Genomic DNA, 57,671 nt, shown 5'->3' with positions numbered 1-57,671 from the left:
AAATAAGTGTTTTGGAGTGGGCAGTTCATTTGCCATTTTTTGAAAATCTATAGCTTATTGAAATAGCAAAATAAGCTGTGAATTTTGATGAAAACTTTAATCTAAGCCTTCATTTTGGTTAATTTCGAGTACATCATTAATCGTGTTAAACAGCAGGTGTTTTTCAATAGGCTTACCAACGTGACCGTTAAAGCCGCAGTTCATATACTCGATAATATTTTCTTTCATTACATTGGCAGTAAGAGCGATAATAGGAACTGCTTCGTTAACTCTTCGTATATGAGCACACGCTTCAATACCCCCCATATTTGGCATTTGTATGTCCATAAGTACTAGCCTAGGATTGAGCTTATTAAATAACTCTATAGCTTGTTTACCATCTTGTGCAAAGTGTAGTTCAGCATTGGTTTCTCCTAGCATTGATTTAATAATCATGGTGTTTAAAGGGTTATCCTCTGCTATTAATACCGTCTGATTTGTTAAGTCAGGTACTTTAATGTGGGTAATTGTTTCATCAATATGAGCTTTTTGAGATAGCTTAAGTGGTAAATACACTGTAAAACGGGTGCCCTTACCAAGTTCACTTTTTACATCAATACTACCACCCATGCGGTTTATTAAATTAACTGTAATCGACATGCCAAGGCCTGTACCTCCAAAACGCCTAGTAATGCTGTTATCGGCTTGCTGAAATCGATTGAAAAGATGAGACAGTCCTTCTTTGCTCATGCCAATACCCGTGTCGATAACATCTAATTCTATTCCCTCGCGCTGAGCAGCTTTTTTGACAATAACTTTTACACCTCCTTGTTCAGTGAATTTAACTGCATTAGATACTAGGTTTAACAGTATTTGTCTTATGCGTACCGGATCGCCAACCCATAAATCCTCTATATCATCACTAACTTCAATTTTTAAATAGATAGATTTTTCATTACAGACAGGCAAAAAATCAGAATTAATTGACTCAACGACCCGCGAGAGAGAGAAGTCTATTCGTTCAACTGATAGCTCGTTCGCCTCCATTTTAGAAAAGTCTAAAATATCGTTGATGATGGTAAGTAGTGATCGACAAGAAAACAGCGCCTTAGCAACAACTTCTATATTGTTCGGTTTTTGAATGTTTGGCTGTAAAATTTGTAATAGCCCCATAATACCGTTTAAAGGGGTGCGGATTTCATGACTCATGTTAGCTAAAAACTCTGATTTTATTCGTGTGCCTTCTAAAGCACGCTCGGTGAGTTCAATCTGTTGTTTATAAGAGTTTGAAAGCTTTCTAAAGTAAACAAGCAATATGCTGGCAAGTAAGATGATGGTTAAAATATGTACGATGTAAGCGAGTTGAAAGTTGTTATTGATAGCAAGGCCTTTGTCCTTCAGTATCGTACTTATATGTGTTTCGAATTCTGAAAGAGCCTTTAATGCCGCAGCATCATCCACTTTAGCCACTAAATCGATTTGCTCACTTGTAGCGCCTTCAGCAATCATATTTATTGCAATGTCGAGTTTAGCTTCATACTCACTAACTGTTTTTGTAACGTCAGTAAGCGCTGTTTGATCGTATTCTTCTATTGCGCTGAGTTTGGATAGTAAGTCTTTTATTGTGGCAAGTTCATTTTTAATTTTGGGAAGGTAAAGCTCAGTGTTTTTTCTTAGCACCAAGTTTTTAAAATGATGAATAAAACCACCATAACCTAGTTTTTGAATAAGCTTGTCGTGAAGGACATAAACATTTGCTGCTGTTTCAGAATAATCATGCCATTGCGAGTCGACATTTTTATAAGAGAATAAAGAGGTAAAAGTGAGCAATATGACTAATGCAATCACGATAGATGCATTCATTTTTAACTTTTTTTTAGTTTGCAGCAGCGCTTTTGTCATTAGATTAAGGCATCTATCCCATTATTATTTTAAGCATAGCAGCATTTTTTTATGTTCACATAAGAATGGACTAAAGTCAGAATGGCTTTTTATGTGAATAATAAAAAGCCTTAACCAATAACATGAAAATAATCTAAAGCGATTAATAAGCTATTCATAAAAAATATTTTAAATCAATAGCGCTGTACTTTTTTTGTACTTATTGTATCTTAAGTTGGTACATAATTTTAAGGTTTAATTGAGTGTAAGCTAACACTCATTTGTTAAGTGGAGTAAAGGATATGCAAGCGCAAACAGTCAAAGAATCAATGGCAACTATTCAATCAGGTGTTGCAAAAGCAGATGGGAAGCTTTTAGTTACAGAGCAAGACATTGTTTTTGAGCCATTTAACAAAGAGTTAGGCCTAGGTCCATACACATTTTCACGATCGCAAATCAATAACGTTGATAAGTGTTCAGGTAAAGGCGCGGGTATTTTACCAATTACAGCTGATGGAATTCGTATTACGTTAAATAACCATGATGTATTTGAGTTTATTTTAGCAAACCCTGATGAGTGGCTAAGCGTACTTTCTCACTAAGTAAATAGCCAATAGGCGGCATATTAATTGACGTATTACTATGCCATTTTTTTTACGCAATGAATACTCTTTCTGCGCAACTAGTTGATCTCAAACAATACTAAGGCAAACCTCTTAGGCTACTTTACACATCTAAACCATTAAATTGCTCGTTGCTTATTAAAGGAGGCTCTTGGGCAAATGATCAACTTAGATGAACAACGCCTAGTTTCGCTTGAACGCGGTTTTCATATTCCACCTAAACCTGAATTATTGAGCCAAATTGCTGATGAAATGCAAAAGTCGGATGCAAGTTTAGATAAAATAGCCCTACTAATTTCAAAAGACATTAGCCTTTCGGCCTTATTGTTAAAAACTATAAACAGCCCGGTGTTTGGCTTGCAACGCACTATAAGTGATATACGCCAAGCCGCGATGTTTTTAGGCTTAGAGCAGCTTAATCGGTTGGTAACGATGGCCTTACTTAAGCAAAATTTTAATGGCAATGCCTGCATAAGCCTAGAGCGCTTCTGGGATGAGTCGCTTGAGGTTGCTAATGCTTGTGTGCTGCTCGGTAATAGTTATAAGTCTTTAATGCCAGTAGATGAGCTTTATTCTTTAGGGCTTTTTCATAATGTGGGTATTGCCGCAATGGCATTAAAATTTACAGATTATGTCGAGGTACTTAAACAAGCAAATCTAGCTAAAGAGCATGCGATTACAGACCTTGAACAAGCACGTTACCAGTGCGACCACGCGGTGATTGGTTACTTTATCTCTGTTTCTTGGCATTTACCTAAGCCACTTTGTCACGTTATTTTAAACCATCATAACACGCACTTTTTAGCGCAAAATAATGATGAACAACAACGTATGGCCTATGCCATTTTAAAATGTGCAGAAAGTGCTGTGGATTATGCCCGTCACCAACAGTATTCAAGCGAATGGTTTAAAATCAAAGAGGCGTGTTTTACTGAGCTTGGTATTGTTGAGCAAGATTTTGCTGATATGGTCGAAGATTACGTCGACAATGCGATGGCAAGTTAAGGCCATTTAGTTTTATTTCCTCTTTTCTTAACTTCGATGAGTTTGCGAGTGGTGAGTTTTCATCACTCTTTTTTAATTAGGCAGAAACTATTCAATATTAAATTTTCTGGTGTTAGCTGAGTTTTATTTTTCCAAAGAGTGCTTAACATTTCATGTGCTTGTAATAGGCACTAGCAGCGTTTGTTTTATAGGCGTTTTTTGCCCATTCCCATTGATTCTTAGTTTTGTTCTTGAATAAAAAATTCCCCAAAACAAACACGCCAATGTGATTCTTCAATTCTTAAAAAACACCTATTTTATAAAGCATTAATATAAGTTGCTGATTTTAAGTGTTTTTTAATCTCAAGGTTGCTTGCTGGGTGTTTTCCTGTCTCTTTCTTGGAATTTAATATTGTTAACATAAAAAATTTAAAGAATAAAATATCTTGATTTTATAAAATATTACTACTATTGTAGCCGCAATGTAACAATAAAGTTGTTACCAATTGTTGTTCAAAAGAGCATTTATGTAGTTTGTAGTCACAAAATCTCTCACTTTTTAAAAAACGATAGGGTTACATTTCCATGAATAAAAAATTCTCCACGCTAACTGTTTGCATCAAAAAAGCATTGCTCCCAACTCTTTTACTTGGAACATGTGCACCAGCCTTTGCAGCTGATCAACAAGATGAAAAAAAGAAAGTTACAAAAGAAGATATTGAGCTGATAGAAGTCCGCGGCTATGCGGCGTCAGTTGAGAAAAGTATTAATATGAAACGCTTTTCAAACAGCGTAGTTGATGCAGTTTCTGCTGAAGATATCGGTAAATTTCCTGATCAAACAGTTGCAGATGCATTGCAACGAATTCCTGGCGTGCAAGTAGAGAAAGACTTAGGCGGTGAAAGCGACCGAGTGAGTATTCGTGGTACAGCACCTCATTTAAATATAACGCTGTTAAATGGCCAAAATGTGGCTTCTGCAACGGCTTCGGCATCAATTACACGCCCGTCGCGTGGTTTTAATTACTCATTATTACCAGCAGAAATGGTCGATACTCTCGAGGTTTATAAGTCTGCTGAAGCTGACATTGATGAGGGGTCAATTGGTGGCACTGTTGTAGTAAAAACACGTAAACCGCTTGATAGTGAAGCTAACTATACAGCGCTTTCAGTAAAAGCATTCCACTTTGAAAACGCAGATGAAACTAAGCCATACGTGTCTGGTTTATATTCATGGAAAAATGAAGCCCAAGATTTTGGTTTTAATGTTGGCTTCGTGCACAAAGAAACAGCAACGCAGCGTGATAGTAAAGAAGTACGTTTTGGATATCGCAGCACAGATGCTAACCAAGATGGTAATGCAGAATTTTATCCAGGGGCAGTGGGTTACAACCGCTACGCAAGTGATAGCGATTTAGATACCGCAACAGCGACATTCCAATACGCTGCAAATGATAACCTTGATTTTGTTTTCAATAACTTATATTCAAAGTCAGAACATGAATCATATGGCACGTATTCAAGCGGTTTTATCCTGCAAAATATTGCTAACATTGAGAACCCCGTTATCGTTGACGGTACGGTTGTCGCCGGTGATTTACCAGCACACAATAACTTGGGTTATTATGGTAATGCGGGCTACCGTGGTGAATTTAAGACTCAAGCTCATGATTTAAAAGTGACTTACAAAGCAGATGATTACACTGTTACAGGTCAGCTAGGTTACAGTAAAGCTGACGGTGAGGTGAGTGATGTTTATTCAGAGTACTATGCCAATACAAATGCGTCATTTACGTTAGAAAATGGTACGCCAGATGTGACTTTATCGGCAGATTTAAGCCCACAAGATTACCGTTTAGATTACAACCATAAAAATGACATACTCAATGACTCTGATGAGCTTTATGCGCAGTTTGACGTTGAATATTTACTAGACACTGGCTTTTTCACTGCAATTAAAGCGGGTGTAAAGTACCGTGAGCATACAAAAGCTGCCAGTTTGATGAAAGCTAACTATCCAAAAGTGTCAGCAGCAGGTGAGAGCTTTAATTTGGGTATGTTTGCAAGCGATTCTACTAGCGACGGCATTTTATGGCAGTTTGATAATAACCAGTATGCAGATTGGATCTCGTCTACTAGCCCAACATCAGGTCCTTATGAGCACCTTGACTACACCTTCGACCTTGAAGAAACCGTTACAGCTGGCTACGTCAAAGCCGTGTTCGAGCACAATAAGTGGCGCGGGAATATGGGCGTACGCGCGGTTAAAACAGAGCTTGACTCTCGTTCAGTTGAGTACACTGGACGTAGTTTTGCGCCTGAAAATATTCAAGATGTATATAGCTCAAATAGCTACGATGACTTCTTACCAAGTGTAAACATTAATTATGACTTTACGGATGATGTTGTGCTTCGCTTTGCTGCGGCTAAAGTAATGTCTCGCCCTGACTACGATTTTTTATCAGCGCGTAAAAGTGGCTACTGTGCAGCGGCAACAGGCTGTAAAGGTTCACAAGGTAATCCAGACTTAAAACCTTATCGTTCGACTCAATATGATTTATCAGCTGAGTGGTACTTTAATGAGTCATCAATATTGTCATTAGCTTATTTCTACAAAGATATTGATTCGTATATCACCAATACAACGATTGAAAAGCAGTGGACATGGACAGACCCTGATACCGGCGTTGAAGAGGTTCGTGATTTCTTAGTGACTCAGCCTCAAAATGGCCTAGGTGGTGAGAATTCGGGCTTTGAAGTGAACTACACTCAAAAGCTTATGTATGGTTTTGGTATTCAAACCAACTATACATATTCAGATGCTGAACTAGAGCAAACACCAGAACAAAAAGCCGCAGGTGAAGAAGCTGTGTTGCCAAACAACTCAGAAGATACTTTTAATGCGACGGTTTATTATGAAAACACTGCTTTCAGTGCCCGTGTTTCTTATACATATCGTTCAGAATATTTTTATACTAATTACCTTGGCTTAAACCAGTATAAGGATGGTTTTGGTCAATATGATTTAAATGTTAGCTATAACATTTCTGAAGATTTTAATCTTATTTTCCAAGCTATTAACTTAACAAATGAAGAGCAAAAAGCGACTTCAGGTAATAGCACAGGTATGCCAGATGCTAATCGTCCATTAGCAATTCATGATTATGGTCGTCGCTTCTTGATTGGCGCACAAATGAAGTTCTAATACTCATTTGAGTTTAGTGAAATTGAAGGCACAGCAACATGATTGCTGTGCCTTTTTTATGAGGTTGATCATGTATTTAAAAATTTTATCGCTATTGAGCATGTGCTTGGTTTTAAGTGCGTGTAGTTTATTGTCAAAAAATGAAACAACGTATACTGAAAAACAACTGCTTGGTACGATTTACCAACCACAGGTCGCAAGGGAGTTTCGTGCTGCTTGGGTTGCCACAGTAGCAAACATTAACTGGCCAACTGAGCCTGGGTTAGCTGTTACAGAGCAAAAACGGCAAGCGATTCAAATACTCGATAAATTACAAAAGCATAACTTTAATACTGTGATTTTTCAGGTACGCCCGCAAGCAGATAGCTTCTTTCAGAGTAGTCGTGAGCCTTGGTCTTATTATTTAACTGGCGAGCAGGGCAGAGCTCCAGCACCATTTTATGACCCGCTACAGTTTTGGATTGAGCAAGCACATAAGCGTGGCTTAAAGATACATGCGTGGTTCAACCCTTATCGAGCCCACCATCCTGATGGTGGCCCTGTGTCTGAACACTCTGTGGTCACACGGATGCCAGACCAAGTGGTAAAACTAAAAAATAGTACTTATTGGTTTTTACCAACCGATCAAGATGTGGTTGCTCACACCTTAAATACATTAACGGAACTTGTTAAAAATTACGATTTAGATGGTATTCACTACGATGACTACTTTTATCCTTACCCTTCTTATAATGAAGGCGAAGATTTCCCTGACGCATTACAATATCAGGCTTATGTAAAAGCGGGCGGCAAGTTAACAGTTGCAGATTGGCGTAGAGAAGCGGTCAATCAATTTGTTAAACGCCTTTATGCTCGTGTTAAAGAAACTAAACCCCATGTGTTAGTTGGCATTAGCCCATTTGGTATCTACAGACCCAAGAATCCAGACTCAATTCGTGGCATGGATCAGTACGAGAAGCTCTATGCGGATGCTAAGTTATGGCTAAACGAGGGGTGGCTTGATTACTTAACTCCACAATTGTACTGGCCAATAAACCAGTACGCGCAAAGTTATCCACTGCTGGTAAATTGGTGGCAAACACAAAACACCAAACAACGTCATTTATGGCCGGGTATTAACGCACTTCGGTCGTTTGATACAGCGGGTGTCGATGAAGTGGTTAATCAGATCATGATTAACCGAGGATTTTTAGCATCGCCAGGGACTGTTTTTTGGAATGTTGCGGCGCTTGACGGTAGTCGATTAATGAGTGATGCATTAGCAAAAGGCGTGTTTCAGCACCAAGCATTAATACCGCAAACCCCTTGGATAGACATGCCAGCGGTTGAGCCATTTAAAGTTTCATATGAACGTTCAGCAAATTACATTGAGCTATCTTGGCAGCATGCAAATGAACCACAAGTAACGCAGAGCTTGGTGTATTTTAAATACGGTGACGATTGGCATTATCAGCTTTATGCAAACAATAAACATACGCTCAAAGTTGCTACAGAAAAAGAGCAACAAACATTAACAACAATTAAAGTAATAGCCGTTGACAGATTAGGTAATCAAAGTGATGCAGTTCAATTAGAATTTTAGTTGAGGCTGTACTGCGTGTCCCCTAATTTGTTACGCTTTAAAAAACTAAAAAATGGATACTAAAGTGAAAGCAGTTTTGTTAAGTGCAATCGTACTGATTGGTAGCTCTTATTCATCATGGGCTACTGCCGCAACAAAGCATATCAAAATAGTAAAACCTGTGGTTGCAGCGTTTAAAGCAGGGGATAAAGCGGCGATTGCAGAACGAGTCCACTATCCATTGCAGCGTAAAGCCCCTCTTAAAGACATTGAGAATAAGCAAATGCTTATCGATAAATTTGAGCAGGTATTTGATCAGCAATTTGTTGAATCGATAGCTAACTCAAATATTCGTCATGATTGGGAGATGATGGGTTGGCGCGGCATTATGTTTGATTCAGGCAAATTGTGGTTAGACTTTGATGGCTCTATTTGGGCTGTGCCCTATCAATCAGATGCAGAAAAAACATTACGCGAAGCGCTTATTGAAGAGCAAAAACAAGCTTTACACGAAACCCTTCGCGAATTTACTCAGCCGATACTAACTTGGAAGACAAAAAAGCATTTAATTCGTATTGATGAGTTGGCAGAAAATCAATACCGCTATGCGGCTTGGGATATTGAACAATCAATGCTGGATGAGCCAAGATTGGTGATAACAGGGGGCACGTTAAGCTTTGATGGTAGTGGCGGTAACCATTTTTATACATTTATGAATAACGGCTATCGCTATGTGTGTCATGTTATCGTGCTAGGTACTGAACAATCTCCGGCAGGGCAATTAGAAGTATTTAAAAATAATGTACAGATTTTGTCTGAGTCTGCTTTGGGTTTTTAGGTGTTTTTGCTTACTTTGAACTACACTTACTTTTTTAAAGGAGTAAGTTATGAGTACAAAATTTTGGATTTTAAGAGCCACTAGAGTTTTCACGCTGGTGGCTATTTTATTGTTTATGGTAGAAATCCTTAAAGGTCACGACACACAAAGTGCATTGAGTTTTGCGTTACTTTGGTCATTTATTGCAACGGCAATTTTTATCGCAACCCGTTTATATCACTCATCAAAAGGGCGACATTGTGCACTTTGTAATGACACCCCGGATGATAAAAAAGCCAGTTAACTTAGGTTGTAAACAAATACACCGCCCCATACTAGCGCACAAATTGTAAGAGCAATAAGTACGGCTGCTGACCCCAAGTCTTTAGCTAGGCCTGATAACGGATGAATTTCAAGGCCTATGCGGTCTATTGCTGCTTCAATTGCCGTATTGACCACTTCAGCAAACATCACAAATAGCACAGATACAAGCAGCATGATTTTCTCATACAGGGTAATTTGCCAGATAAAAACCACGGCTATGGCAAGGACCAATAGTATCAGCTCTTGTTTAAAAGCAGATTCATGTTTTGCTAACCACGTGAATGCACGTTGGGAATTTTTAAATGCAAGGCGAATACGTTTAATGCCTATGGGTTTGTTAGTGCTATCAAATTGCATAGTATGAAATCTCTATTTCGTTAGCTTTGTTTTGAGCAAGCATAAAAAATGTCTTGCTCAGGATTATATTTAGTACTTCCGACATGGGTTAAGCCAAGTAGGGTGTCAAAAATGTTATCGTGTGAAAAAGCATGGTTACGCTGTTGTTCAATACATTGGTTAAAGCGGCTATCGGCTAGCTTATTACTCCAAAACAGCATAGGCACTTGAGTTTGCTCTTTTGGCGCTAATGCATATGGAAAACCGTGTAAATACAAACCTTTTTCACCTAACGACTCACCATGATCAGAGACATATAGCAGTGATTTATCATCCGCTTTACTGTCTTTAAGCAAGTTGATTAGTTTACTCAGCACTAAGTCGGTATAAGCAATGGTATTGTCATAGGTGTTTGTGAGTTGCTCGCTGCTACAATTTTGGATATCGCTACGTGGGCAGTCAGGCAAAAATTTAGTGTCTTTTTTTGGGTAGCGGCGATAGTAGGTTGGCCCATGTGAACCAATCATATGTAACACCACTAGTTGGTGCTTTGCATTACTCTTGGCAAGTGTTGCTGCTAACTCATCAACGAGTACCTCATCAAAACAGTAATGGCCATCACAAAGTGGATTGCTCTTTGTCGGTTCTATCGTTTGTGATTTAACACGCACGCAAACCCCTTTGCAGCTGCTGTTATTATCAATCCATGTTACTTCAACTCCACTTCGTTGAATGATATCAAGCGCATTCTCTTGGCTTTGTGCTATACGTGAATCATAGCTGTTGCGGTCTAATCGAGAGAACATGCAAGGTACAGAAATTGCGGTTGCTGTACCGCATGAACTAACATTACTGAAATATTTTACCCCAAGCTTAGGTGTATTTTGATTGGTTGGTTTTTCATAACCCTGCAGTGAAAAATTGGCAGCTCGTGCTGTTTCGCCTACTACCATAATGGTGAGTGAGCTTTGCTGCTTAGCCAATAAATGCGGTGTTTTATCTAATACTTTGAATGGTAAAGGAGGATAAAAATAATTATCGCGCAAGTACTTATAACCTGCAGTGTAAAATGCAAAAGGAGTTATGTAGCTCGTTAATTGGCGGTTATTACGCCCTACAGAGGCATAATCTTTATAAAATGGTACCGCAATAATGGCTACAACGATAACAGCTGCAAGGTTTAATAGCGCAAAGCTTTTTAGGCGTTCGCGAAAGTGGCCAACAATCTTAAAGCGAGAAAATAAATAGGCTGGCAGCACTCCAAGCACACCAATAAAAGCGATAACTTGTACATTCAGGTATGAAAATGCCTCACCTGAATTTGTTTCTAAGACATTTTGCAACATGCTTTTATCGAAGATCACGCCATAGTTTAAAGTGGCATAAAACAGCAGTGACGAGAGCACCACGCTTGTCAAAAGTATGGGCTTTACAAAGGTGATTAACGACAGCCAACTTAGCACCATTGCCGTCAATGCCAATAAGAAAAACGGCACGGTTATTATGAATAACCAGTCGACATGCCCAGGCTTGGCTGCCGCCTCAAACACGTTATATAAAAATAAGCCGTTAAAAGCGATAACTAAATATAAAGACACTAGCCAGACAAATTGGCTGTAGCTAACGGGCCATTTTTTAGTAAACAGTTGTTTGATTTGTATACTCATAGTCATTCCTCATCGCTATGATTTATTCGGTAAGCGATACAGCTTTTCGGTATAAGCAAGATTGCTAAATAAGACATGAGCCAGCGCTTTTTTGGCAAGATTTAAGTCAGTGGTGGGTTTATCAATGGCAACTTGGCTTTTATTGGTTGTGTCATAACGCCAATAACTCACTTTTTGGTTTGGCATTAGTATTACCGCCTCACCATTTTCTACATAAGCAAAGTTGTCGTAGTACTGCATCATGGCGCGCTCAACAGGGTATTGTTTAGTTAAGTCATAGCCAAGCATGGGAGTTGCTTGCCCTACACCTAATAAAGACAACAAAGTAGCAGGTAAGTCTATTTGGCTGACTAAGCGAGTATCGCGCTTTGCTTTTACATCACTGTTTAGGATCACAGCAGGAATATGGAAAGATTTAAGCGGTACAGGCTCTGAGCCAAACACCCGTACATCATGATCAGCAACCACTAAAAATACCGTGTCTTGCCAGTAATTTTGCGTTTTTGCCTTTGCGATGAATTTACCTAGTGCATAATCAGCGTATTTAATTGCTAGGTCGCGTTTGTAGTTTTCTGGGTCGTGGCCATCAGGTAGCGTTACTTTACCTTCTGGTATATCGAATGGGTCGTGGTTACTTGACGTAAACACAAGGCTGAAAAAAGGCTTGCCCGTTTTATTTAACTCGTTTAGCTCTTTATCAGCTTGATTAAACAAGTCTTCGTCGCTTACTCCCCAAGATGAGATAAACTCTGGGCTTTGTATGTCATTAATATCGACAATATCGCTAAAGCCATTCCCTAAGAAAAAGCTTTTCATGTTATCAAAATGGCTTTCACCGCCGTAGATAAATTGGGTGGTATAACCGGTGCGGGTTAATACATCGGCAAGAGAAAAAAAGTTGCGCTGTGATTTAGAAAGTTTTACCACAGAGCGTGAAGGGGAAGGAGTAAACCCAGTTGTAACTGCTTCGATACCACGAACAGAGCGTGTGCCAGTAGCGTATAAATTATCAAACCCCCAGCCTTGTTGATAAAGCTTATCTAGTTCAGGAGTCACGCCAATACCACCTAATTCACCAACAAAGCGTGCGCCTAAGCTTTCTTCTAAAATGATAACTAAATTCTTTTGTTTACCGGTGTTAAAAGGCAGGTTGTTAGCAAGAGTAGGAATACTCTCAGTGATAAATTGCTGTTTATAGGCGGCTTGCTTGACTGTTTGTAAAATTTCATTACGTGGCATGGTGCCATACAAACTACTGGCATTTTTTTCATTGCCCATATTTTTAATAGCAAATGCGACACTGTAAGTTGAATTAAGGGCCAAGGAGTTAACCAGCGAGTCACTTGAAAAGTACACTAACGCAGGATTTAACGGGCGATGACTTACAGTACCTCTTGCGCTAATTAAACAAACTAATAAGGTGGTAACGAGTATTACAACTTGGCTAACTTTTTTAGTGTTCTGTTGTTTACTAAATGCTGCGCTTATAAAGCGATACGTAAACACACAACTTAATGTTGCAATAATTAAGCTGCTTATCATAGCCAGCAGATGGCCATTTAACAGCATAGAGAATACTTCTTGAGGATAATCTAGGTATTCGACAAATAAGCGATTTGGTCGCACATCGTATTGGTTAATAAACGCGGGTGTCGAAGCCTCAACAACCACGATTAAAGTCACAACTAGGCTGCTATAAAGAGTAAAAGCATGTTGAAATAAAGCGGTCTTACTGCGCAAAAACACGTTAGCAAGTAACATCAAAACAGCTAAGGCTGATAAGTAACCAAGGCTACTCAAGTCGATTCTCAGGCCACCCATTAGCACCGCTAAGCTATCGCCATCAACGAGCCGTTGCTGTTGCCATAACAGCAAGCCAATTCTCGACAGCATAAAAACTGCCATTAATAATAAGGTAAAACGAAACAAAGGTTTTAAAACGGAGAGTTTTGCTGTCATAGTCGTACTTACTTAATCGAAACTACGGCAATAGTAGGAAGCAAAACTTAAGAAATCCTTATGGTAATCTTAATATTTTCTAAACCAGAAAAACTTCAGTAAATCTTAAGTGAATCTTAAGTTTGTTGGCGTAACCTGATGACGTAAAAGTGTTTTTACCTATTTGAGTAACATATGAAATTGTTAATTATTGAAGATTCAGTGTCATTAAGACGTAGTCTACGAATTGGCCTTGAAAACCTAGGTTTTACCATTGATGAAACTGGCGATGGTGCTGAAGGTTTGAGTATGGCAATGACAGGAGATTACGAATTAATCATACTCGACATTATGTTACCCAGCATTGATGGTATTACCCTATTACAAACAATTAGAGCAAAGCAGCTCGATGTGCGTGTGCTGATTTTATCTGCCAAGCAAGAGCCTGAAGACAAAGTGAAAGGGCTGCTGACAGGGGCCGATGACTACCTAACAAAACCATTTTCGTTTGATGAGCTTCATGCAAGGTTATTAAACTTGATGCGTCGCGGTGGCTTGAAAACAATCAGTGACGTGATCCGCATCGATAACCTGTCTTTGAACTTACAATTAAAACTGTTGCAAGTCGGTGACACTGTCATCGACCTTACACCCAACGAATACAAAATTGTTGAGTGCTTATTTAGTAATCAAAATAAAGTTATTACATCAGAAAAGTTAAGTACTTATATTGCTGGACAATATGACTTGGTTTCGAAAAACTCTATTGAGGCGCATTTATCATCGGCACGTAAAAAGGTTAGAGCGGCAGGTGGTGAGTTACCTATTCAAACCAAGCGCGGCTTTGGTTACATAATTCAAGGAAGGTGATGAAATCAATTCGCAGTAAATTAGTTTTTACTCTATCTATAGCTATAACAGGGCTTGTTTTAGGTATTTTATTAGCTACAGATATTGCCGTCGACAGCTGGATAGATAATGAGTTTAACCGTGGCTTACACTCAAAAGCTGGTATGCTAATGACACTGGTGCATGAGGACGACCAAGGGATAGGTTTTAACCACCCAGGTGAGTTTATGCCAGAGTTTGATGGCCGAGTTGAACCTGAGTATTTTCAAATGTGGACTGATGAGGGCGTACTTATTCGCTCACCAAGTCTTGATTTATTTCCAGTAAAGAGCCTTAAGTTTCAAGAACTAAAACTCGGTGAAGCGAAAATAATGACCACCCAGTTACCAGATGGTCGAGATGGACGGATCATTTATACTCGCTTTCAACCGCAGTTTGATCCACATTCGCACCACAGCTCTTATGATGGGGTGAGTAAGCCGAACTTTAAAACACTCACGTTGGCTTATGCCGCATCTTCCGAAGAAGTTGATTTTATATTATGGCTTATCGACATTATTTTTGTGGTAACCACAGTAACAGTCATTGTCTTTATTCGTTTATTTGTGCGTAAATCGGTCGACAGCTCGCTAGCACCACTCAATAAATTAAATCGTGATATAAGTAAGCTCAGTATCGCTGATAAAAACGCAATAATTGTCGTTGAAGAACCAGTTAAAGAGCTGCAGCCGATTGTAAATAGCTTAAATGCCTTTATTCAAGAAAATAGGCAGCTTTACTTTCGCGAAAAACGTTTAACCTCAGACATCGCTCACGAACTAAAAACCCCTATTGCTGAGCTAATCAACATGACCGAAGTGGCAATTCGTTTTCCTGATGAAAAAGAATTTGAAGCCGATTTTAAACCCGAGGTACTAAAAATTAGCCAACGGTTAAAAAGCATTGTGTCGAACTTATTGCTACTGCATAAATACAGTAATGAAGCCTTACCAAAACAAGACGCTTGTGATTTAAATCAGGTCATAATGCGCATTTTAGAAAAGTGCGATTTAGAGCGAGTTGAATTTGCACTTCAAGAAGATATACCGGCGATTGTTAGTAATCTATTTGCACTTGAATCAATCATCACCAACCTTGTCAATAACGCCAAACAATATAGCCCAGAAAAGAGCGTAGTGATTGTAAGTACGCAGTTGAATGACGAGGGTAAGTTGCAATTCTCTGTTACTAATGAATTAAAAGTATCCTTAACAGATGAAGATATTAGCCAGTTATTTGATCCACTATGGCAAAAAGACAGTGCCAGAACGTCTAATGATAACTTCGGTTTAGGTTTATCCATTGCCAAGGCGTTAAGTCGAGCAATTGGTGCAGAGCTTCATGTTTCGTTAAGTGGGCAAAACATAATCTTTAGTTTGATTATTGCTTAAGGTTTTGCAGCTAATTATTTTATGTGCAAAACTGTTCGTACTAACATGTAATAAAAAACAACAATAAGGAACAACACAATGGGAAAAATTATAGGGATTGCTTTAATTGTTATTGGTGTAGCACTCGCGGTTTGGGGTTACAACGTGTATGACTCGGCGAGTGCGCAAATTAGCCGAACTTTTAGCGGCGATACGCCGATTGAAGCTTGGTTAGGTATGGTGGGTGGCGCAATTTGCGCGGTTGTGGGTATTTTAAAAGTTAAATAGCCTCAAATATTGAAATCGCTTAGCTAATACCCGATACTGTAATTATATACAGTGTCGGGTTTGGCTATGAAAACACAATTACCAGCAAAATATTATTTAAGTCACTTCTTTGAGCTTGCTGAGTTTATTCAATCTCAGTGCAGGCATCTGCTTTTAGCAGAGCAGCAGCAATTTCTTAAAAAACTCCTTCAACTTGATGAGCAAAGCTTGTGTACTTTGCTGCGTATTTATTCTCGTAAGCCAAAAATTGTCGCATTGTCATCATTAAATTATGAAGAGATCCCTAATCTTCACGGTGCTATTTTTAAGTTAAAACAACAAGGACTGGTAGCGCATCCTAACAACGACGAATTAGATCTATTGCTTGAACATTTAACAAAGCCAACCCTGTTAACCTTATTAGCAAACGATGCGTTAATGGCAACTCAAGCTGATTACAAAAAGTCAGCCAGTAAACAGAGCTTAACCCAACTGTGTAAACAACATATCGATCGTAGCCACGCTGATTTAGAGGCATTGTTTAGTCAGTTTGTAGTTAATAGCCGAGACCAATATTATGAATATTTTGAGTTTTTATACAGTGGCCGACTGAGTGGCGGCGATATAAATCATCAAAACCGATTTGTGATGCGTGACTTAGGAATTGCAAAAGTGCGTAGCGATGTCAGCGAGAGCTTATCGCGTTTTCAAACGCTAGCCGAGGCACAAACACATTATCAATTAAACCAATTACGCATGCAGTTTAAGCAAAGCGAGTCACAAACACAGTATCAAAACTTAGCCCATGCGCTTTTAGCTATCAGCTGTGAAGATGAACTAGCCCAGAGTATTAAAAATAAGTTACTTATTCGCCTATACAAACAACTCAAAGAGCATAACTTAGCATTTGCATTTGAGTTACTTGAGCACTGTGAAGGCAGCAGTGAAGCGCAAGAGCTAGCTATTCGCCAGCGTTATAAGCAAGGAGATAAAGACTGGGTTGAGCAAAAGCTTGAAAGTATTATTCAAGACCCACTTGATGATGGCATTTTGTATTTTGCTGAAGATTTTTTACAGCGTAAATATAACAAGCAACAACGTTCACGCTTAACACAAATGCTCATGGATACAGAGCATCAATTAGAGGTTGATGATATTTACCGTGGCGATGTAGAGCAAGGAGTGTGCGAGCACTATCAACAGCTTGGTAACACGGTATTTTTTACTGAGAATAACCTTTGGTTGAGCTTCTTTACCTTAACGTTTTGGCAAGAGCTTTTTATAGAGACTCCGCACCCGCCGTGTAATGAATTTGATATTTACCCAAAGGTGTTGCAGGCTGATTGCTTTTACACTTTGCAACAAACACAAATTGAGCAAAAGCTTGCAAATTTCACTAGCAATGAAGCCTTGTATAAACATGTCTGCAAAAATGCAGGGCAGTTTTACGAAACACCTAATGGTGTTTTTATGTGGCATAGCGATATTTTAGAGCCGCTAGAGGTATTAATAAAACACAGCCCGCTTGCAAATTTAAAAGCGCATTTATTACAAATGTCAAAAACCTTTAAGCAGCTAAAAGACGGTTACCCAGACTTGATGGTGCTAAAAGGGGATAAGCTCACCTTTGAAGAAGTAAAAGCCCCTGGCGACAAACTAAGACGTAACCAACTTGTCAGTATTGAGGTGTTAAAACAGCAGGGCTTTGCAGTAAAGATCGTCGCAGTAAATTGGTTTAATGATCCGAACCGTATTTATAGTGTCGTTGATATAGAAACCACGGGTGGCGTACAAGGTAATAATAAAATCACCGAAATTGCAGTTGTGCAGTTACAAGCGGGCGAAGTGATAAAGCAATGGGCAAGTTTAATCAATCCTGAGCGAAGTATTCCTGCCTTTATCACTAAGCTAACAGGAATTAATGCTGCGATGGTGCGTGATGCTCCTCGCTTTGAAGAGGTTGCCGATACACTGCGTTCACTTTTAAAAGGCAGTGTTTTTGTTGCCCATAATGTGAATTTTGATTACGGTTTTATTCGCAAAGAATACAGTGCAATCGGGCAGGGCTTTAAAATGCCAAAGCTATGTACAGTGGTTGAGTCGCGCAAAGCATTTCCAAAGCTTAAGTCTTATTCACTCGGTAATTTAGCGGCACATTTTGAATTGAATTTAACTAATCATCACCGAGCATTAGCCGATGCGACTGCCACTGCAGAGCTGCTAAAACTTATCCAACAAACACAATCAAAAAAGGCGAGTTAATCTCGCCTTTTAAACTTAAACGTTATGGTTATTCGTACTCGATAGGGTCGGTAACGTTATTTAATGCGAAAGCTTCTAAGCGTTCTTGGCAGGCACCACATTTGCCACAGGCTTTGTCGCGGCCGTTGTAACAGGTCCATGTTTGGCTGTAATCAAGACCCATTTTTAAACCGTCTGTTAAAATGTCGATTTTGGTATTGTTTAAGTACGGGCTGAAAATCTCAACAGCGTCGTAATTAGCAATACGGCAAACATCATCCATTTTTTGCACAAACTCAGGGCGACAATCAGGATAAATAGCATGATCGCCTGAGTGCGCACCGTAATAAACTTTGCTGGCTTTTAAAGACACCGCATAACCCACAGCAAGTGAAAGTAAGATCATGTTGCGGTTAGGCACAATTGTGCTCTTCATGCTTTCTTCTTCGTAGTGACCTTCTGGCACGTCAATATCGTCGGTCAGTGATGAACCACCAATCAATTGGTTGATCGCTGAAATATCAACAATTTTATGTGGAACACCTAATTTTTCACATACTTGAGCGGCAACTTTAAGCTCTTTAACATGACGCTGGCCGTAGTCGAACGACAGGGCATACACTTCGTGGCCTTGTTGCAGGGCTTTATTTAATACGGTAAACGAGTCCATACCGCCGGAATAAATAACAACTACTTTTTGCGTCATAACTGTTTTGCTCTTACTTTTGATAGAGGTTTACTTCAGGGCGCGATATACTACACGGCTCGGGCCTAAATAACAATTTTTGCCAGTGTTTTTGGTTTATCTGATGGTATGTATTTTATACCGTCGTGTCGTAAGTGAGATGTCTTTTGTACAAAATTAACGAAGTGTTTGAAACAATTCAAGGTGAAGCGAGTTTTACGGGTACACCTTCAATCTTTTTACGTTTACAAGGCTGCCCTGTAGGCTGTGCTTGGTGTGATACGAAGCAAACATGGGATGTTGATAATGTATATAAAGTGTCTCTTGATGACACGGTCGAGAAAAAAGCGGATTCTGATCATTGGGCAGAAGCATCAGCAGAGCAAGTATTAGCATTATTTAAAGAACGTGGCTATAACGCTAAACATGTGGTGATCACCGGTGGTGAGCCTTGCATGTACGACCTAAATCCAGTGTGTGAATTATTACATGCAAACGGCTACTCAACTCAAATTGAAACCAGCGGCACATTTGAGATTTTAGCGCCTGAGCAAACATGGGTGACCGTATCACCAAAGATTAATATGCGTGGTGGCTATAAAGTACTGCGCAGTGCGATGCAGCGTGCTGATGAAATTAAGCATCCTGTTGCAATGCAAAAGCATGTTGAAGAGCTTGAAGACTTATTCTTAAAAACGGGTGTGAATCCACGTTTAGTGTACCTTCAACCAATTAGTCAAAAGCAGTCAGCGACCAAACTTGCTATTGAAACATGTATTGAGAAAAATTGGCGTTTATCAGTTCAGGTGCATAAGTACTTAGGGATTAGTTAGCTTCCGATGTACTGATTAAAGATGCGTGTTGTGCTCTGTAGAATATATCTTTGAGAGGGCACGCTCTACTCTTTAGTCAGTTGTACATTCATTAATATTCAATGGATAATGAGTAACTTAGCTAAATCAATTTTTCCGATTGGTGATATCGATATTTCCGATTGTTCATTTCTCTGTAACCTCTTTAAACTATCTTACAAAATATCAGTGCTTACTCTTGGTTTTTAGTTTTTTGGAACCATATAAAGGTAAGTATTGCTTATGCAATTGGAAATAAACTCAAATATTTGGAGATAAAAATGGGTGTATTAGTTGGCCGTCAGGCACCAGACTTTACTGCAGCAGCTGTTCTAGGTAACGGTGAAATCGTTGAAAACTTCAACCTAAAAGAAACTATCAAAGGTAAAAAAGCAGTTATCTTCTTTTACCCGTTAGACTTCACTTTCGTTTGTCCTTCAGAGTTAATCGCTTTCGACAAGCGTTTTGAAGAGTTCCAAAAGCGTGGCGTTGAAGTAATCGGTGTTTCTATCGATTCACAATTCTCACACAATGCATGGCGTAACACTGCCGTTGCTGACGGTGGTATTGGTCAAGTTAAATATGCACTAGTTGCAGACGTTAAACACGAAATCTGTAAAGCATACGACGTTGAGCACCCAGAAGCTGGTGTTGCTTTCCGTGGTTCTTTCCTAATCGACGAAGAAGGTAACGTACGTCACCAAGTAGTTAACGACCTTCCACTAGGCCGTAACATCGACGAAATGATCCGCATGGTTGACGCGCTAGCGTTCCACAGCGAGCACGGTGAAGTATGTCCGGCAGGTTGGACTGAAGGTAAAAAAGGTATGGATGCAAGCCCTGAAGGTGTTGCTAAATTCCTTTCTGAAAACGAAGGCGACCTATAATTTAGGCCTTTGTTAGCGAATTAAAAAACCCGCCAATTGGCGGGTTTTTGTTTTTAAGCTCAACGAGATTAATTAAAGCGCATTGTTAGCTTAGTATAGAAATAACGACCACGTGGGTTATGTACGCTCGATACATAGCCATATAAGTCGCCATCACCATCGCCGATCGCGAACGGAGGATCTTCATCAAATACGTTATTCACACCCACAGATAGTTTGATTTTATCTGAGAAGTTATACGCAGTTTGTAAATCAACCAGTGTTTGCGAATCAACCATACGTGATGTGTTGCTATCAAAGTCTAAGTTTCCATCAAAGTCGATGTCTGGTGTATCTTCAAACTCGCCTGTGTAGCTAACGTTCACATTGGTATTGAAGTCACCCATTTCCCAATTTGTTGAGAAAATCCAACGGTTTTCAGGGTAACGGTACTCGCCTGTGTAATCGCGACCATCTTTTTTAAATTCGTTTTGGTATGCCCATTCTAAATTGAATTTTAAGAAGCCGTAATCGTTCATAGCATGAGTGTAGTTTGCCGACACATCAACACCCGATACTTCTTGCGATGAAACGTTTTCAAAGGTGCTGTAAACTTTTTGGATTACACCTAAACTTTGACCATTTTGTGGTGCTAAACGCACACACACAGTGCTGTTTTGATCGTTACAGTTGTTATCATAGATAGGGCCGAACTCTTGTTCGTCTATCTTATTATCTTGTGTAATGCTCCATACATCGATTCCAAAGCCAAACTCAGCGGTTGGTGCCCAAATGAAGCCCACGTTCCATGACTCTGATTCTTCAGCTTCAAGGTTCGGGTTACCCGCAAATTGGATATTGTAATCTAGAGCATTACAATCCTGTCCCGTTGCCTGACAACGATAAGTATCTACAAAGAACTGACTTTCTTCAGATGGACCTAAACCAATTTGTGCCAGTGAAGGAGCACGGAAACCTTGAGCCCAAGAACCACGCACAGTAATTGAATCTGTTGGTGCCCAGCGCACAGCTACTTTAGGGTTTGTTGTTGAACCAAAGTCACTGTAATCATCGTAACGACCTGCTAATTGCAGCTCTAAGTTTTCTGCTAACGGAATTGAAAACTCAATATAAGCAGCATACTGATCGCGCTCTGCTGCAGCCGATACAGACTCAGTACCAAAGATTAACCCGCGTTGGAATTGGTCATCTGGAATATCGCTCACATCTTCTTCACGGTATTCAATACCTGCAGCCATCATCACTACATCATCGCCAAAGCTAAATGCTTCACCACTGATATTTGCATCAAATGATGTCATGTGAGATTCGCCGCGGCGAACTAAGCTTGTGGTAATACGATCAATAACTGCTTGGTCATTATAGGTGCCACCGAATGGGTTATAGTTACCTGCGTCAATTTCTTGTTGTAAGAAATCAGTGCGCACCCAACCTTGGCTTCTATCACCTGTTTGCATTGATTTACTACGGCCTTTTTGAACTGCCGCTTCCCAGCTCCAGTCACTGATCTCACCTCTTAAACCAGCAACAAAACGTAATGTATCTGACTCAATGTCCCATTGACGAGGGCCTGCATCTACCGTTCTGTAGCGACCAATCTCGATATCTTGGCCAAATGGGTTATTTGGATGACTTGCTGGCACTGTTAAGCCTGCATCTTCATCAAGAGGGGTAGGGGCACCAGCTGCTTGCGATGTATTATGTTGTACAGCCACTTCTAAGAAAGCTGAAATACCGTTATCAAAGTTGTATTCAAACTGTGATATAGCACCAACACGCTCTGACGCCGGAGTTACATAACCAAATGGACCGTAGTCAAATAAACAGCTCCCACTTGCTGTGGCATTTTCTGCCGGGCATGCAGGGTCAATTGTTTTTTCTCCATCTACGTAAAAGTAGCCAGGGAAGCCACGCGATGAACGAAAATCCATGCCGCCATAAGGTTCTTGATTTGCAGTACCTAAGCGACCCATTTCATCAGAAGACAGCGCTGTGTTGTTAAAGTAGTCAATAATGATTGATGCACTGCTTTTTTCAGTACTCGTACCCCAAACTAGGCTTGCCGTTTTTTCTTCGTAGTTAGGACCATCAGTACCGCCGTAACCTAGGTTTACTTCCAGGCCATTGATATCTTTCTTTAAGATGATATTAACTACACCTGCAACTGCATCAGAACCATAAATTGCTGATGCGCCATCCTTTAAAATATCGATACGCTCAATAGCAGAGACTGGGATTGAGTTGATATCAACAAATGAATTGGTAATGCTTTCTGCAAAGGCACTAATAGATACACGGCGGCCATTAATTAGTACCAGTGTTGCATCTGAACCTAAGCCACGAAGACTCACTGCAGCGGCACCATTTGCTGTTGAGTCTTGGTTATTACCGCGCGTAGAGAAAGTTCCATTACCTGCAACTGGCATACGCTCCAATAGTTGCTGTAGATTGTCGTAACCCATATTGTCGATATCAGCACGACTAATAGATTGTACCGGTGAAGGGCCTTCAATATCAGAGCGCTTAATGCGAGAACCTGTAACTTCAATACGCTCGACCTTTTCAGCTCCATCTGATTGTGCGGCAACAGACATAAAACTTGTGCCACTTAACGCTGCAATTGTAAATGCATAGAGAGGTCGCTGTATAAAGCGGTGGGTGTTCTTCATAAATTTCAATCCTTGTTTAATTGTGAAAGTATTGTGAAAATATCACAGTAAAGATTGATATCATGTAAATGATATTGTTTGAAATAGCAAAAAAGTATGGGTTTTTAGAAAGGGTATTGATTTATTTGTAAAAAGCGAGAGTTTATAAGGGATAAGAGCCTAACCTTAAGTTAGGCTCAAAGAGCAGAATTATGCTTTATGTTTCATTAGGCGTTCTTTTTCACGCGCCCAATCTTTGTTTTTTCCGTCTTCGCGTTTGTCGTGCATCTTTTTACCTTTAGCAAGGTGGAACTCCAACTTCACCCAGCATTTTTTCCAGTACATTGCAGTTGCGATTAAAGAAAACCCATCGCGTTCTGTGGCACCGATAAGACGATCGATTTCACGCTTATTTAAAAGTAACTTACGATAACGAAGAGGATCGCAAATCACGTGAGTAGAAGCACTATTGAGTGGCTGAATTTGACTGCCAAGTAAAAATGCTTCGCCGTTTTTAATATGAATATAAGTCTCAGAGATGTTTACTTTACCAGCTCGGATACTTTTTACTTCCCAGCCCTGTAGTTCAACCCCTGCTTCGAACTTATCGTGTAAAAAATACTCATGGCGCGCTTTTTTGTTAAGCGCGATGGTATTACTTGTCGATTTAGATGATTTTTTCTTAGCCATAGTGGCTCATATTATACGTAAAAACAGCGTTTTTACATCGCTTTTTTAAGGCTTTGCATAAATTTTCACGCTACTAAAATTTGGGGAAATAGCCAAAGCTTGCTAAAATTCGCCGACACAGTTGGGAGTGAATATGCCGCAGATAGAAAAAAGTGCGCTGGTAATGTACAGCAGTAAAGAAATGTTTGATCTTGTGAACGATGTAGATGCGTACCCAGAGTTTTTGCCGCATTGCTCTGATGCGAAGATAATTGCACAACAAACCAGCGGCATGACAGCAAGCTTAGAGATCTCGAAAGCAGGTTTGAAAAAGTGGTTCACCACCGAAAATACCTTTATTGATGAGCAAACGGTTACGCTACGCTTAGTGGATGGGCCGTTTAAAAAGCTACAGGGTAAATGGCAGTTTTTACCTCTAGATGAGCAAGCATGCAAAGTGCACTTACATTTAGAGTTTGAATTTGCCAGTAAACTAATTGAGCTTGCTTTTGGTAAAATATTTAACGAAGTTGCTAAAAATATGGTGAATGCGTTTACTCAGCGCGCGAAAACTGTTTACGGAGCACGCACATGATTACTGTTGAAGTTGTATATGCGCTACCTACCACAGCGACAAGTTTACTTGTTGAAGTACCAGTAGGGACTAGTGCAGAGCAGGCGGTGATAAAGTCAGGTATTTTTGACAAATGTCCTGAAATCGATGCTAACAATTTAACATTAGGGATCTGGAATCGAACCTGCAAATTAAATCAGCAGGTTAAGGATGGCGACAGAATAGAGATTTATCGCCCATTAATTGCAGATCCAAAAGATGCACGCAGACGCCGAGCAGAAAAAGCAAAAGAAGAAGGCCGAGCAAACAAAGTAACGGGCGGTCGTCCTTTAAATAAAGCATAACAAAAAGGGTAGCTAAGCTACCCTTTTTGTTAAGTGTGATTCGTTACTCTTGCTCGAGCGGTGTATTGAATTCACTTGGCTGTTCATAATCACCTGAAAGTGAAACCAGTTTATCGTTTTCAAAGTTAAGCGTTAGTGATTTACGCTGTTCGTTACTACGACCAATATTAAATACATAAAGATAATGCCATGTATTATTGTCGAATGAATCTTCAGCTACTGGTTTACCAAGTACATAAAGAACTTGTTCGCGTGTCATATTGACGCGAAGTTTATCAACGTCAGATTGCTCTAAAAAGTTACCTTGTGGAATATTGATACGGTAAACCCAGCTTGAACACCCTGCTGTAGCACTTAAAGTAAGGGTAAGTACTAACCAAAAAGAAAAAGTTTTAAACGACTGCATTATTTGTTTGAATCCTTATTTTTTATACACTGCATGATACCGATTAGTCACAGAAGGTAAAACCCTTTTCAGTAATTGTTTTTACTGAAATGCGATTAACAATCACGAGGCACAAATTTGACCACAGATAATACAGAAAGTTTACCCGATCCAATAAAAAATAGCGATAACTCAGATGCTTCATGGCATTTGTATATTGTTCAGACTCGTTTAGGGCATTGGTATACGGGGATCAGTACCAATGTGCAAAAACGTTTTGAAGCCCACCAAGCTGGCAAAGGTGCGAAAAATTTAAAAGGCAAAGGGCCGCTTAAATTAATTTACCAACAGCAAGTGGGTAGTCGCAGTGAGGCAAGTAAATTTGAGTGTCGCGTAAAAAAGCTCACTAAGGCGCAAAAAATAGAGTTTGTAGCCACATCTAAATTACCTACTAAGTTAGTCGGTTAGCTTGTCCATAAATTCAGCTATTTTTTGAATAGCGTGTTCATATAAATCGAAATTGATGTGTGCAATCGTATCAGTGCTTTGATGATGGTGCTTATCATGACCCATACCAAAGTAAATATAAGGAATGTCAGCTTTAGCAAAAGAGTAGTGGTCACTTGCCTTAAGCCAGTTAACTTTTAAATCAAACAAACGGTTTAAATAGTGCGAAGAACTTGTTGCTATAAACCGTATTTTCTCGTCAGACAGTGAGTTTATGGCGTTTTTGTACTGCGATTGATGATTTAAAAATGCGATCATACGCGGTTTGTGCTGATTAACCACCAACATGTCTAAGTTAATGTTCAGCTTTACGTTGCTAGGATTTAATGTAGAAACGAAGTAATCACTACCATGTAAGCCATTTTCTTCTGCATCTGTAGCAACAAACACAAGCTTATATGGGGATGTTTTCTCAGCAAAAATGGCTGCTATATAAAGAAGGGCTGCAACACCACTGGCATTATCATTAGCTCCAGGGTAAAGACGACTGCCTTGTAAACCTAAGTGATCGTAATGTGCGGTTAACACGATTAATTTGCACGATTGGCAGCTGTTTGGCTGAACGGCAATAATGTTACTAGCTTGGGGTTGCTGGTAAAAGGTGCCCGAGTAGTGAAAGTCTTGGCGTTGAATTTGATAACCAAGGTCACTAAATCGCTGGGTAATATATTCTGCAGCCCGCTTAGCACCAACAGTATTCGTTTTTCGGCCATAAAACTGGTTTGAAGTAAGAGTCGCTATATCGTGTTCAAGCTGTTTCTTTGAGCTTGCATTGACTTGAAAACAGCAAAAGTAAATTAAACTAGTCGTGATAAGACAGTTTTGCAGTATGTGAACGAAGCGCGCGTAGCTTGCTTTCATAGCGTTTTTTATCTTCCTCAAAGTCAGCTTTATCGTTAGCCATGGTTAAATATTTTTTAGCCAGTTTTAAATCGCCAAGTTGATAATAAGTTCGTGCTAAACCAAAATCGGTATCATGTAATTTTGGGTCAAGCTCACGGGCTTTTCTGTAATGCTTGATAGCATCTCTATAGCGTTTTGTTGTATAGGCATCATTGCCAAGCGAAATATGATAATACGGGTTTGCTTGGCGTTTTTTGTCGAGCATAGCTAAAATTTCGCGACCTTGCTGTACTCTGTCAGTTAAATTATAAAGCCGAGCTAAATTGCCAAGAGCAGTGTTGTTGTCTGAGTTTAAGGTGATTGCATATTGATACGCTGTTTCTGCACGCTGAAAATCATTGTTAAGCCTAAAAAGTACCCCAAGATTTCCCCATGCACCAGAGTATTTATAGTCCGCATTAATCGCAGCTAAATAATAACTGTAAGCAAGGTCATAGTCATTTTTCAGCATTGCTGAAACACCTTTGTTGTTGTAGAACATTGCGGTGATTCGGGCTTTATTAATGTTAGTTGTTCTAAATGCTTCTTGGCGACTATTCGGATCAAAATCGATAATAATTGCCCGTTCTTGTGGGTAAATCACCTTATGATTTACGGATGCTTTGTTGCTTTCTTTTACTTTTAAGTTTATGTGGCCTGTTAGCAAATTAAAGCCGTTATTGAGGGCCCAATATTCAGGTATATGAACTTGTTGAAATTGCCCTTCGAGCCCGAGGTGCTCAGCTAAGCTGTAGGCTAATATTGATAGCGATAAACAGTTTGCATTTAAATTGGCATAGCTTTGACCTGCCGTAAGTGTTGCACCTGATTGATATGAAAGTGACGAGTCTCCATTTTTAAGCAAAAAATAAAGTAACTTTTTGGCATTTTGTAACGTTCGAGCTTCTTTAGGAAAGGAAGTGTTGAGCTGCTCTTTAATTTGAGGGGTTAATGCAAATATCTGCTCTTGGCTTTCGACCTCAGATACAATGAATTCGTTGGCTTGTGTTAACGACAGCGGTGGGGGAACTAAGTTAGTTTGTGTACTATTGCAAGCGGTTAAAAAACTCAGACTCGATATTAAAGCAACGGTAATTGTTTTCATCTGACCCTCTAAATTCATGGCCTAATACTATTTAAGTATAGGCCGTGAATAAAAAAGGGTCAGTGTTATCTGTTACAAAACATGTCAGCGTTTATCAAATGTAGCAACAAGGTCATCTAAGGTTTGTGCGCTACTTGCTAAATCTTTAATCGCTTGCTCTGTATCAATTTGCTCACGCATCACGGTATCGCTGATATCACTAATTTGCTCAATGTTGCGGCCTACATCAGCTACCACGTTACTTTGCTCTTCAGTAGCGGTCGCAATGAGTGTTGCCATATCATTGATTTCATTAGCTGCATCATTAATGGCATTGAGTAATTCTACTGAACTTTGCATTGCTTCAACGCTAACCTGAGCCTGTGATTTCGAGTGATTTATATGATTTACCACTGAGTCAGAGGTACTACTTAGTTCACTGATCATGGTTTGAATTTCAGTTGTTGATTGTGAAGTTCGGTTTGCAAGTGCTCTTACTTCATCTGCCACAACAGCAAAACCACGGCCATGCTCACCAGCTCGTGCGGATTCAATAGCCGCATTAAGAGCCAGTAAATTTGTTTGCTCTGAAATACCTCTGATTGAGTCAACGATACTGGCAATGGCTTGTGTTTTATGTGCCAGCTCATTCACTTGCTCTGTAATATTATCGATATCGGTCGCCAGTTCTATTATCGCTTCTTTACTTTGTGTGACCTGAGTGTGGCTTTGCTTAGTATTATCTTTGCTGCTTTGTGTTAACTTGGCAGTATTTGCAGCACTTGAGGCTATCTCTTGCACGGTTGCGCCCATTTCATTAATAGCAGCAGCAACAGAAATAGTTTGCTCTTTTTGATTATCAAGCGCTTCAGAGTTCTTTTGCGCTTGTTTAAAAACATGAGAGGCACTTTGTCTTATTTCGCTACTTTCTTGTGCAACTTGGCTGATTGCTGTTTCTATCTTAGAAATAAATTGATTGAAACCAGCTGATAAATTAGCAAGTTCAGGCTGCTCTGAGTCAGGTAGTCGGTACGCTAAATTAGCATCACCTGAGCCTAAACGAGTAAACAGTTCAGCCATTTTTGAAAGAGGAGATGACAGTGTGCGTGCTAATAATAAGCCTGCAAAGCTCGCTATAAGTGCAATAACAATAGCAAAGCTTATAATTTGCCATTGTAAAACTTGAATGCTCGAAAATACTTCATGTTTTGGTACCTGAGCGATAACAAATAGATCTGTATTTTTGATTGGACTTGCAGCAACTAAAGTGGCTTCACCATTAAGCTCGATTTCTTGTAGGTTGAAGTCTTGGTTTGTTAAGAGTGTGTTTGTAATACCCGGCGAGTAGATACTATCAAGTTTTGCTTTCGCGACTTTATCAGCATCTTTATGCAGCTGGATTAACCCATTTTTGTCAGCTAAAAATACAAACCCTGTTTCTTCGATTTGGAAGCGCTTTAGCATTGCTTGCATATCGTCAATGCTTTTTGCAAGGCCGGCTAAACCAATGCCATTGGTTTGCTGGTGGTTTACAAACATTTTCACATCAGTTGGTGATTCTTGATAGATACTAATAGAAAACGGCTGTGTTGTGTTAGTAAACGCAAAAAACCAACCATCTTGATCTTTAGTTAAAACTCGCAAGAAACCGTCTTGATTCCAGTATTGTGCCGTTTCACGATTAGCCCAAGAAGCGGTTGCTAAATCGTATTGCTTAACAAGGCGGTTAAGCTCTTTTAGCAGTGTTTTATCATCAGTATTGCCTGAACGCGCCCACTCTAATACAAATTCGTTACTAGAGAGTTGCTCAGCGGCGCTGATCATTTGATTTATATCGTGAGTAATATAATTATCAATTGCTTGTAGCTTGCTAGGTAGCTCAGATTCAATCATTCGTTGTTCGATGATTTGTTTTGCACTGTACAGAGCTGTTGCGCCAATGAGAGCGGCAACAATTAATGCAATTGCACTGCCAAGCAGTGTTATCTTTTTAGTAATGGTGAGTTGATTTAACGCCATGAAAGTGTCTTAGTTTACAACATTTAAGTCAGTAATTTTAGCATACACTTTGCAGATGACGAATCAATGTAGGAACAAAAAAAAAGCCCAAAGCATATTAGCAATTGGGCTTGGTTTCTAACAAGCGAAACTTACTTTCCAGGGTTAAACAATTTTCTTCATTGCTGACATATAACCACGTAGCTTGCTACCTACTACCTCAACTGGGTGCTCACGTAGAGCTTTGTTTACAGCAATCAATGCTTGGTTATCTACTTGATTACTTGTTGTATCTAAGCCTTTACCAATTACATCTGTGTCGATGTTTTTCATAAAGTCTTGTAATAGCGGTAAACACGCATGGTTGTATAGGTAACAGCCGTATTCTGCTGTATCTGAAATTGTTCTGTTCATTTCGAATAGCTTTTTACGCGCAATGGTATTTGCGATAAGCGGCGTTTCGTGTAATGACTCATAGTAAGCTGACTCTGCGATAATACCTGCAGCAGTCATGGTTTCGAACGCAAGCTCTACACCAGCCTTAACCATTGCAACCATTAAAATACCTTGGTCGAAGAACGTTTGTTCGTTGATTTCTTGATCTGTATTTTGTTGCTTTTCAAATGCTGTTTCAGCTGTTTCAGCACGCCATGCAAGTAATTTTGCATCGTCTTCAGCCCAATCAGCCATCATGCCACGAGAAAACTCACCGCTGATGATATCGTCCATATGCTTGTTATAAAGCGGACGCATAATTGTTTTTAGCTCTTCGGCTAGTTCAAACGCTTTTATTTTTGCTGGGTTTGACAGGCGGTCAAGCATGTTAGTGACGCCACCGTATTTAAGAGCTTCGGTGATTACTTCCCAACCGTATTGAATTAATTTAGATGCGTAGCTTGGATCAATGCCTTTTTCGACCATTTTATCAAAACAAAGTAGTGAACCTGTTTGCAGCATACCGCATAAAATTGTTTGCTCGCCCATTAAGTCAGATTTTACTTCTGCAATGAATGATGACTTTAATACACCTGCACGATGACCACCGGTGCCAACAGCGTATGCTTTAGCTTGTGCAAGACCATGACCTTGAGGGTCGTTTTCAGGGTGAACAGCAATAAGAGTCGGTACACCAAAGCCACGCTTGTATTCTTCACGAACCTCAGAGCCAGGGCATTTTGGTGCAACCATGATAACTGTTAAGTCTTCACGAATTTGCATGCCTTCTTCAACGATATTGAAACCGTGTGAATATGCTAGTGTTGCGCCTTGCTTCATTAAAGGCATGATTGCAGTAACAACAGAAGTATGTTGTTTATCTGGTGTTAGGTTTAGTACTACATCTGCTGTTGGAATAAGTTCTTCGTATGTACCAACAGTAAAGCCATTTTCAGTTGCGTTTAAGAATGATTGACGACGCTCGGCAATAGCTGACTCACGTAATGTATAAGAAACATCTAAGCCTGAATCACGTAAGTTCAAACCTTGGTTAAGGCCCTGAGCACCACAACCGACAATAACGAGTTTTTTTCCTTTTAAAGCATCAACGCCTTCAGAGAACTCTGAAGGATCCATAAATTCACACTGCGCTAATTGCGCTAACTGCTCTCTTAAAGGAAGAGTATTAAAATAATTCGCCATTGTTAGTGTCCTATAAAAAACTAATTTGTTAGAAAACAAAGAGCCAATCTGTTGCCCCCTGTGTGAGTTAACAGTATGCAATTTTTTGCCTTGCGTAAAATGATATATTTGAATTAAAGTGTTTCATAAAATGAAATGGTGGGTTTATGGATCACAAACATCTACATTACTTTTTGGCTTTAGCTAAGACGCTACATTTCGCCAGAGCGAGTGAGCTTTGTCATATTAGTGCGCCTACGTTAAGTCGAAATATTAAACAGCTCGAAGAAGAAGTCGGAGTGGTGTTATTTAATCGGGATAACCGCTCTGTAAAATTAACACGAGAAGGTGAGTCTTTTATTGAGTACGCTAATGCGACATTGGCCAGTTGGCATCGTTTTAAAGCAAATGTCCAAGAGCCCCAGCAGCATATTTATGGCAATGTCAGCATATATTGCTCTGTGACTGCATCGTATAGCTTTTTACATCAAATATTAGAACAGCTTCGCATGCAGCACCCTTATATAGAGATCACCTTAAATACCGGCGATCCCGCGTTAGCTATTAACCGAGTATTAGATGGCCATGAAGCAATGGCAATCGCAGCAAAGCCAGCAAAATTACCTGGGCAAGTTGCTTTTACCAGTATTGGTTATTCTCCTTTGGTATTAATTGCACCAAAAATTGTCTGTCCGATCAGCGAAAAGCTTGCAAGTGCTGAGCAAATTGATTGGTCTGCTTTAGAATTTATTGTTGCTGAGCAAGGTTTATCTAGGCAGCGCCTAGAGCAATGGTGGCGAAAAAATAATATTCATGGCCGTATTTATGCTCAGGTGGCAGGGCACGAAGCAATGGTTTCTATGGTGAGCTTAGGTTTAGGTATTGCTATGGTTCCTAAAATCGTTCTAGATAATAGTCCATTAAAAGACAAGGTGCAGATAGTTAGTGATGCAGAGCAAAGTATTGATGGCTTTGAAATAGGTTTAGCTGTGCTAAACAAAGAGCGCCACGATCCTGCTTTAAACGCAATTTGGAGTATTGCACAATCAATGACACAACAGGCAATCTAATATTTTAAGATGATACAATTGAAAAGTAGTTGTTAGTGAGCGGTTTGGCGGATTTTATATTAGTTATTTAGTATTGGTTTAGAAAAAAGTATGTCGTGTTTTATGCTGTTTTTTTATACTTCAAGCGGTTTTTATATTGATTTTTTTTAAGCGATTGCTAACGTGAATCTAAATAATAATATCAGGATTGCAAAGATTTATGACCCTGTCAGCACAAGCCGGACATTCTTTAAGTTTTTCAAGTCACTGTTTAAAACAAGCCATCCCTTTGATGGTTAAGTATAAAATACCTATTACGCCACTCAATTATGCGCTGTGGTATTGCTATGTTAGCGAAAAGAATCACGAGCTCAGTCAAGAATTAGACACTATTATCAATAAATACAATACCTGCAGCACTGAGCAAGCCAATTACTTGTTTAACAAATACCTTTCAAATGATGACATGGCTTTGTTTTATCAACTATCTGATGGATTTAGTGATGTTGTTGGTAAGGTCCATCATGATATTAGCGAGGCACTAACTTATTCTGCAGAGTTTGATTCGGTTTTAAAAGAGTGTCGTGACAAACTTAATGAGGCCGATATAAGCCAAGAGAGTGGCTTTGATGAAGTTCTTTTGTGTGTTGAGCGTTTGAGTGACAAATCTGCTGCCTTACAAAATCGTGCTCAGGACTTTCAAAATCAACTTGCGCATGCTTACTCAGAGATCACTGAGTTAAAACAAGAGCTCATTAAATCTCAAAGTAAGGCTGAAAGAGATCCCCTGACAGGGCTGTTCAATAGAGGCAAGTTTGACGAAGATGTGGTTCAGTTTTGCCAAGCACCTGATATTTCTGGGGTTGCCGTACTTGTTATGGTTGATATTGATCATTTCAAATCATTTAACGACACTTTTGGTCATCAAAAGGGTGATCAAACATTGCGCGCTGTTGCAACTAAATTATTAAAACATGTCTCGAGTGTCGGGCAAGTATACCGCTATGGTGGAGAAGAGTTCTGTTTTACAGCACATTTTGCCACAATCAGTGATATGACCAATTTTACCCAACAGTTACGTCAAGCTATAACTAAGTTACAGATCAAAGACCCTAAATCTGAGACTATCTTAAGACACGTCACTGCAAGCTTTGGTGTTGCGATTAAATCTAAAAATAGTCAACCAGAACAACTTATTGCAATTGCCGATAGGGCTCTTTATTTAGCTAAAGAACATGGCCGAAACCGCGTCGAAATTATCGAAGAGTAACCAGCATAAACAGAGTTTATCGATATTTGTATCAAATTTGTGAATAGTTGTAACCTAGCAAGGACAGTTTGTTCACATCTTGATAGTATGCAGTCATTAGAAAATCTTTTTGGTCGTAACAACAATAATGAAGTCTCAAGCGATCAGGATGTGCGCAGCGATATATGCTTTGACTGTCATGTTAGTTAATCAAGCGTATGCTGATGATTCAACTCGCACTGAACGTGAAAGCCGCAAGGCAAACCAAGAAATAGAAACCAATCAATGGCATATCAGTATTAATACTGGTATTGGTGCTATTACAAATCCATTACACGGTGGCGATAACTTACCCTTAGTTTTGCTCCCTGAAGTTGCCTACTATGCAGATAAGTGGTTTTTTGACAATGGCCGATTAGGTTATTCTTTTTTAGAGAGTAACTCTCATGTGCTTAATGTTGTCACTGAGTTTAACCCCGAAACTCGCTTTTTTATCGATTTTCATCCAAGCAATGTATTTGCGCTAAATTCATCTAGTAGCTTTATAGTCGAGTCAACAAGCAGCAATGAATTAAGCAGTAAAACAGTATCTGTTGATGATATTCGCCATCGACGTTGGGCGCTCGATGCAGGTCTTAGTTATCATTACATTCAAAATAACCACGTCTTTTCTGTGCAAGCACTAATGGATGTTTCTGGTGTTTACAATGGAATGCGAAGTGCGCTGCAATGGCAGTCTCATTATCAAGTAGGTAACCTCAGTGTTGCACCAAGTCTCGGTGTTTGGTACAAATCAGCCGGCCTTAATGATTATTTTTATGGTTTATCGGCTGAAGAGACCTCATATGGGGAAATTGATGTTGGCAGTAGTTGGCAACCTTATGCTAAAATCGACGCTCGTTGGCCATTGAGTGAGGCTAACTCTCTTCGTTTTCATTTAGCATATTATGACTATTCAGCCGTGGATGACAGTCCGCTTTTTGAACACACGTATTCAATGACTGCTTTTATAGGATTCAATCATATTTTTTAATATGAAGTATTTTGTTTTTAGTCTGTGTGTGTTTGCAGTAGTTACTTGGCCGTTCCCAAGCCATGCGCAAGCGACTCAGTTTGATATCTCACCTAAAGTGTGTGTTGTGCTTCAACAGCATGAGTTTTGTGATCTTGATTTAAAAATTAGCTGGCAAATAGCGCAGCCTCAAGATCTGTGTTTATACCAAAATGAGCAGCAGATACAGTGCTGGCAAGGTCTTCGCAAAGGGGTGTTAAACCATAAAGCGCGGGTTCAGGTTGAAACAATATACTCCTTAGTCAATCCGCATACGGGGAGCGAAATTGCAACCGCAAAAGTCGAAGTGCAAAGCACTGAAGCAAAAACAAAGAGACGAAGATTGCGCTCACCGTGGAGCTTTTTTTAATTCAGGAGCAACCAATGGCAAAGATTTTACTTGTTGAAGATGATCTAGGCTTACAGCAGTTAACCAAGGATTACCTTCAGCATAATGGGTTGGATGTTGCGGTCCTTGAACGCGGCGATGAAGTATTCGATTATTTAGAGAATAACCCAGTTGATTTAATGATATTAGATGTCATGTTACCAGGCAAAGATGGTTTTAGTGTCTGCCGTCAAGTACGTGATAAATTTAATCTACCCATTTTAATGCTCACCGCCAAAGGCGAAGATTTTGACCAAGTGATTGGGCTTGAACTTGGTGCTGACGATTATGTTATTAAACCAGCAGAACCACGTGTTTTACTTGCACGCATTAATGCATTATTGCGCCGAGGCCAAGCTTCAAATAAAGCACCTGAAGAGCTCACGTTTGGTGATTTAAGCATTGATAAAACCAGTCGCATTGTTACACTTAAAGGCAACGAAATTACACTTACATCTCATGAGTTTGAGTTACTATGGTTACTCGCTTCAAATGCAGGTGAAGTGTTAAGCCGTGAACATGTACATCAACATATGATTGGTCGTCAGTATGATGGCTTAGACCGTACCGTTGATGTTCGCGTATCTCGGATCCGCAAGAAACTAGGTGATAATAGTGACAAACCATATCGTATCAAAACTGTTTGGGGCCAAGGTTACCTTTTCGTATCTGATGCATGGGACATGTAATCATTAATGGGGAAACTATTTGCTAGCTTATATTTATATATAATAGTTTCTCTGTTTTTAGTTAGTGGGGTCATAGAACAGTTATGGCCCTATGAAGATACACAGCAACATATTGCACTTGATCAAGAATTTGGCAAATCACTTTGGCTTCTCAGTCAAACAGAAGATGGTTTAACAAAACTAAAGCAAGAGTTTAATAGCGAGATAATCAATCGTAGCGATCTTGCCCTTCCTGAAAACCTGAAAACGCAACTCAATGAAAAGCATTACCTCTATGTGTTTAATCATGACCAGCGTGTAGTTTGGTACGTAGCCCTGAATGATGCGCAATTGTTGCATATAGGCCCTTTATCTGTAGCTAACCCTAGCTTTAGTTCCGTTTGGCCTTACTTTTTATTATTAACTGTGATTGGCTTACCTGTTGGGCTATGGAGCTTTTTACTTTGGCGAGACTTTAATAAGTTAACGCTTGCATGTGAAGCTGTGGGTGGGGCACAGGATTTTGAATTACAAGATGCATCTAAATCCTTTTTTCTTCCCATTACCGATACCTTAAATGCGTTGCAAGAACGTATTCAATATCTTTTAGCAGCGCAGCAAGAACTGACTTCGTCTGTTTCTCATGAATTTAGAACACCACTTGCGCGCTTAAAGTTTGCAGTGGCGATGCTAGAGGAACAAATTGAGAATGAGAAATCGTTTATCTATATTGATAATATGCAGGCAGATATTGCTGAGCTTGAAGCCTTGGTTTCTGAAATGCTCGAATATGCACGACTTGACTCTCATCAACCCAGTTTAAAAAGCCATTCTTGTGATTTAACCGCATTAGTTAATAGTGTGGTAAATAAACTTGAGTTTGCTACAGACATTGACATTGCAGTTAATGCGCCGTCACAGCTTTATTATAATTGTGATGAGCACTTTATTGCGCGCTGCATTCAAAATTTACTCGGTAATGCACAAAAATATGCGCATCATAAAATAAATTTGATACTTGAAGAACACCCAGATGCCGTTCAAATAATAGTTGAAGATGATGGCCCAGGTATTGCTCAGTCTGAATGGCAGAGCATCCTAAAGCCCTTTACACGATTAGATAAAAGCCGTGATAAGAAAACAGGGGGTTTTGGCTTGGGGCTTGCGATAGTGGCTAAAATTGTCAGCTGGCATCGAGGACAACTACAGGTGTGTGACTCAACGCTCGGTGGTGCGAAGTTTGTTATTCGATTATTTAAAGATAAGTAAATCTCAAAAACCTTATACCAATCCGCAATGACCGAGAACAACTTAATGACGTAATTGTTATCTTGTTATAAAGGCGGGGTTATTGCCACAACTATGTTTACTTAAGTAACTGGCTATTACTTTGACTAAATGTTACAGATATAAAAAAAGCGCCTGAGGCGCTTTTTAAAGGTTAAAACCAAAAATAAACAAGTAGCAAAGTAATAGACCATACTAATTTATAAAAGTTCTCAAAAAATTTAATTATTTTTCATCTAATAGTGGCATTAGCATTTTTTCAAGACCATTGAGTTTTACTTCGTATATCATCGCAAGTTGTGCCCCTAATTGACCCTCAGGAAATCCCTGCTGTTTAAACCACACTAAATATGGCTCGGGTAGGAGCAGCAATGGTCGACCTGCATACTTGCCAAAGGGCATCTTTGTATTTATGGCACGTTTGAGTAGTGCTGGATCCATCTTATTCTCAGATTTGTATAAAAGGGAGATGATACGGTAAAACAAGGAGAGAAAATAGGCTGTGACGGGCAAGAAACAGCCTATTTAGTGAGGGAGGTAGGCCCTCTGAAAATATTCACTAATTTCTAATAACTATTAGTGAAGTTGATATCGACGTTTTTTTGTAAAACCAAGCTGTTTGAGTTTAAGCAGAATATTAGGGTCATCAATTCTATCGGGTGTGTCGATTTCACGAAGAAAATGATCGCTTGGTACTTGATAAACATCTAGCATCTTGTTGAATAGCACAGCTCTAATATCCGTTGCTGTCATACCATTTTGCTGTAACTCATCAAGCCGCTGTTGTATATCTACAAGTTTCCCGGAACGTGCATCATCCGTGTTTGCTAAAAACTCACTGGTAAACTTATCTTTCATTTAAATAACCTCAATCCATTTAACTACAGTGTATCAAAAAGGCGCAAAACCACAGTGAAGTTAAACGTTTTTGTGTTAAAAATAGATACTTAGCTTAGTACCTTGAGATTGATTCTACTCTTTTTTTAGTAGAGATTGCTATTGTTGATGTAAAGCTTTGTAAATAGCGTTGACCTAGTAAGGGGACGAGGGTTTAAAGGTAAGAAAATAGACTTGGCAACTAACTGAATATAGTGAAATAATTCTCGGTTCCATTTAGAGGAACCGAGAATTATTTTTTACATTATGAAAAAAGTTTCTGTTTTACATGCTCCGCAAAGCCACTACCGGCCTCTAAATAGAAGTTGTAAGTAGAGTCAACCCCCATATCTTCTAATTCTTTTTGTTGGTCAGGGTAATTTGCTATCGCCGTTACTTGACCTTGATAACCTGAAGCCCGAAGTTGCTCCAAGGCAAAAATATTTTGCATATGCTTAGGCATTGCCAACATAACCATACCAACATGTGAATGGTTTACTCGTTGCCAAAAATCAGGGTCAGTTGCGTCGGCAAGTAATACTCGACGACCACGTTGAATATGTTTCTCTACCACATCGGGTTTTATATCGATACCAGCAACAAGGTTTGGATGAGTTTGACTAATTGTTTCATAAGCACCGGTTCCAATCCGACCCATACCAAATATCACAATCTTAGTATCGTTAAGGTTAACTGGCAGCTCTTCTGCAAGCCGAGTATCACTTTCAAATTTAAGTAACCAGCGCTCAATTTTAACGTAGATTTCATTCGAACGTTTGTTAAGGGGGGATGCCAAAATAAAGGTGATCGAAACAGCAATTGCCATTACTGCAAGCCATTCTGAAGTGATCATATTGCTTGATGCTGCAACGGCACAAACAATAAGCCCAAACTCACTGTAGTTTGCAAGGCTAAAAGCACTTAACAAAGAAGTACGTGCGCGCAGTTTGAATGCATTAGTTAATACATAATACAGCGCCACTTTTATCGGTAATACGAAAACTAATACCAGCGCAACAAGTACTGCGTGGCTAGTTAGCTCTGCATTCAAACCAATATTTAAGAAAAAACCAACGAGTAATATATCTTTTAGATTAAGAAGAGACTTTGATAATTCACCCGCTTTTTTATGTGCAGCGAACATCATGCCTATTATCAATGCACCTAAATCACCTTTTAAGCCTGCAAATTCAAAAGCGTGATAGCCAATAACAAGGGCAAAGAAAAAGCCAAATAAAGGTAATAACTCACCGTGCTTTGATCGGTTTAATACCCAAAACATAACTGGGCGTAACAGAGGTAAAGCAACTAATAGCGCCAGCGCCCAAATGTTCGGCGCTTTTCCTGTACTAATAGCCAAGAAGATCACCGCGAAGATGTCTTGCATAACCAGAATACCGATGGAGATTTTACCGTGCAGACTGGCCATCTCGCCGCGCTCTTCAAGTACCTTCACAGCAAACACTGTACTTGAGAAACTAAAAGCAAAGCCCACTAACAATGCGCTTTGCCATGTAAGCTCGCTGAATAAAGGCAGTGCAATTGCGCCAAGCAGCAGCATAAAAGCACTGAACAGTGTGCTACTAATTACAATATGTAATGAAGCAGGGGCCCACACCTGAGTCTTGATTAAATTAGCCACTTTTAGTTTAAGGCCAATACTAAATAGCAGCAGGGTAACACCTAAGTTTGCAAGGGTATTGAGTAATTCTGTTGTTTTATAGCCATATAAATTAAGCGCGAAGCCTGCTAACAAAAAGCCAATAAGAGGAGGAAGCTTTAACTGGTAAACAGCAAAGCCACAGACAAACGCAGTAGCAAAGTAGATTAATTCCATAATTATTCTTGTAACTTCATTTGTTAGCAGTGTAGCGAAATATTTCTTATTGGAAAACAATATCGAAGCAGAAGAGTTTAAAAAATAAACACATTTGCGCTATTTATTGATTAATCCGTCAAAAGCACCATTTTTTCGCTGACAATAGCTTTTAATTGTGGTTAAGATGCAATAACGAAGGAATTTAAGTCGTCTTTTATTAAAGTTGGCTTAAGGAGAAAAGATGTTTAAGAAAATCCTTGCATCAGTAGGTATTGGTGCAGCTAAAGTTGACACTGTACTTGAGACAGAGCACTTGCAACCAGGTCAAAAGTTCAACGCTATGATTGTGATTAAAGGCGGTGATGTTGATCAAGAAATTGCTGGTTTAGATTTGGCGCTTATGACGCGTGTAAAAGTTGAAAGCGAAGAAGGCGATTATTTTACCAATCATGTCATTGAAAAGTGGCGTATTCCAGATATTGGTATTATCAGTGCCGGTGCAGAAAAGCATATCCCGTTTGAAGCACGACTACATTCTGAAACCCCAATAACAGAAATCAATGCCGGCTATAATCAATCCCATGTCTGGCTTGAGACAGGTTTAGATATTGATTTAGCACTCGACCCAACGGATCGTGATGCCTTACACATTTACCCTAATGATGCTGTTAGTACATTAATGGAAGCAATGGATAGGCTTGGTTTTAATTTAGTAAAAGCAGATGTTGAAAAAGGTTATTTGCGCGCACCTACTTTTCAATCTCATTCAGGCTGCTACCAAGAGCTTGAGTATCGACCAAACAGTCGAAGCTTATTTGGCTTACAAGAGATTGAATTATCATTTGTTCCTGAAGCTCATAAAACACATGTGCTAATTGAGCTTGACCGTGCCTTTAGAGGTGATGGTTATGTGGATTTAACTATTGAGCATGATCACGTAAATCTATCCCAGTTATGTGACCAGCTTGAACGATTATTTGCTTAAAGACTAACGACTGAATAGTTAGTTAAAACCCAGCTAAGGCTGGGTTTTTTGTCTTCGAAAAGGAGCGTTATGTATATTGTTAAAAGTTATGACGAACTCAGTAAAGATGAGTTGCTCGCAATTTTACGTGCCCGGGTAGACGTATTTGTCGTAGAACAAAACTGTCCTTACCCGGAAATTGACGATGTTGATAATGATGAATTAACTCAGCACGTATTTTTATTCAGAGAGCAGCAACTTGCAGCCTATGCACGTTGTTATAAGAAAAATGAGCAGTATAGTGCATTTGGTCGTGTGCTGGTTGCGCAGCAATTTCGCGGTGAAGGGTTAGCGACTAAACTCGTGCAAATGGCAATTGATACCTGTCTAGAACACTGGCCTGATAAAGCAATTATGATTGGGGCTCAATGCTACTTAACAGGGTTTTATCAGCAGTTTGGCTTTGAGAATGTGGGTGATGATTATTTAGAAGATGGTATTCCACATCAAGATATGTGTCTGAGGTAGCCAAATGGCTACCTCAGCAATGTGTTAACTTAACAGTGAGTTTGCAAACACGAGTGAGATGGCAAGTGGGCAAATGAACTTGATATACCATGGCCATACTTTCCAGAAGAAGCTATTCGCAACATCAGGGCAGCCTTGCTGAATTTCTTTTAATAAAGATGCTCTATGCCAGATCCAGCCTACAAAAATACAGCACATTAAGCTAAGAATTGGTTGGCCAATTTTAGTGGTTAAAGTTATTACAAAGCCAAATAGCGTCCCTAGATTAAACACTATCGTAAAACTTATCAGTGCAATAATACCGCCGATGATCCAAGTTGCTTGCACACGCTTTAAAGCAAAGCGTTCAACTGCATAAGACACTGGGGCTTCTAGCATTGAAATTGATGAAGTTAATGCGGCGATGCTCATCAAAGCAAAGAAAGCAAAGCCAACAAAAATACCTACATCTCCCATACTTGTAAACAGGGCAGGTAATACCTGAAACACCAAGGTATCTTCAGAAAGTAATGCGCCTTCAGGCGAAAATATCTGTACGCCTTGTGCCTGTGCTACATACATTGCAGGGATAATTAATAAACCGGCTACAAAAGCAATAAACACGTCAATAAGCGTTACATATGCACCTAGCGATACGAGGTTTTCTTTTTTACTGATGTATGAGCCATAAATAATCATCACACTTGTACCGAGCGATAGTGAGAAGAATGCTTGACCTAAAGCATTAACAAGTAGCTCAGGATTTAAAATTGAAGAAAAGTCAGGCACTAAATACGCTTTTAAGCCAGCAATAGCCCCATCTTGCGTCATTACATAAATGATCAGCATGAACAAAATACCTAGCAATGCAGGCATTAAGCGCTTTGACCACTTTTCGATGCCGTTTTCTACACCTTTCGAAATAATTGACACGGTCAAAATGATAAAAGCAGCTGTGAATATTAAGTTTCTTGATAGTGACTGCTCACTTAACCAAGTGCTTGCTTGGGCTTGCCCAGATAACTGTGCGACAGGCTCTAAAGTAGCACTTAGCATCCAGCCTGCAACAATAGCATAAAAGCTTAAGATAAGGCCCGCACAGATAATGCCACCAAACCCAACCATAAATGCAAATTTCTTCTGCCACTGATGATTAGTCACTTTTCTAAGCGAACTGACAGCATTAGCTTGCCCATGACGACCAATAACTAGCTCTGCCATTAATGCAGGATAAGCTAAACAAAACGCCAGTACTAAATAGGCAACCAAAAAAGCGGCACCGCCATTACTTGCTGTTTGTGTTGGGAAGCCCCAAATGTTTCCTAGGCCAACGGCAGAGCCCGCTGCAGCCATTATAAATCCAAAGCGGGAGCTGAACTCCCCACGTGATGCGCTCATATTATTTTACTTCTCTATCTTTGACGGCGCTGACAATCTACTTGAATTAACATCAAATAAAAAGAGTTAATCTAGGTCAAATTCGTTCTATATATTGTTATCTTTGAAGTCAGCGTACATTTCGTGCAATTGTTCTCTACAATACGAGACAATTAACATAATTGAAACATGTTTAAAGGCTTTTATTTTGAATTGAAAGAGTAAAACAAGCGCCTCCGAGCTGTTTGCTCTTTGTAACGCTGACAGTGCCGTGGTGCCAGTCAGCAACTTTAGCGACAATGGCTAAACCTAGTCCATAACTTTCACCATCTCGATTACGATGAGTCTGCTCTTGGAAAAATGGACTGAATACTTTATGCCAGTTTTTTGGATCTATTCCCGGACCATCATCTTCAATTGTAAAAATAACCTGATTTCCAGCTTGTTTAGCGGAAATCAGAATTTCTGATGTCGCAAAATCACAAGCGTTGCTCAATAAATTAACGATTGCTCTGGCTAACCAGTGTAGATCGGCACATACAGCGCCAGGTTCGATTTGTTGCTGAATGCGAAGCTGACGTTGCTCCAGTTTAGGTTCTAGTTGGTGAACTAAAGTAAGGGTATAACTATCAAGATCTGACTCATTAAAAGTGAGCTGATTCGCTTTTTGTTCTAGTGTGGCAAAAGCAAGGTAGCTTTTTAGCATCGACTCCATTTGATCAAGATCTTGCTCCATACGGGCAAGGTACTCCAGACGTTTTTGTTCGTTTGGACTATCTTGTGCTGCCTCTAACCCAAACCGTAAACAGGCAATAGGTGTTCGTATATCATGCGATAAACTTGACGCCATCAACTTGTTTTCTTCAAGTAGCTTTTCTATCTGGCTTGCCATGCGGTTAAAGGTTAGCTCGACGTCCTTGATATAGGTAAAATGTGATACATGAATGCGGCTTTTCAAGTCACCTTTAGCAAAACGTTGCGCCGCGTCATTTAACACCGATAAGCGCTTTGCTAATGGAGTAATGATAAAACCCATGAACACACAAAGCCCAGCATAAAAAAGCATAGTTAGTAACACATCGTTACCTTGTTCATGGCTATGGTCTTTCATTAAGCGCATTTTTAAATGGTGTGGCCCTAAGTTTGGTTCACTGTAAAGCAAGTAATAACCTTGTTGATCTTCGAGAATAAGCCCGCTTGGTTGCGTAATTTGTGCAAGTAATGATTGAGGTAAAGCAAGCGATTGGGTTGGTCTGTATTCAAGCTGAACAGTAAAGTCATCATTAAGTTGCTTGATAGCTTGTGGGCGTTGGCTGGGTGAAATTGCTGCTAATTGTTTTGCAAAACCTTTTATCATTTGGGTTTCGCTATAAAAAACGTCATGAGGCGTTTGGGTTTGCTGACTGAACGCGTCAATAAGCCAACCCAAAATGATAATTGAAAGGAGTGCACTGCCTAATAAGGAAAGGTAAAACTTTTTCACACGCGTTTACTGCCACGCTGTCGAAACAAGCAAATAGCCTTTGCCCCAGATCGTTTTAATTTTTTCTGGGTGTTGTGGATCATCATTAAACTTTTTACGTAAAGACGAGATGAGCACATCGACACTTCTGTCTAAGCCATCATACTCTCTGCCTTTCGTCGCCTTAAACACGGCGTCTCGTGATACCACTTGGCCTGCATTACTGGCAAGGTAATGTAATAATAAATATTCTGCACTTGAAATATGAACTTCATCTTCGCCAAAGTACACAGTACGTGATTCTGTATTGATAGTGAGTTTACCAACATTGATTGTGGTACTTTCTTTGCTGGTATCTTGCGAGTCAGTTTTAGAGCGCAATGCGGCTTTTATGCGCGCGAGCAGAGCACGAGGACGCACAGGCTTCATCATGTAATCACTAGCACCTACTTCAAGACCAATCACTTCATCCATTTCTTCGTCGCGTGCTGTCAGCATGATAATAGGAGCCTGATAGAACTGCCTTAAATCACGACAAACACTAATGCCGTCTTGTCCGGGCAGCATTATATCGAGTAACACTAAGTCAGGAGCTGTTTTACGTACCTGCTCAACAACGAGGTCGCCTCGTGAACAAATAGTGGTTTTATAACCTTGTTCAATTAAGTATTCGGCCACCCAATTGGCGAGTGAAATATCATCTTCAACTAATAATATTGTTCCGTAATGTTCCATTATTTACTCCAAACGGTTAGAACAGTCGCCAACGGCGTTTCTTTTGACGATTTTTATAAACCCACTGTAATTGTATTTCAGTGGTGGCAACGACTTTGCCGTTGTCACTATTAATAAGTTCAAAGCCAATTGTTTCTGCTGAGTCGAATTCGTAGCGAAATAAACCCTTTTGTTGCATCAGCCAGCATTGAATGATGTGTTTGCTTTGTTCGTTGCGTAAGCAATAATTGCCTATGCTCTGTTGTTGCCAACTAATGTCTACATCGGCGTAACAGCTTCTGCCCTCACGAAGTGCAACACAGGTGTCAGGTAATGCAACCAAGGCATTAGCTTTAGTATCAACGGATTGTTGTTCTTGCGCATGTAATGAGGCAGATAACCCGAACGCTATGATGAAATAATACTTAAAAGACATAGCGCACGCCTACCTTGGCTTTATGCTGATACTGTTGTGAAATAATAGGGCTTTGGTGAATATCACTAGAAAACCAAGTAGACAGCCAGCCTGTTAAGAATACCCAATGTCTGTTAAGCGGATATTCGGCATGAAATTCAAAGATCAGGCTGTAAGAGGTATCAGGGCGATAAACAGGGCGGTTTGCAAGTGCTTCTGATTCTGAAATACCAAAATAATAATTAGTAAAGTCTTCAGAATAGGCACTTAAGCCAACACCAGAACGAAACTCCCAGTTTCGCCATGGAATTATTTGGCTATAAAACGAATTCATTACCCAGCCATTATGTGTGCCGGAAACATCTTGTAAATACTCAAATGAAATTTGCGAGTTTTCAAAGCGGCGAGATAAACGCAAGCCAACATCAAAATCGTAATTTCTATTTTTTATCCCTGCTAGTTCATCGATGACATCGTCACCATAAAAGGCGAGACCAGTTTCATCAAAACCAGATTGAATGTTTGTACCGACTAAATCAAGACCCCATTCAAACTTGTCAATCAAGCTATAGCCCATAGTTAGGCCACCACTTAATTGGCTTTGGTCATAATCGAGGTAAAACTTTTCATACGATATTGCAAGGTGAATGTCTGGCTCAAAACCATCATTGTATGAATCCATGCCCACTAGGTAAGAGTCTTCGATGTAATAACCCGCTCCAATGCCCCAGTCCCAAGCAAAGCCTTGGCTTGGCTCCAAAGTGTTGTCAGCATAATAGCGATTACTGGCATGGCTTGATGCAGCGAAAAACCACAAGCAAAGTACTAAAATGGTGGCGTAAACTCGCAATGTCTCATCCTTGTTTCGAAAAAGTAATGTCGTAAGAGGATATAGTATATTGTTATCGAGTTCCTGTAATCTGTAAAAAAATGTAGGTGTGGGCTTAGATGTGTAAGAAAGTGTTACGAGTACTAAAAGATAGGCTGTTTGTTTATGGGTAAAACAAACAGCCTAGATGTTATTGTACTTTAATTTTATCGAGCAGGATGCTGCTGAGGTAATATTGCATCATAGGTGTTAGAGCACTAATTTCAGTGCGATTACACGGACCTTGTTGCTTAGTTAATGAACTCATACGCATCACAGTTTGGTAAGGCGGTACCTGTACTTTTTTGTTAATGCGCTCTAGACGAGCTTGTTCAGTATTTTGTGCATGAATAAAGCTGGCAACTTCTAGCTCATTTTTAATAGTTTGCTGTTGCTCTACACGATAAATAAGAGGCTCACGGTGAAAGCTCGCGCTGTCGATTGAAGATTTTGCAAACCAGACCACATCTCCGGTCTTTTTATGCGTTAGACGCATGCTAACTTGTGCCAAAATAGTTGCGCATTGTTGAGTTGGATATTGCGCAGCAACATCTGCAAACAATGGAAATGCTTTATCGGGCTTAACTAGCTGATATTCAGTATCATCAACCAAATCTAAATCAAGCTGATGAATCGACAAAGCGTAATCAGCTTCATCACCTTCTATTACTTTTAATTGTTTTTCGATTAAAGCATCTGAAATTTGTTTATAAAGAGTGTCAGTAACACTCGTTTTGTCGGCAATAATAGTAACAGTCTGATTCTTTTTAACGGCATGGGCTGGCAATTGAACAGACTTAACTTTAGGAGCTTCGTGCTCTGTTTGATACTCAATTTGAAAGTATTGGCTTTGCAGTGTCGGTTTTTTTGGCATAGTTAAAAGCGGTGCTGGTTCTGGTTTTAAAGCGCAACCAACTGAGATAAAACAAAAAATCAAAACAAAAAGAAAGCGCATATAGTATAATCTACCCATAAAAAATAAAGATTAAGCGTATTGTACGTTAGTCGAAGCAAAAGTTCATGATATTATGTTATGAGAAACTTCCTAAACGAATTTAAAAAAAATAACTAATGAAGTACAGTTTACGTTTTATTCCTTTCTTTTTTCTCCTTCTTATTCAGCTTTTTTCAAGTCGGTATGCACTTGCTAGTGATCAGCAATGGCAAACATTCGTCAATGATTATAATAAATATTTAACCCGTAAGTTAACAAGTAAAGGTATACCTGGCGGTTCATTGGCGATTGTGAAGTTAGGTGAAGAAGATTTCATCAAAGGGATTGGGCGAACAAAAATAAAGGATGGTCGCAGGGTAAACCAACATACTCGGTTTCGTTTAGCTTCAGTGTCAAAAACTTTTGCAGGCTCACTTACTGCAAAACTTGCGGCACAAGGCGAATTTAATATTGATGATCCAATTAGTAAATTTATTCCTGAGTTTTCAAATACCGTCTACAAAGATGATTTAAAAATTTATCATATATTGAGTCATTCAAGCGGCTTGGTGCCAAATGCCTACGATAACTTAATCGAATCACGGATGAGTTATCCCGACATTGTTGAACGTTTATTAGCAGTAGAACCAATTTGTAAGCCTAGTGAGTGCTATGGCTATCAAAATGTGATGTTTAGTTTAATTGATTCAGTAATTTTAAAATCAACTCAAATGGATTATTCCCACTGGATCACTGAATATATTTTTGCGCCACTAAAAATGAATGATGCCAGCGTTGGTTTTGAAGGCATGGTAAAAGATGAAAACTATGCGCATCCACATGTGCGTGGCAGAAAGCGTTGGTATACATCACGTTTAAAGAAAAATTATTATAAGGTGCCGGCGGCAGCAGGTGTAAATGCAAGCGCCAGTGATATGGCAATATGGCTAAACGCCCAATTAGGGCAATTCCCTGATGTGCTGCCATTGGATGCGCTGATCAAACAAACACGCCCTTATACGCATACCAAAAAGGAAACTCGCCGCAGAGTATGGCGAGAGCACGTAAATGATGCTTTTTACGGATTAGGGTGGCGTATTTATGACTATGATGACGAAGTACTTTATTACCATAGTGGCTGGGTGCAAGGTTATCGTAGTGATCTTGTGGTGTTTCCACATTTGAATATTGGCTTTAGTTTAGTATTGAATGCCGAAACGGGTTTGATTAATGAATTAACTACTGAGTTCATTAATCGGGTACTTAAATACACTCGTGCAGAAAAATAGCAAGCGACTCATGTTTGGTTACAAAATAAAATCGATTCAGAAATAGAAAAGCCAGCGAGTAACGCTGGCTTTTATTTTTAAATTGCCGATACGGACTTAGCCGCGTGGTAATTGAATTTTTTTATCTTCGCTTTGACGATACAGTACAATTGTGTGACCAATTGTCTGAAGCTTCTCTGCTTTAGTCTCGCGAACAATCGCATCAAAAATCAATGCTTTAGTTTCACGATCATCAGTAGGTACCTTAACCTTGATTAATTCGTGAATGTCTAAAGCGCTGTCAATCTCAACCAAAACACCTTCGGTTAAACCGTTAGCACCAAGTAATACAACAGGTTTTAAACTGTGTGCTTGACCTTTTAAAAACTGCTTTTGTTTGTTCGATAATTTCATGTTGTTACAAATTTTGCTGAATATGGCTTGAATTAAGGGTATTCTAACGCCATCTAGAGAATATTACTAATTAGTTACGTATTAATTTATGGCAAATAAAAAACATTCAGCCAGTTCTAAGCGTTGGCTGAAGGAACATTTCGACGATCCTTATGTTCACGAAGCGCAAAAGAAAGGCTGGCGTTCTCGTGCGGTATTCAAATTAGACGAAATTCAAAACAAAGATAAATTAATCAAACCATCAATGACGGTGGTTGATTTAGGTGCGGCTCCAGGTAGTTGGTCACAATACTTAGCAGAAAAAGTAGGTGATAATGGTCAAGTTATTGCGTGTGATATCCTACCAATGGATTCGCTAGCAGGTGTCGACTTTTTGCAAGGCGACTTCCGTGAAGAAGCCGTGCTTGATGCGTTATTAACTCGTATTGACGGAAAAAATGTTGATGTGGTGTTTTCTGACATGGCACCAAATATGAGCGGCAATACATCTGTTGACCAAGCTGGTAGTATGTACCTAGTAGAACTCGCGTTGGATATGTGTCACCAAGTTTTAAAGAAAAACGGCGCATTTTGTGTCAAAGTATTCCAAGGCGAAGGATTTGATCAATACTTGCAGGACGTACGTAATAGCTTTAAAGCGGTAAAAATTAGAAAGCCCGATGCTTCGCGTGCCCGTTCTCGGGAAGTTTATATAGTGGCGACAGGCTACAAACTGTAGTACAGTTGTGCAGCGTTAAGTTGAATTTAAATTAATTGGATACAAGAGGTTAACCCCTTGAGCGATATGGCGAAAAATCTAATACTCTGGCTGGTCATTGCAGTAGTGCTAATGTCAGTGTTTCAGAGCTTTAATGGTGGTGATCAAGTTGATCGCCAAACAAGTTACACTCAGTTTGTAAGCGATGCTCGTAGCGGCGCTATTCAAGAAGTTTCAATCGAAAGCACAACAGGTACTATTACTGGCACCAAAACAAACGGTGAGCGCTTTCAAACTATCATGCCAATGTATGATAAAGACATTTTGAACGATTTATTAAAAAGCAATGTCAATGTGAAAGGTGTAAAGCCTGAAGAGCAGTCTTTCCTCGCCAGCATTTTAATCTCTTGGTTCCCAATGTTACTGCTTATTGGTGTATGGATTTTCTTCATGCGTCAAATGCAAGGTGGTGGCGGTAAAGGCGCGATGTCTTTCGGTAAGAGCAAAGCGCGCCTGATGAGTGAAGACCAAGTTAAAACTACTTTTGCTGATGTTGCTGGTTGTGACGAAGCAAAAGAAGATGTAACTGAGCTGGTTGACTTCTTACGTGACCCATCTAAATTCCAAAAGCTAGGTGGTAGCATCCCGAAAGGCGTACTAATGGTAGGTCCTCCGGGTACAGGTAAAACGTTACTTGCAAAAGCCGTTGCAGGTGAAGCAAAAGTGCCGTTTTTCACAATCTCAGGTTCTGATTTCGTAGAAATGTTCGTTGGTGTTGGTGCATCACGTGTACGTGACATGTTCGAGCAAGCGAAGAAAGCCGCACCGTGTATCATCTTTATCGACGAAATTGATGCGGTAGGCCGTAAACGTGGCGCCGGCATGGGTGGTGGTCACGATGAGCGTGAGCAAACACTTAACCAAATGCTTGTAGAGATGGATGGTTTTGAAGGTAACGAAGGTATTATTGTTATCGCAGCAACCAACCGCCCTGATGTATTAGACCCAGCATTATTACGTCCTGGTCGTTTTGACCGTCAAGTTGTTGTTGGTTTACCAGACATTCGCGGACGTGAACAGATCTTAAAAGTACATATGCGCAAAGTACCACTAGGTGACAACGTAGAAGCGGCTGTAATTGCACGTGGTACGCCAGGTTTCTCTGGTGCTGATCTTGCTAACTTAGTTAACGAAGCTGCGCTATATGCTGCACGTGGTAACAAGCGTGTAGTAAGCATGGCAGAGTTTGATGCAGCAAAAGATAAAATCATGATGGGTGCAGAGCGTAAGACCATGGTGATGAGTGAGCAAGAAAAAGAAATGACTGCTTACCATGAAGCTGGTCACGCGATTGTTGGTCGCATGGTGCCTGAACATGACCCTGTGTATAAAGTATCGATTATCCCTCGTGGCCGTGCACTGGGTGTTACTATGTACTTGCCAGAGCAAGACCGCGTGAGTCACTCAAAAGAGCTGCTGGAGTCAATGATTTCGAGCCTTTATGGTGGCCGTATTGCTGAAGCTTTAATCTATGGCGAAGATAAAGTAACTACGGGCGCAAGTAACGATATTGAACGTGCAACTGATATTGCTCGTAAAATGGTTACTCAGTGGGGTCTAAGTGAAAAGCTAGGTCCATTACTTTATGCTGAAGATCAAAACGAAATGTACATGGGTGGCGGTGGTAGCCGTGCTATGAGCATGTCAGATGAAACAGCTAAAGTTATCGATAGTGAAGTGCGTTTGTTCTCAGACCGTAACTACCAACGTGCTGAGCAAATATTAAAAGATAACATCGACATTCTTCATGCGATGAAAGACGCACTTATGAAGTACGAGACGATTGATGCGGGTCAAATTGATGACTTAATGGCTCGTAAGCCAGTTCGTGAACCTCGTGATGTTCATGACCGTCGTCCAGATGATAAAAAATCTACGGCTCCGAAAGTAGAATCGGCACCCGAAGAGACAAAAAGCGAAGATTCAGTAAAAAAGGATGAAACAAACCTTGATGACAAAGCTGAATAATCGCTAAAATAGAAAAAGCAAAAGCCCCGCATGCCGGGGCTTTTTTGTAGCAGAAAACAATACTGTATTTTTTGCCATGGAAGCAGTAAAGGTGATCGATGACCGCTATTAAATTACCCCGAGGTCGCACTTTACACCTCGACGACCCTATTGTAATGGGGATTTTAAACGTAACCCCCGACTCTTTCTCAGATGGCGGCAATTACTGTCAGCTCGACAGCGCTGTCAAACAAGCGCAAGCTCTTCTAAATCAAGGCGCAAAAATTATTGATATTGGAGGTGAATCCACTCGCCCAGGCGCACCTGATGTGTCTTTAGATGAAGAGCTAAAACGCGTAATCCCATTGGTTAAAGCACTTAGGCAAAGTAGCGATTGCATTATTTCTATAGATACCAGTAAAAGCGAAGTGATGCGTCAAGCGATTATTGCCGGTGCTGATATCATAAATGATGTAAGAGCGTTGCAAGAACCTGGGGCTATAGATGTACTTGCTGAGTACCCAGATGTGGCTATTTGTTTAATGCACATGCAAGGGCAGCCACGAACTATGCAAAGTAATCCGGTATATACTGATTTATTTGCAGACATAAATCGTTTTTTTGCCGAGCGTATTGCAGCATGCGAGCAAGCGGGTATTCAGAAACATCGAATTATACTGGATCCAGGTTTTGGATTTGGTAAAACACTGGCTCATAACTATCAAATCCTTGATAGGTTTGATGAGTTTAATCAATTTAATCTACCAGTGTTAGCAGGCTTATCACGCAAATCAATGATAGGTAACTTATTAAAAAGAGACACGAGTGAGCGTTTAGCAGGTAGCTTAGCGGGAGCATTAATTGCGGCCCAAAATGGCGCTAAAATTATTCGTGTACATGATGTATTAGAAACAGTCGATGTGCTTAGCGTATGGCAAGCATGTAAGAAAGGAATTACAAATGAGTAAAACAAGAAAATATTTTGGCACGGATGGCGTTCGTGGCATGGTTGGGGAGTTTCCAATCACCCCTGAATTTGCTTTAAAACTAGGCTGGGCTGCTGGTCGTGTACTATCAAAAATTGGCACCAAGAAAGTTATAATTGGTAAAGATACTCGTATCTCAGGTTATATGCTGGAAACATCGCTTGAAGCAGGTTTAATTGCGGCGGGTATTGATGTTGTTCTTTTGGGCCCTATGCCGACACCTGCTGTTGCTTATTTAACCCAAACATTCCGTGCTGAAGCAGGCATTGTAATTAGTGCATCGCATAATCCATATCATGATAACGGTATTAAATTCTTTTCAAGCAGAGGCTTAAAGCTACCTGATGAAGTTGAGCTTGAAATAGAAGCTATGATGGATGAGCCTATGACCTGTGTTGCCTCAGACAAACTAGGTAAAGCTCGCCGTTTAGAAACAGCGGATGGTCGATATATTGAGTTTTGTAAAAGCCAATTTCCACAAGGCCTGTCATTAGAAGGGTTAAAAATTGTGCTTGATTGTGCCAATGGCGCTACATACCACATTGCTCCTTCGGTAATGCGTGAGCTAGGCGCAGAGGTTATTTGTCATGCTTGCGAGCCAAATGGGGTAAATATCAACTTAGAGTGTGGTGCAACCCATGTTGAAACTCTTAAACGCAAAGTATTAGAACATAATGCTGATGTGGGTATTGCTTATGACGGTGATGGTGACCGCGTAATGATGGTTGATCACAATGGCAGAGTTTTTGATGGTGATGATATTGTTTACATCATTGCATGCCAAGCTGCTAATGACGATATTCTAGGTGGTGGTGTTGTTGGCACCGTTATGTCAAATATGGGCCTAGAGAATGCCCTAAAAGCGCGCGGCATTGGTTTTGCTCGTAGTAAAGTGGGCGATCGCTACGTGATGGAGCTTTTACAAGAAAAAGGCTGGAAAATTGGTGGTGAGAGTTCAGGACATGTATTGAATTTAGACCTGATCAGTACGGGTGATGGTATTATCTCGAGCTTACAAGTACTCGCAGCTATGGTCGCGCAAAATAAAACATTACAAGATCTAGGCGCTGGCTTTACAAAATACCCAATGAAAATGATCAACGTACGTTACCCTCAAGGCACAGATCCAACACAAGCTCAGGCTGTTATCGATATGGTTGCTGAAGTTGAAGCGCAACTAGGAGATACAGGACGAGTGTTACTACGAAAATCAGGGACTGAACCTGTTGTTCGCGTGATGGTTGAAGCTGAGCAAGAGAAAATTGTCCTTGATAGTGCTCAAAAAATTGCCGCAGTTGTTGAATCTGTGAGCAAACAAACCGTGGTATAACAATAACCTCTTGTAACTTAGGGCAAGTCGAGTTAGTATCTTGCCCGCTTTCTAATGTGGAGTGGAAATATGGCAGCACGTAAGCCGATGGTAGCAGGTAACTGGAAAATGAACGGCTCATTAGAGCTTGTTGAACAGCTATCTAGCGCTATTAAAGATGTTCAATCGGATGAACTTGATATTGTGGTTTTTCCACCATTCCCATTAATTAACGCTGTAACTCAGCAAGATGTTGTGGTTGGTTCACAAACTGTTTCTGAGAACCAAGCAGGTGCATTTACCGGTGAAGTAGATGCGCAACTGGTTAAAGACTTAGGCGCGACATACACACTTGTTGGACACTCTGAACGTCGTAGTATTTATGGCGAATCAGATGAGGTTGTGGCAGATAAATTTGCTCGTGCGCAAGATGTTGGTTTAACACCGGTACTATGTGTTGGTGAAAGTGAACAGCAACGTGAAGCAAATGAAACCGAATTAGTAGTTGCAGCACAAATTGATGCTGTAATTAACAAATTAGGTGTAGCAGCACTGAAGAATTCTGTGGTAGCATACGAGCCCGTTTGGGCCATTGGCACAGGTAAGACTGCCTCACCTGAGCAAGCGCAAGCTGTTCATAAGTTTATCCGTGAGAAAATTGCTTCTTTAGATGATGACTTAGCGCAGCAATTAACCATCTTATATGGTGGTAGCGTGAATGAAAAAAATAGCGAATTATTATTTGCACAACCAGATATTGACGGTGGCCTAATTGGTGGCGCAAGTCTAAAAGCAGACTCATTTACTGCAATCTGCGAAAGTGCAAAAGGGACCGTATAAGATGTACGAAATTTTATTAGTAGTTTATTTAATTGTTGCTTTAGCTCTAGTTGGTATGGTTTTAATCCAACAAGGTAAAGGCGCAGATATGGGTTCATCATTTGGTGCAGGTGCTTCTGCAACCGTGTTTGGCTCATCTGGTGCTGGTAACTTCATGACTAAAACAACCACAATCTTAGCAACAATTTTCTTTGTGCTAAGTATTGTTCTAGGCAACCTAACAGCTGGTCAAATTAAAAAGACTGATGAGTGGGAAAACCTAGAAGCTGCGCCAGCTGTTGAAACTGTTACTCCTGCACAAAACGATGTGCCGGTAACAGAGGAAAAGAGCTCTGACGTACCAAATTAATTGGCTTAGGCTAATACCTGTTAAGCTGTTTTCATTCCTCAAGTAAACAAAAAGCTTAACAACATACAGAATTGTATGCGGATGTGGTGGAATTGGTAGACACGCCATCTTGAGGGGGTGGTGGCTTCGGCCGTGGGGGTTCAAGTCCCCCCATCCGCACCAAAATTAAAAAGCCGTAACACAGTGTGTTACGGCTTTTTTCGTTTTAGTGCTTTATACAACACACGATGCACTTTTTTAGTGCCATTATTCTAATTTTATATCGTCATTTTTTATATCAAGCTGATTATTATCGCTTTTTAAACTTGGAGCACACCTTGCTTACTTAGTTGTATCTATTCTCTTAAGGATAAAAAAGATGGCGAGAATGAGTTATCTCAGTGCAATTGAGCGATATGAAGAACAACAATTGCTGATACACAATTTACTACTGTCTATTTTAGCGAGTGTGCAAGCTTCAATTACCAACGAACAAGACTATCAGCAACTTGTAAAACAGTATCCGTTCTTAGAGTTACAGTATTGCTTAAATGAGCAAGGTATTCAGCTAGGTGATAATGTCTGCTTTAAACGTCAGTACAAGAAGCATTTGGCGCATAAAGGAGCAGGGCAGGATTTAAGCGCTAGGCCTTATTTTTTATTAGTGTCGAGCGCTCCTGAGGCACATTTCACCTCTCCTTATATCTCGACAGCAACTAGGCATTTATGTATTTCTGCAATTAAACCGGTCGAAAAGAAACAAGGGGGCCATTATTTTCTTGTGATAGATGTCTGCTTAACTGAGCTGGTTGAATTTATTATGGGTGATACTAAACGTGCAAGCATGACCGCTTACTTTAAAGCTGGCTACGGCTTAATTGTTGGTTGTTTGTTTTGTTTAGTCTTTTATTTACTCTATCAAGTATTCATCGGTATGCTAGAACTGTTAATGAGTGAGCAGCCTCATTCTGATCCATTAAAACCTTTTACAATCATCATTTTCGTTACTCTTGCTTTAGCAATTTTTGATTTAGGAAAAACAATTCTCGAGGAAGAAATTTTGATGCATAAAGATATCTTCCGCCATAGCTCGACTCGCCGCACTATCACGCGTTTTATTTCAACTATTCTGATTGCAGTATCGATTGAGGCATTATTAACTATGTTCAAGGCTGCGCTTGGTCAAACTGAGTATGTTATTCCTGCTGTGCTGATGATGTTTGCTGTGGCGGGGCTGTTATTGGCTTTAGCTATTTATGTTTATTTAGGTGCAAAAGCTGAAGACGTGCTTTCGCACGTCCAGCGTTTAAAGATAAAACATTAATTAAGGGCGCAGACTTTTATTTTTAAAGCGTCCCGCCAATGCCAATACTTGGGTTTACATAGACAGGCCCAACTTTAAAAGGGGCATTAATATCAAGGCTAGCATAAGGTGTGCATGCATTTAGTAGCACTAAGGTGGCTGCTAGCGCGGCTATTTTTAGAATGCGTTTTTTCATTACATTTGCTCCTGAATTACAATACCTGCGCCTGCAGGATCACGAATAATGGCTACACTGCCATTTCGCACTTGTTGAGTCGGCGCCATAAGAACTACACCACCTGCGGCTTTTACTTTTAGGAGTGTGTCGGAAATATTGGCAACTTTAATGTAGTTAACCCAGGTATTGCCAATGTTAGTGTCAGGCTTTTTAACAAAACCAATAGCCGGTTTATTATCGGCTGTTAGATATTTATAGTTATTCTCTCCCAGTGATTTAGTCTGGACAGAATAATTGCCAAGCGATTGATAAAAAGACTGACTTTGCTCAGGGTTGTCAGTCCAGACTTCTTGCCATATCCAACGATTATCACTGTATGTAGCAGCTGGGTCACCATTAACTGTGTTGATCAAAGAAAATACCGCGCCTTGCGGATCTTCTAATACTGCTATGCTGCCTCGTCCTTTAATTTCTGTACTAGCAATTAAAACTTTACCGCCAGCGGTGACTGTTTTTTCGCTTATTGCAGCGATATTGTCAGTACTTAACATGCTCAGCCAATGACTGGCATTTTGCTTATTATCAAGCTCAGCCATACCTGCAATTAATTGACCGTCTGAGGTAGCGAGTAAATAGCTGTCGTTAACCTGCTTAAACTGCCAACCAAACACATCGCCATAGAAGGCTTTAGATTGTGCTAAATCAGGGGTAATAAGATCGTGCCAAACTACATGACCAATATGCTTGGTACCTGTATCGCTAATAGCAGGTAGTTCGCTAGAGGTGAGTTGACAGCCTGTAAGTGAAATCGCAGTGGCTGCGGCTAAAATGGCAACACGCAAAGGGGTAGGTAATTTCAAAGTTTGCTCCTTGCAAAATGGGGTCAACTAAAAGCATAGACTATTTATTGTTTGTTATTCAATCAAAAGTAAGAGGAGTTAATGAAGATTTAATTGCTTTTAGCTAAGCGCTACAGGTTTACTTTCTAAAAATTTTAACCTTGTCTGTTTGCATGCAAATTAATGGTGAGATCAAGGAAGGAGTTGTTTTGGGTAAAATTATGCTATTTGTAATACATATTAAGGAGGATGTTATTTAAAATTAATAAAAAATAAAATAATTATACATGTTTTCACAAAACTGACATATAATGCCCTTCCAGAGGAAAGATGCTTATAGCTAAGCGTCTTTTTTTATGCCTGAAATTTATGGGCGAAAATACACACACGGTATCCTTTGGAGTTTTAATTGAAATTACGTCATCTCTCACAGTTAACTGTGGCCATTGTTGCTGCATTATCTACTTCAGCGTTTGCTGAGCAAGAAAAAACCTCTGCTAAACAAGATGCTTTCGAGAAAATCGAAGTAACAGCGCGTAAGCGTACAGAAAGCATTTTTGAGTCGCCAACAGCGGTGACATCAATCGGTGAAAACCTGATTGATAAAGCAAACATGAGCAACCTAGAAGACATTGGTAAATACGTACCTAACCTAAACATCAC

55 protein-coding genes, 1 tRNA gene and 1 pseudogene (1 of these 57 only partly in view) are annotated in these 57,671 nt (G+C 39.9%); 33 read left to right on the top strand and 24 right to left on the bottom strand.

Annotated features, from left to right (window positions below; translation table 11 throughout):
- Positions 1-96 precede the first annotated feature (96 nt).
- On the bottom strand, positions 97-1,842 hold the full coding sequence (locus tag NH454_RS00520; protein WP_253038033.1) for an ATP-binding protein: 1,746 nt from the start codon (positions 1,840-1,842) through the stop codon (positions 97-99).
- Between the two features lie 320 nt (positions 1,843-2,162).
- On the opposite strand from NH454_RS00520, the gene NH454_RS00515 reads away from it, so the two are divergent.
- The 6 genes from NH454_RS00515 (at position 2,163) to NH454_RS00490 (ending at position 9,353) form a co-directional block, all read left to right on the top strand.
- Positions 2,163-2,462, top strand: coding sequence for a hypothetical protein (locus NH454_RS00515; protein ID WP_235383478.1), 300 nt, complete (start codon positions 2,163-2,165; stop codon positions 2,460-2,462).
- Between the two features lie 180 nt (positions 2,463-2,642).
- Positions 2,643-3,488, top strand: coding sequence for an HDOD domain-containing protein (locus tag NH454_RS00510; protein WP_135924036.1), 846 nt, complete (start codon positions 2,643-2,645; stop codon positions 3,486-3,488).
- 564 nt (positions 3,489-4,052) lie between these two features.
- Positions 4,053-6,671, top strand: a complete 2,619-nt coding sequence (locus NH454_RS00505; RefSeq protein WP_235383479.1) for a TonB-dependent receptor — start codon at positions 4,053-4,055, stop codon at positions 6,669-6,671.
- A 70-nt stretch (positions 6,672-6,741) separates the two neighbouring features.
- Positions 6,742-8,253, top strand: coding sequence for a family 10 glycosylhydrolase (locus tag NH454_RS00500; RefSeq protein WP_235383480.1), 1,512 nt, complete (start codon positions 6,742-6,744; stop codon positions 8,251-8,253).
- 64 nt (positions 8,254-8,317) lie between these two features.
- Entirely contained in the window at positions 8,318-9,070 is a 753-nt protein-coding gene (locus NH454_RS00495; RefSeq protein WP_235383481.1) for a hypothetical protein, read from the top strand.
- A 49-nt stretch (positions 9,071-9,119) separates the two neighbouring features.
- Entirely contained in the window at positions 9,120-9,353 is a 234-nt protein-coding gene (locus tag NH454_RS00490) for a hypothetical protein (RefSeq protein ID WP_135924040.1), read from the top strand.
- Here NH454_RS00490 and NH454_RS00485 read toward each other — a convergent pair.
- From NH454_RS00485 to NH454_RS00475, 3 genes are read right to left on the bottom strand one after another with little or no spacing between them, the layout of a single operon-like run.
- Positions 9,350-9,730 (bottom strand): diacylglycerol kinase, encoded by a 381-nt coding sequence (locus NH454_RS00485; RefSeq protein ID WP_135924041.1) that lies wholly within the window; start codon positions 9,728-9,730, stop codon positions 9,350-9,352. The two genes, NH454_RS00490 and NH454_RS00485, sit on opposite strands and share 4 nt — an antisense overlap.
- A gap of 20 nt (positions 9,731-9,750) precedes the next feature.
- Complete coding sequence (locus NH454_RS00480) at positions 9,751-11,376, bottom strand: phosphoethanolamine--lipid A transferase (RefSeq protein WP_235383482.1); 1,626 nt, start codon at positions 11,374-11,376, stop codon at positions 9,751-9,753.
- A gap of 15 nt (positions 11,377-11,391) precedes the next feature.
- Positions 11,392-13,335: an LTA synthase family protein gene (locus NH454_RS00475; protein ID WP_253038032.1), complete on the bottom strand. Its 1,944-nt coding sequence runs from the start codon at positions 13,333-13,335 to the stop codon at positions 11,392-11,394.
- A gap of 174 nt (positions 13,336-13,509) precedes the next feature.
- Between NH454_RS00475 and NH454_RS00470 the strand changes: the two genes are divergently transcribed.
- The 4 genes from NH454_RS00470 to NH454_RS00455 all read left to right on the top strand — a co-directional run bounded on the left by NH454_RS00470 (position 13,510) and on the right by NH454_RS00455 (position 18,101).
- Positions 13,510-14,184 (top strand): response regulator transcription factor, encoded by a 675-nt coding sequence (locus NH454_RS00470; protein ID WP_135924044.1) that lies wholly within the window; start codon positions 13,510-13,512, stop codon positions 14,182-14,184.
- Positions 14,184-15,593 carry an ATP-binding protein gene (locus NH454_RS00465; RefSeq protein WP_235383484.1) on the top strand — a complete coding sequence of 470 codons (1,410 nt, stop codon included), beginning with the start codon at positions 14,184-14,186 and terminating at the stop codon, positions 15,591-15,593. The genes NH454_RS00470 and NH454_RS00465 overlap by 1 nt, the downstream gene beginning before the upstream one ends.
- Before the next feature lie 78 nt (positions 15,594-15,671).
- Complete coding sequence (locus NH454_RS00460; protein ID WP_135924046.1) at positions 15,672-15,860, top strand: DUF3185 family protein; 189 nt, start codon at positions 15,672-15,674, stop codon at positions 15,858-15,860.
- A 66-nt stretch (positions 15,861-15,926) separates the two neighbouring features.
- Positions 15,927-18,101 (top strand): exonuclease domain-containing protein, encoded by a 2,175-nt coding sequence (locus NH454_RS00455; protein ID WP_235383485.1) that lies wholly within the window; start codon positions 15,927-15,929, stop codon positions 18,099-18,101.
- A gap of 28 nt (positions 18,102-18,129) precedes the next feature.
- On the opposite strand, the gene queC is transcribed toward NH454_RS00455, so the two are convergent.
- The gene (gene queC, locus NH454_RS00450; protein WP_281546462.1) at positions 18,130-18,810 is read right to left on the bottom strand and encodes a 7-cyano-7-deazaguanine synthase QueC; all 681 of its coding nucleotides are present in this window, start codon (positions 18,808-18,810) and stop codon (positions 18,130-18,132) included.
- A gap of 122 nt (positions 18,811-18,932) precedes the next feature.
- On the opposite strand from queC, the gene queE reads away from it, so the two are divergent.
- The gene (queE, locus tag NH454_RS00445) at positions 18,933-19,598 is read left to right on the top strand and encodes a 7-carboxy-7-deazaguanine synthase QueE (protein ID WP_135924049.1); all 666 of its coding nucleotides are present in this window, start codon (positions 18,933-18,935) and stop codon (positions 19,596-19,598) included.
- 299 nt (positions 19,599-19,897) lie between these two features.
- Positions 19,898-20,503 carry a peroxiredoxin C gene (locus tag NH454_RS00440; protein ID WP_135924050.1) on the top strand — a complete coding sequence of 202 codons (606 nt, stop codon included), beginning with the start codon at positions 19,898-19,900 and terminating at the stop codon, positions 20,501-20,503.
- Positions 20,504-20,571: 68 nt separating this feature from the next.
- Here the strand turns inward: NH454_RS00440 and NH454_RS00435 are convergent, their stop codons facing one another.
- Together NH454_RS00435 and smpB are read right to left on the bottom strand one after the other, a co-directional pair.
- Complete coding sequence (locus NH454_RS00435) at positions 20,572-23,172, bottom strand: TonB-dependent receptor (RefSeq protein WP_138556985.1); 2,601 nt, start codon at positions 23,170-23,172, stop codon at positions 20,572-20,574.
- Positions 23,173-23,361: 189 nt separating this feature from the next.
- A complete protein-coding gene (smpB, locus tag NH454_RS00430) occupies positions 23,362-23,841 on the bottom strand; it encodes an SsrA-binding protein SmpB (protein WP_063700124.1) in 480 nt (159 codons plus the stop codon).
- A 133-nt stretch (positions 23,842-23,974) separates the two neighbouring features.
- Between smpB and NH454_RS00425 the strand changes: the two genes are divergently transcribed.
- Positions 23,975-24,415 carry a type II toxin-antitoxin system RatA family toxin gene (locus NH454_RS00425; protein ID WP_135924052.1) on the top strand — a complete coding sequence of 147 codons (441 nt, stop codon included), beginning with the start codon at positions 23,975-23,977 and terminating at the stop codon, positions 24,413-24,415.
- Complete coding sequence (locus tag NH454_RS00420) at positions 24,412-24,738, top strand: RnfH family protein (RefSeq protein ID WP_135924053.1); 327 nt, start codon at positions 24,412-24,414, stop codon at positions 24,736-24,738. The genes NH454_RS00425 and NH454_RS00420 overlap by 4 nt, the downstream gene beginning before the upstream one ends.
- A 43-nt stretch (positions 24,739-24,781) precedes the next feature.
- Here NH454_RS00420 and bamE read toward each other — a convergent pair whose 3' ends face one another.
- Entirely contained in the window at positions 24,782-25,144 is a 363-nt protein-coding gene (gene bamE, locus NH454_RS00415; protein WP_135924054.1) for an outer membrane protein assembly factor BamE, read from the bottom strand.
- 117 nt (positions 25,145-25,261) lie between these two features.
- Here bamE and NH454_RS00410 point away from each other — a divergent pair, with 117 nt between their 5' ends.
- Positions 25,262-25,591 carry a GIY-YIG nuclease family protein gene (locus tag NH454_RS00410; RefSeq protein ID WP_235383487.1) on the top strand — a complete coding sequence of 110 codons (330 nt, stop codon included), beginning with the start codon at positions 25,262-25,264 and terminating at the stop codon, positions 25,589-25,591.
- Here the strand turns inward: NH454_RS00410 and NH454_RS00405 are convergent.
- From NH454_RS00405 to ilvC, 4 genes are all read right to left on the bottom strand, one after another.
- The gene (locus tag NH454_RS00405) at positions 25,580-26,491 is read right to left on the bottom strand and encodes a M28 family peptidase (RefSeq protein WP_253038031.1); all 912 of its coding nucleotides are present in this window, start codon (positions 26,489-26,491) and stop codon (positions 25,580-25,582) included. The genes NH454_RS00410 and NH454_RS00405 overlap by 12 nt on opposite strands.
- On the bottom strand, positions 26,433-27,617 hold the full coding sequence (locus NH454_RS00400) for a tetratricopeptide repeat protein (RefSeq protein WP_235383489.1): 1,185 nt from the start codon (positions 27,615-27,617) through the stop codon (positions 26,433-26,435). Before NH454_RS00400 ends, NH454_RS00405 begins: the two co-directional genes overlap by 59 nt.
- An 84-nt stretch (positions 27,618-27,701) precedes the next feature.
- Entirely contained in the window at positions 27,702-29,615 is a 1,914-nt protein-coding gene (locus tag NH454_RS00395) for a methyl-accepting chemotaxis protein (RefSeq protein WP_135924058.1), read from the bottom strand.
- A gap of 144 nt (positions 29,616-29,759) precedes the next feature.
- A complete protein-coding gene (ilvC, locus tag NH454_RS00390; RefSeq protein WP_135924059.1) occupies positions 29,760-31,232 on the bottom strand; it encodes a ketol-acid reductoisomerase in 1,473 nt (490 codons plus the stop codon).
- 146 nt (positions 31,233-31,378) lie between these two features.
- Here ilvC and ilvY point away from each other — a divergent pair, with 146 nt between their 5' ends.
- The 6 genes from ilvY to NH454_RS00360 all read left to right on the top strand — a co-directional run bounded on the left by ilvY (position 31,379) and on the right by NH454_RS00360 (position 36,885).
- Positions 31,379-32,281 carry an HTH-type transcriptional activator IlvY gene (ilvY, locus tag NH454_RS00385; protein WP_135924060.1) on the top strand — a complete coding sequence of 301 codons (903 nt, stop codon included), beginning with the start codon at positions 31,379-31,381 and terminating at the stop codon, positions 32,279-32,281.
- A gap of 199 nt (positions 32,282-32,480) precedes the next feature.
- Positions 32,481-33,530: a GGDEF domain-containing protein gene (locus NH454_RS00380; protein WP_135924061.1), complete on the top strand. Its 1,050-nt coding sequence runs from the start codon at positions 32,481-32,483 to the stop codon at positions 33,528-33,530.
- Between the two features lie 178 nt (positions 33,531-33,708).
- Complete coding sequence (locus NH454_RS00375; protein WP_235383496.1) at positions 33,709-34,542, top strand: MipA/OmpV family protein; 834 nt, start codon at positions 33,709-33,711, stop codon at positions 34,540-34,542.
- A gap of 1 nt (position 34,543) precedes the next feature.
- Complete coding sequence (locus tag NH454_RS00370; protein WP_135924063.1) at positions 34,544-34,930, top strand: DUF3019 domain-containing protein; 387 nt, start codon at positions 34,544-34,546, stop codon at positions 34,928-34,930.
- A gap of 14 nt (positions 34,931-34,944) precedes the next feature.
- Positions 34,945-35,637 (top strand): response regulator, encoded by a 693-nt coding sequence (locus NH454_RS00365; RefSeq protein WP_135924064.1) that lies wholly within the window; start codon positions 34,945-34,947, stop codon positions 35,635-35,637.
- 6 nt (positions 35,638-35,643) lie between these two features.
- Entirely contained in the window at positions 35,644-36,885 is a 1,242-nt protein-coding gene (locus NH454_RS00360; RefSeq protein WP_138556979.1) for an ATP-binding protein, read from the top strand.
- A 243-nt stretch (positions 36,886-37,128) separates the two neighbouring features.
- Here the strand turns inward: NH454_RS00360 and NH454_RS00355 are convergent, their stop codons facing one another.
- The 3 genes from NH454_RS00355 to NH454_RS00345 all read right to left on the bottom strand — a co-directional run bounded on the left by NH454_RS00355 (position 37,129) and on the right by NH454_RS00345 (position 39,616).
- On the bottom strand, positions 37,129-37,344 hold the full coding sequence (locus NH454_RS00355) for a DUF3820 family protein (protein WP_138556978.1): 216 nt from the start codon (positions 37,342-37,344) through the stop codon (positions 37,129-37,131).
- Between the two features lie 135 nt (positions 37,345-37,479).
- Positions 37,480-37,761 (bottom strand): hypothetical protein, encoded by a 282-nt coding sequence (locus NH454_RS00350; RefSeq protein WP_135924067.1) that lies wholly within the window; start codon positions 37,759-37,761, stop codon positions 37,480-37,482.
- Between the two features lie 283 nt (positions 37,762-38,044).
- Complete coding sequence (locus tag NH454_RS00345; RefSeq protein WP_235383491.1) at positions 38,045-39,616, bottom strand: cation:proton antiporter family protein; 1,572 nt, start codon at positions 39,614-39,616, stop codon at positions 38,045-38,047.
- A gap of 223 nt (positions 39,617-39,839) precedes the next feature.
- Between NH454_RS00345 and NH454_RS00340 the strand changes: the two genes are divergently transcribed.
- Both NH454_RS00340 and NH454_RS00335 read left to right on the top strand, forming a co-directional pair.
- Positions 39,840-40,583, top strand: a complete 744-nt coding sequence (locus tag NH454_RS00340; RefSeq protein ID WP_135924069.1) for a sporulation protein — start codon at positions 39,840-39,842, stop codon at positions 40,581-40,583.
- A 69-nt stretch (positions 40,584-40,652) separates the two neighbouring features.
- The gene (locus NH454_RS00335) at positions 40,653-41,090 is read left to right on the top strand and encodes a GNAT family N-acetyltransferase (protein WP_138556976.1); all 438 of its coding nucleotides are present in this window, start codon (positions 40,653-40,655) and stop codon (positions 41,088-41,090) included.
- Between the two features lie 24 nt (positions 41,091-41,114).
- Here NH454_RS00335 and NH454_RS00330 read toward each other — a convergent pair whose 3' ends face one another.
- The 6 genes from NH454_RS00330 to NH454_RS00305 form a co-directional block, all read right to left on the bottom strand.
- The gene (locus tag NH454_RS00330) at positions 41,115-42,467 is read right to left on the bottom strand and encodes a sodium-dependent transporter (RefSeq protein ID WP_253038030.1); all 1,353 of its coding nucleotides are present in this window, start codon (positions 42,465-42,467) and stop codon (positions 41,115-41,117) included.
- A gap of 172 nt (positions 42,468-42,639) precedes the next feature.
- Complete coding sequence (locus NH454_RS00325; protein ID WP_235383492.1) at positions 42,640-43,929, bottom strand: ATP-binding protein; 1,290 nt, start codon at positions 43,927-43,929, stop codon at positions 42,640-42,642.
- A 6-nt stretch (positions 43,930-43,935) separates the two neighbouring features.
- On the bottom strand, positions 43,936-44,643 hold the full coding sequence (locus NH454_RS00320) for a response regulator transcription factor (protein ID WP_135924073.1): 708 nt from the start codon (positions 44,641-44,643) through the stop codon (positions 43,936-43,938).
- Between the two features lie 16 nt (positions 44,644-44,659).
- The gene (locus NH454_RS00315) at positions 44,660-45,058 is read right to left on the bottom strand and encodes a DUF3019 domain-containing protein (RefSeq protein WP_235383493.1); all 399 of its coding nucleotides are present in this window, start codon (positions 45,056-45,058) and stop codon (positions 44,660-44,662) included.
- Positions 45,048-45,887: a MipA/OmpV family protein gene (locus tag NH454_RS00310; protein ID WP_235383494.1), complete on the bottom strand. Its 840-nt coding sequence runs from the start codon at positions 45,885-45,887 to the stop codon at positions 45,048-45,050. Before NH454_RS00310 ends, NH454_RS00315 begins: the two co-directional genes overlap by 11 nt.
- A gap of 169 nt (positions 45,888-46,056) precedes the next feature.
- The gene (locus NH454_RS00305) at positions 46,057-46,860 is read right to left on the bottom strand and encodes a hypothetical protein (RefSeq protein WP_135924076.1); all 804 of its coding nucleotides are present in this window, start codon (positions 46,858-46,860) and stop codon (positions 46,057-46,059) included.
- A gap of 116 nt (positions 46,861-46,976) precedes the next feature.
- Between NH454_RS00305 and NH454_RS00300 the strand changes: the two genes are divergently transcribed.
- On the top strand, positions 46,977-48,128 hold the full coding sequence (locus NH454_RS00300; RefSeq protein WP_138556971.1) for a serine hydrolase domain-containing protein: 1,152 nt from the start codon (positions 46,977-46,979) through the stop codon (positions 48,126-48,128).
- A 96-nt stretch (positions 48,129-48,224) separates the two neighbouring features.
- On the opposite strand, the gene yhbY is transcribed toward NH454_RS00300, so the two are convergent.
- Entirely contained in the window at positions 48,225-48,521 is a 297-nt protein-coding gene (gene yhbY, locus NH454_RS00295; protein WP_135924078.1) for a ribosome assembly RNA-binding protein YhbY, read from the bottom strand.
- An 88-nt stretch (positions 48,522-48,609) separates the two neighbouring features.
- Between yhbY and rlmE the strand changes: the two genes are divergently transcribed.
- The 8 genes from rlmE (at position 48,610) to NH454_RS00255 (ending at position 56,012) form a co-directional block, all read left to right on the top strand.
- Positions 48,610-49,239 carry a 23S rRNA (uridine(2552)-2'-O)-methyltransferase RlmE gene (rlmE, locus tag NH454_RS00290; protein WP_135924079.1) on the top strand — a complete coding sequence of 210 codons (630 nt, stop codon included), beginning with the start codon at positions 48,610-48,612 and terminating at the stop codon, positions 49,237-49,239.
- A 57-nt stretch (positions 49,240-49,296) separates the two neighbouring features.
- Positions 49,297-51,246, top strand: a complete 1,950-nt coding sequence (ftsH, locus tag NH454_RS00285; RefSeq protein WP_290442505.1) for an ATP-dependent zinc metalloprotease FtsH — start codon at positions 49,297-49,299, stop codon at positions 51,244-51,246.
- Between the two features lie 98 nt (positions 51,247-51,344).
- Entirely contained in the window at positions 51,345-52,193 is an 849-nt protein-coding gene (gene folP / locus NH454_RS00280; RefSeq protein WP_135924081.1) for a dihydropteroate synthase, read from the top strand.
- Positions 52,186-53,541, top strand: coding sequence for a phosphoglucosamine mutase (gene glmM, locus NH454_RS00275; protein ID WP_135924082.1), 1,356 nt, complete (start codon positions 52,186-52,188; stop codon positions 53,539-53,541). The genes folP and glmM overlap by 8 nt, the downstream gene beginning before the upstream one ends.
- Before the next feature lie 69 nt (positions 53,542-53,610).
- Complete coding sequence (gene tpiA / locus NH454_RS00270) at positions 53,611-54,360, top strand: triose-phosphate isomerase (RefSeq protein WP_135924083.1); 750 nt, start codon at positions 53,611-53,613, stop codon at positions 54,358-54,360.
- 1 nt (position 54,361) lies between these two features.
- Positions 54,362-54,709, top strand: a complete 348-nt coding sequence (gene secG / locus NH454_RS00265; RefSeq protein ID WP_135924084.1) for a preprotein translocase subunit SecG — start codon at positions 54,362-54,364, stop codon at positions 54,707-54,709.
- A 77-nt stretch (positions 54,710-54,786) separates the two neighbouring features.
- Positions 54,787-54,871 (top strand) — tRNA-Leu (locus NH454_RS00260).
- Positions 54,872-55,067: 196 nt separating this feature from the next.
- On the top strand, positions 55,068-56,012 hold the full coding sequence (locus tag NH454_RS00255) for a general glycosylation pathway protein (RefSeq protein ID WP_135924085.1): 945 nt from the start codon (positions 55,068-55,070) through the stop codon (positions 56,010-56,012).
- 22 nt (positions 56,013-56,034) lie between these two features.
- On the opposite strand, the gene NH454_RS00250 is transcribed toward NH454_RS00255, so the two are convergent.
- Both NH454_RS00250 and NH454_RS00245 read right to left on the bottom strand, forming a co-directional pair.
- Entirely contained in the window at positions 56,035-56,187 is a 153-nt protein-coding gene (locus NH454_RS00250; RefSeq protein WP_171040387.1) for a hypothetical protein, read from the bottom strand.
- Entirely contained in the window at positions 56,187-57,029 is an 843-nt protein-coding gene (locus NH454_RS00245) for a VOC family protein (RefSeq protein ID WP_235383843.1), read from the bottom strand. The genes NH454_RS00250 and NH454_RS00245 overlap by 1 nt, the downstream gene beginning before the upstream one ends.
- A 348-nt stretch (positions 57,030-57,377) precedes the next feature.
- Between NH454_RS00245 and NH454_RS00240 the strand changes: the two are divergent.
- A pseudogene (locus NH454_RS00240) lies at positions 57,378-57,671 on the top strand (TonB-dependent receptor) (it continues 1,969 nt past the right edge of the window).

Source organism: Pseudoalteromonas sp. Ps84H-4 (assembly GCF_024124645.1).
GTDB classification, from domain to species: domain Bacteria; phylum Pseudomonadota; class Gammaproteobacteria; order Enterobacterales; family Alteromonadaceae; genus Pseudoalteromonas; species Pseudoalteromonas lipolytica_C.
Note: the sequence above shows the minus strand (reverse complement) of the source record. Positions and strands in the feature narration are given on the sequence as shown.

What these genes read in the sequence shown, in the direction of transcription:
- NH454_RS00490 (WP_135924040.1), top strand. Translation starts at nt 9,120, where the DNA reads ATGAGTACAAAATTTTGGATTTTAAGAGCCACTAGAGTTTTCACGCTG.
- NH454_RS00455 (WP_235383485.1), top strand. Translation starts at nt 15,927, where the DNA reads ATGAAAACACAATTACCAGCAAAATATTATTTAAGTCACTTCTTTGAG.
- NH454_RS00335 (WP_138556976.1), top strand. Translation starts at nt 40,653, where the DNA reads ATGTATATTGTTAAAAGTTATGACGAACTCAGTAAAGATGAGTTGCTC.
- NH454_RS00500 (WP_235383480.1), top strand. Translation starts at nt 6,742, where the DNA reads ATGTATTTAAAAATTTTATCGCTATTGAGCATGTGCTTGGTTTTAAGT.
- NH454_RS00305 (WP_135924076.1), bottom strand. Translation starts at nt 46,860, where the DNA reads ATGCGCTTTCTTTTTGTTTTGATTTTTTGTTTTATCTCAGTTGGTTGC.
- ilvY (WP_135924060.1), top strand. Translation starts at nt 31,379, where the DNA reads ATGGATCACAAACATCTACATTACTTTTTGGCTTTAGCTAAGACGCTA.
- NH454_RS00360 (WP_138556979.1), top strand. Translation starts at nt 35,644, where the DNA reads ATGGGGAAACTATTTGCTAGCTTATATTTATATATAATAGTTTCTCTG.
- tpiA (WP_135924083.1), top strand. Translation starts at nt 53,611, where the DNA reads ATGGCAGCACGTAAGCCGATGGTAGCAGGTAACTGGAAAATGAACGGC.
- NH454_RS00485 (WP_135924041.1), bottom strand. Translation starts at nt 9,730, where the DNA reads ATGCAATTTGATAGCACTAACAAACCCATAGGCATTAAACGTATTCGC.
- NH454_RS00475 (WP_253038032.1), bottom strand. Translation starts at nt 13,335, where the DNA reads ATGACAGCAAAACTCTCCGTTTTAAAACCTTTGTTTCGTTTTACCTTA.
- NH454_RS00250 (WP_171040387.1), bottom strand. Translation starts at nt 56,187, where the DNA reads ATGAAAAAACGCATTCTAAAAATAGCCGCGCTAGCAGCCACCTTAGTG.
- NH454_RS00435 (WP_138556985.1), bottom strand. Translation starts at nt 23,172, where the DNA reads ATGAAGAACACCCACCGCTTTATACAGCGACCTCTCTATGCATTTACA.
- NH454_RS00400 (WP_235383489.1), bottom strand. Translation starts at nt 27,617, where the DNA reads ATGAAAACAATTACCGTTGCTTTAATATCGAGTCTGAGTTTTTTAACC.
- ilvC (WP_135924059.1), bottom strand. Translation starts at nt 31,232, where the DNA reads ATGGCGAATTATTTTAATACTCTTCCTTTAAGAGAGCAGTTAGCGCAA.
- NH454_RS00345 (WP_235383491.1), bottom strand. Translation starts at nt 39,616, where the DNA reads ATGGAATTAATCTACTTTGCTACTGCGTTTGTCTGTGGCTTTGCTGTT.
- rlmE (WP_135924079.1), top strand. Translation starts at nt 48,610, where the DNA reads ATGGCAAATAAAAAACATTCAGCCAGTTCTAAGCGTTGGCTGAAGGAA.
- bamE (WP_135924054.1), bottom strand. Translation starts at nt 25,144, where the DNA reads ATGCAGTCGTTTAAAACTTTTTCTTTTTGGTTAGTACTTACCCTTACT.
- NH454_RS00350 (WP_135924067.1), bottom strand. Translation starts at nt 37,761, where the DNA reads ATGAAAGATAAGTTTACCAGTGAGTTTTTAGCAAACACGGATGATGCA.
- NH454_RS00440 (WP_135924050.1), top strand. Translation starts at nt 19,898, where the DNA reads ATGGGTGTATTAGTTGGCCGTCAGGCACCAGACTTTACTGCAGCAGCT.
- NH454_RS00510 (WP_135924036.1), top strand. Translation starts at nt 2,643, where the DNA reads ATGATCAACTTAGATGAACAACGCCTAGTTTCGCTTGAACGCGGTTTT.
- NH454_RS00520 (WP_253038033.1), bottom strand. Translation starts at nt 1,842, where the DNA reads ATGAATGCATCTATCGTGATTGCATTAGTCATATTGCTCACTTTTACC.
- yhbY (WP_135924078.1), bottom strand. Translation starts at nt 48,521, where the DNA reads ATGAAATTATCGAACAAACAAAAGCAGTTTTTAAAAGGTCAAGCACAC.
- NH454_RS00465 (WP_235383484.1), top strand. Translation starts at nt 14,184, where the DNA reads ATGAAATCAATTCGCAGTAAATTAGTTTTTACTCTATCTATAGCTATA.
- NH454_RS00355 (WP_138556978.1), bottom strand. Translation starts at nt 37,344, where the DNA reads ATGGATCCAGCACTACTCAAACGTGCCATAAATACAAAGATGCCCTTT.
- NH454_RS00300 (WP_138556971.1), top strand. Translation starts at nt 46,977, where the DNA reads ATGAAGTACAGTTTACGTTTTATTCCTTTCTTTTTTCTCCTTCTTATT.
- NH454_RS00380 (WP_135924061.1), top strand. Translation starts at nt 32,481, where the DNA reads ATGACCCTGTCAGCACAAGCCGGACATTCTTTAAGTTTTTCAAGTCAC.
- smpB (WP_063700124.1), bottom strand. Translation starts at nt 23,841, where the DNA reads ATGGCTAAGAAAAAATCATCTAAATCGACAAGTAATACCATCGCGCTT.
- NH454_RS00395 (WP_135924058.1), bottom strand. Translation starts at nt 29,615, where the DNA reads ATGGCGTTAAATCAACTCACCATTACTAAAAAGATAACACTGCTTGGC.
- NH454_RS00405 (WP_253038031.1), bottom strand. Translation starts at nt 26,491, where the DNA reads ATGAAAGCAAGCTACGCGCGCTTCGTTCACATACTGCAAAACTGTCTT.
- NH454_RS00460 (WP_135924046.1), top strand. Translation starts at nt 15,672, where the DNA reads ATGGGAAAAATTATAGGGATTGCTTTAATTGTTATTGGTGTAGCACTC.
- NH454_RS00330 (WP_253038030.1), bottom strand. Translation starts at nt 42,467, where the DNA reads ATGAGCGCATCACGTGGGGAGTTCAGCTCCCGCTTTGGATTTATAATG.
- NH454_RS00370 (WP_135924063.1), top strand. Translation starts at nt 34,544, where the DNA reads ATGAAGTATTTTGTTTTTAGTCTGTGTGTGTTTGCAGTAGTTACTTGG.
- NH454_RS00515 (WP_235383478.1), top strand. Translation starts at nt 2,163, where the DNA reads ATGCAAGCGCAAACAGTCAAAGAATCAATGGCAACTATTCAATCAGGT.
- NH454_RS00425 (WP_135924052.1), top strand. Translation starts at nt 23,975, where the DNA reads ATGCCGCAGATAGAAAAAAGTGCGCTGGTAATGTACAGCAGTAAAGAA.
- folP (WP_135924081.1), top strand. Translation starts at nt 51,345, where the DNA reads ATGACCGCTATTAAATTACCCCGAGGTCGCACTTTACACCTCGACGAC.
- NH454_RS00480 (WP_235383482.1), bottom strand. Translation starts at nt 11,376, where the DNA reads ATGAGTATACAAATCAAACAACTGTTTACTAAAAAATGGCCCGTTAGC.
- NH454_RS00340 (WP_135924069.1), top strand. Translation starts at nt 39,840, where the DNA reads ATGTTTAAGAAAATCCTTGCATCAGTAGGTATTGGTGCAGCTAAAGTT.
- NH454_RS00420 (WP_135924053.1), top strand. Translation starts at nt 24,412, where the DNA reads ATGATTACTGTTGAAGTTGTATATGCGCTACCTACCACAGCGACAAGT.
- NH454_RS00365 (WP_135924064.1), top strand. Translation starts at nt 34,945, where the DNA reads ATGGCAAAGATTTTACTTGTTGAAGATGATCTAGGCTTACAGCAGTTA.
- NH454_RS00470 (WP_135924044.1), top strand. Translation starts at nt 13,510, where the DNA reads ATGAAATTGTTAATTATTGAAGATTCAGTGTCATTAAGACGTAGTCTA.
- NH454_RS00315 (WP_235383493.1), bottom strand. Translation starts at nt 45,058, where the DNA reads ATGTCTTTTAAGTATTATTTCATCATAGCGTTCGGGTTATCTGCCTCA.
- glmM (WP_135924082.1), top strand. Translation starts at nt 52,186, where the DNA reads ATGAGTAAAACAAGAAAATATTTTGGCACGGATGGCGTTCGTGGCATG.
- NH454_RS00505 (WP_235383479.1), top strand. Translation starts at nt 4,053, where the DNA reads ATGAATAAAAAATTCTCCACGCTAACTGTTTGCATCAAAAAAGCATTG.
- NH454_RS00320 (WP_135924073.1), bottom strand. Translation starts at nt 44,643, where the DNA reads ATGGAACATTACGGAACAATATTATTAGTTGAAGATGATATTTCACTC.
- NH454_RS00255 (WP_135924085.1), top strand. Translation starts at nt 55,068, where the DNA reads ATGGCGAGAATGAGTTATCTCAGTGCAATTGAGCGATATGAAGAACAA.
- secG (WP_135924084.1), top strand. Translation starts at nt 54,362, where the DNA reads ATGTACGAAATTTTATTAGTAGTTTATTTAATTGTTGCTTTAGCTCTA.
- NH454_RS00375 (WP_235383496.1), top strand. Translation starts at nt 33,709, where the DNA reads ATGTTAGTTAATCAAGCGTATGCTGATGATTCAACTCGCACTGAACGT.